We start from the raw sequence: 52663 nt of genomic DNA on the forward strand, positions 1-52663 counted from the left end.
TTGTGTCATGTAGTCTGATGCTGCAGCTGCGTCTGTGTCCCAAACACTTTGCCATGATTCACCACCAAGATTTTCATCTAACCAAGCTTGCGCCTTGTTAGATAAAAACTTATAAAACATGATTCCGAAAATGTAGTTCTTGTATTCTGATGGTTCAATTTTCCCACGTGTTTCATTCAGAGTTCGCCAAATGCGAGCCTCTTTGTCTGCAGTTAATGCCATGTTGATCTCCTAGTATTTAAACGTATCTTTTGACGCATGAATGCGTTATCAATTTTAATTTTATCATAACTGTAATTCTTTTCGTTGTTTTAAAGACATTCCCTATCACTAAATAAAAATATCTTTCTTTTGTGAAGATAATTAAAAACAGGTACACACTCTATCTCTAGACTGTATACCTGTTTTCTTTATCTATTTAGCTGTTATAACCTAGATTATTCGTTCATTCACTCTGTTATCTTATTCTGCGTTAAATGCATACGATCTCTTCAAGTGTGAAAATTCATTAAATCCAACCAATTGATCATTTTGTAATCGACCAACCACTATTGCTGGTGATGTATTTACTTCTTGGGCAAAAGTAACAATTGCTTCTTCATTGAACACGTTTTGATTAACAAATTCTTGGTATCTATCTAGCGGAATCAAGAAGTCTGCCGAAAATTTATCAGCCTTTCTTTCTTTTTCTCTATAGACTTCATTGTCTGACAAATTGGAATCAAATTCACCATAATAGATGTGACCTAATTCGTGTAGTAATGAGAACCAGAAGATGTCTTCTTTTTTATTCAAATCAGTAATAAGTAGTAATACACTACCATTTCTAAATTTGGTTGTTGCGCCATTAAGTTTTGCACCTTGAAACTTTGGCATCCCCACAAGCACAATTCCAGCATCTAATAACAACGTCTTCAATTGCGTAAATACATCTTCTGGCATTTCAACGATTAACTGCTTAATGTCTGGTAATAGTTTTTCTAATGTCTTTTTATTGAATTTAGTATCAGTGACATTTCTAGCGTAATTCATTGCTAATTCCAACATCACATTAGCATTAATCACCGCTTTTTCATTTACATCTGCTTGTCGATAACTAACCATCGGATTGAATGTTACTAAGTTATTCAGTGAAGCCATATGCAGTAAGCTACGTAACTTACTATTCTTTTCAGCGACTGTATGTGACTTGTTTTCAATCACCTTCAAGTCTTTTAACGCTTTAATATCAATCTGTTTAGCAATTTCAGTATCTAAATCTTCGTTTTGTTGATTCTCAATCTCTAACACTTTTTCATCATACATAGCTTGCAGATTCAACCATGTCTTTACAGACACACCTGATAATTTAGCCAACTTGTTAGCTAAATCATTACTAATGTTTTCTTTTCCGCGAACAACTAAACTCACTGTCTTAGGAGTCGTTCCTAACCTATTGGCAAATTCAGCTTGACTAATATTCAAATCTTCTATTAAATCTTCAACGTATGATCCTGGGTGAAAGGCAATTAAATCATCGTACTCAATCGTATTACTCATAATGATTGCTGACCTCCTCAATTCGTACTATCTCAATATTTTGGGGGTGTTGAAAAATATCTGTATTACTATATTGGTCATCAAAGGACACAATTAGTCGATACGAACACCTCACTCCTGCAATATCTAAGCTATACAAACCTTCTAATTTTCCTTCGAGCTTATGAAATCTGTATCTTGGTAAAACAATAACGTCAGACCAATTATCAGCAGATTTAATCAAATTAATTAATTTAAACAACTTCACAGCCGTTTGTTCTGATAATTTACGTTTAGCATGGGGCAACGACGTGACTAACTTTCCGATCTTTGAATCTCTGTATAGCACTTCCATAGTTTACCTCTACATACAAATTACCTAAAAGGTAATTTCATTGTATTCTTATTAAGACACCAAGTCAATTGACCAAGATTACTCGTATTTTCTAGAACACACGGTTATGCATTGATTAAACTTGATAGTTATCAGAACGTTTATACATCTATTAAACGATCAAAGTTTGGATTTTTGATTGTTATAACATACAGAAAAGGACCATATTCATTTAGCATATGGTCCTTCTTTGTGATTTAATTTATAACTTTGTTTACTTGTGTCTTTAATTATTGCACAGTAACTGACTTAGCAAGGTTACGTGGGTGGTCAACGTCCAATCCACGTAGCTTTGATGTGTAATATGCCAATAGTTGTGTTGGTACAACTGATACCAATGGTGCTAGCAATGGTTCAACATCCGGTAGGATGTATCCATCTGTATCGTTAGCCAATGACTTAGCTGCGATAACGAATGACTTAGCCCCACGAGCTTCTGTTTCGGCAATGTTTCCACGTACCAATCCAGCAGTCTTAGGTTGTGTCATCAATGTGATAACTGGTGTGCCATCTTCGATCAAGGCCAAAGTTCCGTGCTTCAATTCTCCAGCAGCGAATCCTTCAGTTTGAACGTATGAGATTTCCTTTAGCTTCAAAGCAGCTTCAAGTGATACGAATGCATCCACACCACGACCGATGTAGAATCCGTTACGAACACTCTTGTCTACTAGCAAGTCCTTCGCAACGTTTTCGAAGACTTCCTTGTCATCAACGACACCTTGAATATCAACCGCAATCTTTGATAGTTCTTGTTCTAGGTTGATGTCTACGTTTTCGCTCATAGCGTACGCTACAATCGCTTGTAGCACGACTTGTGTAACATAAGCCTTAGTTGAGGCAACGGCGATTTCAGGTCCAGCCATCAATGGTAGCGCGTATGTCGCTTCACGCCATAGCGTAGACTTTTCAACGTTAGTCATCGTCAATGACTTGTATCCAGCATTGTTTACGTTTTGCAATACTTCACGTGAGTCAGCAGTTTCACCTGATTGTGACAAGAAGATGAAGAATGGCTTTTCTGACAACAATGGTTGTTCGTAGGCGAATTCTGAAGAGATGTGGACTTCAGTAGGAATTCCTGCCCATTCTTCGAACATACGTGCCCCAACAAGACCAGCGTGGTATGAAGTACCAGCCGCGATTACGTATAGACGGTCAGCAGCCTTCATGTCCTTGATGATTTGTTCATCAAGCTTGATGTTTCCTTGTTCGTCAAAGTACTTTTCCAACAATCGACGGATAGCGATTGGTTGTTCGTCAATTTCCTTCAACATGTAGAATTCGTAAGTTCCCTTGTCAGCGGCTGTAGCGTCAACGTCCAAGTGGAAAGTATCACGTTCAGTTTCAACACCCTTGTCATCAAACAAAGTTACCTTTTGTGGTGTCACAATAGCGATTTCGTTATCGTTCAATTCGATGAAGTCGTGCGTGTGTCCCAACATAGCAATCGCGTCAGAAGTAACAACGTTAAAGTCTTCTCCGACACCGATCAACAATGGTGACTTACGCTTCGCAACGTACATAGTGTCCGGTTGTTTGTCGTCCATCAACAAGAATCCGTAAGCTGAGTTTTCAGCCAACATGCTTGTCAACTTTTGCAAAGCTTCGAATACTGTCATCCCATCAGCAACAAACTTAGCAATCAATTGAACCGCAACTTCGGTGTCAGTGTTTGAAACAAATTCAACGTCTGACAAGTATTCTTCCTTCAATTCTAGGTAGTTTTCGATAACCCCATTGTGAACTAGGTAGAAACGTCCATCCGCACTAACGTGTGGGTGAGCATTGTCAACAGATGGTACACCGTGAGTTGCCCAACGAGTGTGCGCAATTCCAGCCTTACCAGCTACATCACTAGTCGCAACCAATGCGGCCAATTCTGCAACACGTCCCTTTTCCTTAACCAATTGGTCTACACCCTTGTTTGTATCTGGTACATAGATTCCAGCTGAATCGTAACCACGGTATTCAAGGTTTTGAAGCCCTTCCAACAAAATTGGTGCTGATTGGTAGTTTAGTCCTGTATATCCCACAATTCCACAATACATATTAGTCCTCCTGGTGAGCTTTCATGCTCGTTGATTTAAGTTTAAGTAACATTAATCATTATGCTTTTAACGAATGGTATAGTCAATGAATACAATAAAAAACTATTCATTATTGGTATAAATTGGTATAGTTATACCAATGACGACTATTGGTGCACTTGCTCAAAAACGTGTTTAAATAGGCCTTTAACCGACGTTTATAAAAACAAAAAAGCCCTCGACCATTTGTCGAAGACTTTATTATTTTTTATCCAATTAACAAATTGGTTCTGTTCAATCACTCTGTATCTGCGTCAGATTGAATTGACTTATCAATCAACAACCACTCACCATTCTCTTGTTCCACAAAAATTAACAGATAATCATTGTCATCAGTCGAGCTAAACCAAGATACAACACGAACTTTTAATTCTTCTGCATCTACATCAGATTCTAGTGATGGCTTCCCAACCACCGCTTCAACATCAGCTAGCTTAGCGCCACCAACACCTGTGATTTCTTTACTAACCTTCAATTGATCAAAGTAATCTTTTGTCCAAGCACTGGCATCATTGTCGATATTCATCTTAGCGTTTTTTTTCTAGAACTTCTTCAGTCATCACTTTATTTAGTGCAGCTACCTTAGCATCATCTGATTTCTTCTTTGCACGGATACTTTCATCTTCAGCCTTAAGTGCTTTAGCCACTGATTGTGTTTCTTTTGAAACTGGTGCTGGTTCATTACTTTCTAACACCATTGCTAAAATCGCAGCAATGATCGTCACTGCCAAACCAACGTACGTCAAAACCTTCTTATGCTTCTGATTAACAACAAATGCTACAACGATCACGATCAATCCAATAATCGCCAATGCTAGCCCTAATAGTCGTACACCTGAAATAAATGCCAAAATAGCACCTAACGCCCCTAATACAATTCCTGTAATTGGCAATGCCAATTTTTCTTTTTGTTGCTCTTCCATCATGCAATCCCCCATATATCATAAAACAAGTATTCACTACTCCTAAAACCTGTAGTTGCTCTTATTATACAGGATTACACATATAATTTGTCATCATTAGGTCTGTGTTATATATTCTAATGCATTGATTTCATTGAGTTAATGGATATAAAGATTAAATCATAAATTTCTTCTTATACTTCTTTAGCACTTGGTCAGCTTCTTGTGTTGGCGTGACTGTTTTGTCATCAGTTGTTTCTTGATTAGCGATTCGTTTTTCCTTTTTTATTCCAATTTCTGCATGGTTAATAACGGCTGCTTTATTCAATAGGTCTTTTAATAAGGCTTTCATGTCACTTATATCCTTTTACTTGAATTATTTGCTACTCAGTTCATTTTAACCAAGTCACGCTTATTTGTCAGTGCAGAAACAAAAAAGAGCCAACTCAATGAGTTAGCTCTTTCATGATTAGCTTTATTCTGTTGGGACCCCAGCAGCTTGCATTTCTGCGACAGACACTTCTCCACCATATAGGTTTCCAGTAGTCTTAGCTTCTAGTCCAAGTCCTTCACGGATAACATCAGTAACACGTTGTTGTTCTTCACGAGAAACAACTTCTGTACTTCCTGATGACAACATTTGTCCCTTACCTTGTACGAAGTCGCTTGTAAGCTTACCCAAGGCACTGTTGTACTTCAAACCTAATGTCGTCATGTTTCCGAACGTCAAATCAGTTTGGGCTGAATCAGCCATAGCGTCCAAGAAGTCCGCTGACAATAGCAATTGTGGGTTCTTAGCGACCTTGTGCATGATAGCTTCTAGCACCAAGCGTTGACGTGCTTGACGTCCATAATCACCTTCTCCATCAGCATAACGCATACGTGAGAATGCCAATGCGGCCTTACCGTCCATTGTATCAAAGTGCTTTGTCACACCATCTTCACCAGTGTGTGAGTATGATGATGATCCTTGTGTGAATGAGTATAAGTTACCAGCATCTGCACGGGCAGTATCTGGGTTAAAGTCGAATGTTAGTGGTGAAACAACTTGAATACCACCAATCTTATCAACAACCTTTTCTAGTCCACCCATGTTAACCAAGGCATAGTAGTCGATTGGCACATTCAACCAGTTTTGCACAGTTTCAATGGCAACACCGGCAGAACCAACTTCATACGCTGCGTTAATCTTTTGTGGGAATGGTGGGTTCGCACCAGGAATAGATACTAGTGTGTCACGTGGGATTGAAACCATACGTGTTTCTTTAGTCTTAGGGTTAATTGTTACTAACATCATTGAGTCAGTACGCCCTTTGTACTCACGTCCCAATTCTCCAGTGTCAGTTCCTAGCAAAAGAATAGATACAGGCTTACCATCGCTCAATGCCTTATCTGTATCACGAACCTTTTGAATATCTGCTGATTGATAACTTTGATCGATTGCGCTCTTGGCTTGGAAGTACACATATGCACTTGCTCCAATACCCAATGTCAACAAGGCTAGTAAAGTAATCAAAACCACCTTGGCCCAGCGCTTCTTCGGCTTCTTTGGTTTCTTAGGTGAATTGTCTTTACCAGCTGTACGGCTAGCATCTAGACGCTCCATGCGTAATGATTGTTCATCTGCCATAAAAAATCTCCTCATTGGATGTATTTATCCGATATAGTGTTATTTTAAATTTTATCACAAGAACTTAAAATCTACATAAAAAATTACAAATAAAAAGCCTCCAAACAAATTGGAGGCTTTTATACTTACAATTAGATTGTAAGCAATTCTTTTTCTTTTTCAGCTGCGATAGCGTCTAATTGCTTAACCGCTGTATCTGTCGCCTTTTGCACGTCTTCTTCAAGACCACGTGCTTCGTCTTCAGACATTTCGCTTGCCTTCAAAGCCTTCTTGATGTTATCCATTGCATCACGACGAATGTTACGTACGGCAACCTTAGACTTTTCGGCTTCTCCCTTAACGTCCTTAGCTAGATCCTTACGTGTTTCTTCAGTCAATGCTGGAATCACCAAACGAATAACTGTACCATCGTTAGCTGGTGTCAATCCCAAATCAGATGCGAAGATTGCTTGTTCGATGTCCTTCAAAGCAGACTTGTCGAAAGGTGCAATCAAAAGCACACGTGATTCTGGCACTGTAACAGATGCCAATTGGTTCAATGGTGTTGGTGCACCATAGTAATCAACTGTAACTGGTCGCAAGATTGATGGGTTAGCCACTCCTGCACGAATTTGTCCCAATTCACGTTGCAAGGCATCAGCTGCCTTTCCCATACGTTCGTTGGCTGTGTTTAAAATTTCGTGTGCCATTAGTTAGCCTCCACAGTTGTTCCAATGTTTTCTCCAAGCACGACACGCTTAATGTTTCCATCAGTGTTCATGTTGAAGATAACAAGGTTAATGTCATTATCACGTGACAAAGTTGATGCTGTAGAATCCATAACCTTCAGACCCTTTTCGATAATATCTTGGTGTGACAATGCAGTAAACATTGTTGCATCAGGGTTCTTACGAGGATCATCAGAGTAGACACCGTCAACACCGTTCTTAGCCATCAAGATAGCTTCGGCGTTGATTTCAGCTGCACGAAGTGCTGATGTTGTATCAGTTGAGAAGTAAGGTGAACCTGTACCTGCTCCAAAGATAACAACGCGTCCCTTTTCAAGGTGACGCACAGCCTTACGGCGAACATATGGTTCTGCAACTTGACGCATTTCAATCGCTGTTTGCACGCGAGTTGGTACGTCATTTGATTCAAGGGCGTCTTGTAGAGCCAAAGCATTCATAGTTGTTCCAAGCATACCAACGTAATCGGCTTGTGCTCGTTCCATACCCATTTGTGCTCCAGCTTCCCCACGCCAAAGGTTTCCACCACCAACAACAATGGCGATTTCAACTCCTAATTCGTACACTTCCTTAAGTTGTGCAGCAATAGCATTAACCGTTTCCGGATCAATTCCAAAGCCACGACCACCAGCAAGTGCTTCTCCTGATAACTTCAGAAGGACACGCTTGTACTTTACGTCTGCCATTTTATATCACCTGTTAAGCCTAAGCTTAACCGATTTGCGCAGCAACTTCAGCCGCGAAATCAGTAGTTGCCTTTTCGATTCCTTCACCAACTTCGTAACGTACAAAGGCTACAACCTTAGCATCGTGTGAAGCAACGAAGTCACCAACAGTTTCCTTGTCAGCAGCCTTAACGTAAGTTTGTTCGTTCAAAGTGTTTTCAGCCAAGAACTTAGCCAAACGACCTTCAACCATCTTTTCCTTGATGTTTTCTGGCTTACCAGCAAGGTCTTCTGAGTTCATCAAAACTTCCTTTTCGTGGGCCAAAACATCTGCAGGAACTTCTTCACGGCTTACGTACAATGGGTTGATTGCAGTGATGTGCATAGCAACATCCTTAGCAACTTCCTTGTTAGTTCCGTCAAGCAATAGAAGAGCTGATACACGTCCACCCATGTGTGAGTATGCACCAAATTCTTGTGATCCATCCTTTTCCATTACAGTGAAACGACGCAAAGTGATCTTTTCACCAGTAACTTGAGTAGTGTGGATGATCAATTCGTTCAAAGTTTGACCGTCAACAGTCAATTCCAAAGCAGCTTCAACGTCTGCAGGAGAGTTTTCAACGATTACTTGCGCAACAGTGTGCAACAAGTCGTTAAATTCCTTGTTTCCAGCAACGAAGTCAGTTTGTGAGTTCAATTCGATGATAGCAGCCTTGTTACCATCAACAGTCACGTATGTCATACCTTCAGCAGCAACAGCTCCGGCCTTCTTAGCAGCCTTTGCCATTCCCTTTTCACGCAAAACGTCAACCGCCTTGTCCATGTCACCGTCAGTAGCAACCAACGCCTTCTTGGCGTCCATCATTCCTACTCCAGTCTTATCACGTAGTTCCTTAACTTGTGCTGCACTAATTGCCATATCTATGGTCTCCTTTTTATTTCAAAAATTCATCTAACTCATTATACACAAAAAAACGCCTTGTTTCCAGCATAGCAGTACTAGATAGGTAAAATTTTTTATCAATCTAGTACTACCTTTTTGTCTACATTTTTATCATATCAATTAAATATCGTTTAGACAAAGAAAAAACCGTGTTATGACTAGATACGGGCATTCTCTTTCCAAAAAAGTTGTTCTTTTCATAGAATTTACCGGATTACAAAATACCACGTCGAACATCTTGTCTTAACTTCGCTATCCTTAACTTACACAGAAACTATAATCATCTATTTATATTTAAATCTGATTTTGTTTAGAAAGGCTCGTCATGAAATACGTTATTTTTTTAATTGAATTAATTTTATTCGGTATTTGGTTCTTCATCCATCCCGATAATTTACTCCTAACAATTTTAGGTGTCATCGTTATCATCATTGTGTCGCAAGTGTTCCATACTATCTTGTATGCACGCTAATTTACGTACATACGAACAATCGAAATAAAGAGAGCCTTCAAAAATTGATTGAAGGCTCTCTTTATTTATTAAAATATTTAATTAATTAATATCCCTAAATACCCGGCGTAAATTTTTGATATGCTTCATGCAATTTCCGCTCAATTATCTCTGGAAGTTGCGCTTCCAACTCTGCAGTCTTCTTTTTTAGGAATTCTACATATGCAGCTTCAATCATTTCCTCTTCTTTCGGCGTCATTGATATCGTTCTCCTTTCTATATTTTTTCTTTAGCTTTTCGTTTAGACCAATTCGTATACAATTTTGTTAACCCTTCGAAACATTGATTCGATGTTTTAACTTTATTAAACGCACCTTGAGATTCATCCATAAACAAGAGGACTAAATGACTCATATTTACATATACAACCTCATCTAAGACGACATCATAATTGATATAAATAGATAAATACTCTAATTCCAGAAACACATCGATATATCCCAATTCTGATTGAATATTTGTAATTAGTTGCTCCCGTAACGCCAATTCATATTGACTTGTTTCTTGTTTAGTTGATTTCTTATCTAAGAGTAGGTGCTCAATCTGAAGCTGTTTTTCCACTTCCCGTTCGATCACTGTCAACTCATCGTTCAATTTCTCCTTGCACACAGTACGTAATTTAGATATTTCAGGAACCACTTTTTTTGTAAAGATATCCATCACATGTACTGTGTGCTTTAATGTGGCATCTAAAACGGTCTGCTTCTTCTTGTTTATCAGCTTTATTTGATTGCTTAATGGCTATTAACATTCCAGTCACCCCTAGTACACTCACAATATAAGAAATTGCTTTTAGTAAAACGAGTGTATTTGAAATCCATTCGATGTCCTTCCACATCTCAGTTGCCTCCTTATTTTCAGTATATCAATAAGGAATGCTATTTATTTAAAATATGCAAATTTAATCCACTTAATTTTTATTTTTGCATAAAAAAAAGACAGACCGGAGTCTGCCTTCTTTAAGAAGTTAATTAACCTTCAACCTGTTTTGATGTATTCAGCATTTATCAGCATGTATTTAACCTCTACATTTATATAGGAAGAAACCTATTAAACATTTGCTGAACAATTTCGACACGTCCCCAATTTGTCCCCTAAAATTTCACAAACAAAAAGCCCTGATTAGCTAGTATTCACTAACCAATCAGGGCTTAATTTGTATTTAATTATAAGGCAATAAGTGCATCAGCGTTAAACCAGATGATGCCAACTGTACCCATTGAGATACCAACACCATTAGACTTAGGATCATACATATCGATAGTGCCGTGATTGTACGCCTTCGCCAAACGTACACGGTCGCCTACCTTAGTAGGTAGTTGATTACCACGGCTAATGTTATCTACGTAAGCCAGTGGAATGCCGTTGTAAGTCCAATTAACATTCTTTGAGCCGGCTAACTTGTAGTTAACGAATTGCCACATACCATTGACGTGCTTAATTTCATCAACTCGAATATCACCATACGCAGTGTATTGATGATTTGCAGACTTGAATTGTTCAATGGCTGTCTTAGGCTTTGATGGCTTGTAGCTAGGCTTAGATGTTGCTTGTCCCATATGATACTTAATACGCTCAATAAAGTAATCTTGAACAGCAGTCCAATCTCCGTGTAACTGAATAGAACGAGACGGGCAAGCCGTTGCGCTAAGTGCCTTGTGCAAGATGACAGTATTACGATTAGGTTGAATGCCATATCGCATAAAGATTTGCGCAGCTAGCTTCAAAGCGTTTTCTTCGTTCTTCTTGAATTGTTCCAAGTTCCCGTTAGATTGACAAGCTTCAATCCCAATCAGGTTGGCATTACCCCATTGGTTACCACTGTGCCAAGCGATTGAGCTTTCATCAGCGACTTGCAACGTACCATCTGAACATACGTAGTAGTGCGCATATCCACTCGTTAGATCCTTTGTAGATAGGTAATTGTCGTAAGCTTGCGTAGTGCTTGCGTCAACCCCTTCATCATTATGGATAACAACTCCTAATGGGTTGTGTCCACGGGGCATATATCCTAATCGCTTATCTGCAATAAACATATTAAACGTCCTCCTTAACTTGATTAATGTAGCCTTCCAATTGTTCCTGTGTGAACTTATGCGCGATGCCGTTCTGTGCCAAACGCTCGTTTAGCATGTCAATCGCATCTGCTTTCTTGTTATCAGGTAGATAACGGTTCGCTTGCCCGATTGATTCCACAACTTGAATTGCAAAGCCTAGCGCCAACTTCACACGTTCGTTCTTGGCTTTCAGGCGCAGTGTCGTAAACACTTGCACGAGCACTGGACTAATAGTCCCGAGCAAAATAAAAACGCCTGTTAAGGCGTTAATGTCAATCTTCATCTGTAAATACCTTCCCTTCCATTTTGATTAGTCGAATTTCATGTTCATATAATTGTTGAGAATGAGCTGCATTTGTTTCATTCAAGTCAGCACGCATTTCTTTTAGTGGTTTCGTAACGTACTTGTTTAGCAAGAAACCAAACCCACCAAACATACTCCCGAATGCCGTAATACACATTACGATTAATCCCACGATGTCATTCGCAGTTGTTGGCCAAAAATTTACCATAATGACGCCCCCTAAATTCCGTCTTTTTTATCTTCATTAGACGGCCACTTCTGACCAGTAATGTACTCATAATCCAACTCCTCCAACTTAAACGTTGGTAAGTAAACTACAATGTCATACACTTCTTCTGGCGTCATCAAACCCATTCGATATAGTCGCTTGTATGTTTCTCGCATTAGTTATCTCCCTTTGATTCAAGTTCAGCTAGGCGATTTTCGATAGCAGAAATTGTTCTAGCTTGTTTTTCATTAGTCATAGTCAACATCATGTTTGTCTTACTAAGTTCCGCAATTGCCATAGTTGTTGTAGCCATATATTCGTCGATTTCACTAGGTTTTTCTGGTGTAACCTTGTCCAAATGAACACGCCATTGTTCTGGTGTCACTTCACGCCAATCTTGAATAGTACGATCGAATACCATTACAGATACAGGGAGTGTTTTAGCACGGACAGGTACTTCTGTATTCTCAATACCGTCTGTCATATCAGGTAAATCACTCTCTCCGACCCACATCCCATTTTGTTTGTTGAATTGTTGAAATTGTTTCATAATATCCCCCTTACTTAATTACAAGAGTGCTGGAAATGTCGTAGTATCCACCAGCAATAACATCGCTAGGTTTACCTGCAATACCGTGTTTTTGCATCGCAATGCGACCACCACCCGTTAACATAGCAAAAGTGGCCCACCCAGCGCCAACTTGCACACGAGCTTGCGAACTTTCAAACGTGACAGGTAGACCAGAAATGATATCCCACGCCTTACCAATTCCTGATGTATCGTTCTTTAGCGTAACTTTCGGCGTAACCAATCCGATTAGTTCAACGTGGTCTCCAACAATTCGATACATTGGCGGATGTTCTCCAGCGACAAAATCAGATGTTAGATACTTCGTTAGTGGCAACCACTTAACGCCCCATTCAGATACAGTCTTCCACTGAGTTAGTTTAGGCGTAGATGTTAGCCCGCTAATCGAGCGAGCCCTAATTACTCCATAATCACCACCGGCGAACGTCATAGCAGTTTCGTAAACAGTTCCGTCAGATACTTTATGGCGACTGACCATCAACCAGTCATTTTCCACTGGATTGTTCGCTACCTTGTTACCACTGTAATAGCTAATTTCAGTTGTACCGGCCTTCATAGCACGCAGAACTTCTAAATCATTTAGATCCCGAACGGGTTCGTTAGCCCCGTATCGAGTAATAGCAGTACCCGTAATGTGGCCTTTAATAAACTGGGTAAATTCATTCAAGCCTGTTAGTACATTATCAGCCGCCTTTTCAGCTACTCCGTTATCTTTAACGGTTTGTTGCCATAGCTCAACGAGTGTTTCTAAACGCTTGATATTCCCTAAGGCATCCCCTACATTGTTGTCCATCTTTTGGAGCAACGCTCGCATTTCGTCTAGAGACTTGTTAGTCATCTTTTCAAGCTCAGCAATAAGCTTTTCTGCTTCGTCGATGTAATGGACGTTGTCCCCTACAGATAAGTGTGCTAGGTTGTTGTAAACTTCTAACCCGATCGGTACAGTCGAGATAGTTGTATCACCGTCCTTTTCGTAAACTTCAAATTCGGCATTTTGATACTCCCCCACAGCCAAATAGATTTGACGTGGTAGTGTAATTTCAACTAGACCAGCTTGCGAATTGATGATACGAGTAGATAATGCTACACGCTTGTACTTCCCCTCTGCATCGTGTCCTTGGAAACGTACATCTCGGCCGTCCAAATTCATTGGAATCAGTGGGTCTTTGGGGTCATTAGTTCGTGCACGTTCTTTTAGCGCAAGATAAATCTTACGTCCTGCATCTCCCTTGTCCCCATTCAATTCGTCAATATACATAATGTCGGTAGACTTGATAGTTGTGTCGACAACGATAAATTGCCCTTGCTTAACAGTTGGAATACTCATTCATTGTTCTCCTTCCAAATTGGTTTAATAATGTGATGTTCGTATGGATTTGATTGCGCAACATTTGCGTACATCTCGCCGTTGTCGTACCATACTTTTTCTATCTCAAACTTACGTCCTTTGTCGTACCCATACCAGTGTCGATTAGATACAACAGCTTGGTCATCTGCCCCTTGCGGGATGGTCTCTACAATCAAACTTGCGCGTAAATCCGGTAACCAAGCGCTAGTGTATAGATATCCATTCTCGTACCAGTCTGCTTGGTAAACTGCAGCGCTTTTATACCCCAAGTCTTTTACTACTTGGCGCATATCAACATGGCGAGCAAACTTAACGAAATGCATGCCATTTTCGTTATACTTGGCAGTCCAGTAGGCATCTAACGCTCGTACCATAACTTTATTTCCAGCCATAAGTTGAACTGAATATTGCGCAGAATTGAAACCAGTAATCGGAATACGTTTACCGATACGAGCAGTTCTGTCTCGTAAGTTAACAATGCACGTTGCAATCTCGTTTCGAATCATGCTGGAGACTAGTAATGTGACTTCACTACTATCACGACTGACGACTGCACTATCGTTAGCGTGACCTAGTGCATTGTCTTGTGGCGTGTCCAGTTGAGACCCAGATAACAAGTCGCCTAAATCTCCAGTGGCTACAAATGATTGGCGTTCGTCGTGCCTGTTCACAACAGATAACATCATTTTTCCACCAGTCGCTCCAGTTGAGCCAAATACGTAATAGTTATCGCCATCAAACGCAGCGCCTTGCGTCGTACCCCATTTTTGTTCCAAGGTGGCCTCTACTTCCCATTCTGTGCTTTTGACTGGTTCAAAATGCACTTCTGGGGCTTTGTTGATGTCGACACCCATTAAGTTAACCGCGCTCGTTACAAACGCCAGTCCAACAATCAAATCATTCAGCTTTTGCCTAGCCACACGATCCACAGTCGCCACAACCAAGCCATCAATTCGTAATTTACGTAGTCGAACAGCAGCATCCCCCATCTCGTCAATAAACAAATGGCGAATAACTAGGGAGTTGTATTGCTCGATAACAAAATTAAAAGCCCTACCGACGTGTCGATAAGACTTAGATGTATCTTGATGTAGCAATGGTGTTAAATCGTCGTACGAACCGATTTCAGTGCCGTACATTTCAGCAATTGCTGTGTCAATCTGTTTAATCGTTGTTGATACACGCAGTAACTCGGAATTAAGTTTAGTCACATCCACTATTCAACCTCCTTTCTTAACCACGACAACTTACCATCGTTTGAAATTTCAGCTACCCACACCGTACCGTCAGGACTTGTTAGACTTAATGCTAACTGTGATAGCAGTTCGTCTACTTCTTCTTTGGAGTAAAGTTCAGGCAGGTCGTCAATCGCATCAATATGCGTTCGTGCGTATCCCGCTACTCCTGTGTCAGGGTCAGATACTCGACATATTGGTATTTCTTCTGTCATTTTTTCTCCCTTTTAACAAAACCATCTACCCATATATTAGGTATATTGTTTTGAGTATTTTGTGTTTCTTTTTTTAACTCAATCAGCTCTCGCTTACGCGCTTTGTCGCTATCCAAAAAGTTACGTCTCTTATTGTTAAGCGTGATTTTAATGGCATCACTAACGAGGGGTGCTTTCTCGATAGATACGATTTGAACTGGTGTAGATAGCATTTGTTGCGAATTAACAACAGTCCATTCTTCCCCTGGGTAAACATCATTTACGCCAGACGTTAGCTCCACATCAATAGATACACTAGGTTGTGTAACTAATTTACGCTTAGCTTGTTTTTCAGCGCTTTCTTTGCCGTCCTTACCAACTTCTAAGCGATCTTTTTCCTTAATTCCCCAACGCTTAATGCTTTCGTTGTCTCGCACGTAGAACGGCTTAAATTTAGGTTTATCATCAGTTGAAATAACATATACCTGATTGACGATGTTTTCTGTTTCCCAATCCAACTTCATATTTTCGGCATTGTGTAAGTATTGGATAGATTTGTTGGTCTTTTTAATCCATGCCGCTTCGGTATAGACACCAACGGTCTTGTTGTCAGGATAGACGCAATACACGTTAAATTCATTCGCTAGCATGCTTAGACCACTAACAATGTCGGTATTCCCGAAGTCGGTTAATTTCTTATTTGAGTTGAAATTACCGTGTAATTTGTAAGTGTATCCGTCACCGACCGTATCGAATAAAAACGACAACGCTTGATCCAGAGTGAAATTAACATCGCCCTTCTTTGTCTTAGGTTGCATGCGTTGATTCAACTCGAAAAAGATGTGACGGGCAGTAATAGATATACGACGATGATATCCGGTCGATGTATCTGTCATCATCTTAATAACATACGTTTGTCCGCCGTATCTGATGTAGTTGTCAGCACCTAGCAGACCAAACGACAAACTCCCTGTGTCTACACAATCAAACGTCAATTCGTATACAGAGTTCTTTTCCCAGTGACTTCGAAACGTATCGTGGTCAATACAGTCAAGCAATAACTCTTGATTAGTAGCTCTGTCTTGTACAGTAACTTTATCCATATCTACCTCCTAGAAGTACAGGAATGGGAACTTAATTTCTAATTTAACATTAGAAACGCCCACTACCTTAATATCGTTCCAGCCTTTCGCTAGTGAGATGTGACCGAAATCTGTCTTGAGATTAGCGTTCCCGTTAACAGTGGCTAACGTTTGATTAAGCACGAACTCATCGCCTAGTTTCAATTGAGAGTTAATTGTTATTGACGTCTTTGTAGTCTCGTTTTTAATCGTGAAATTAGTATCAGTCGATACACCATTCAACACCAATCGCAAGTCGTGCTTATGGATATAAGGGTCAATTGCTACATCGCTAGGGTTAAACACCTTAATAGCTGAACCGTTAAATGTGTACTTAGGTAGGTTATCTAAGTCTAGGTTCATTCCAAACTGCAACTTATCTGCATGCAGCAACAATTCAGTACTTTCGAACGGCGTAACTCGATACCCCATAAGATTTTGAAACTCTAACTCAACTACACTCGTTGACGACATGTCAAACGGCGTAACTTCAACTGGATTAGGTATAACGTAAGCACTTTTGGCTGGTTCGTCTGACGACCTAATGCGAACTAAGCCACGATTATAAAACAATCGCATCAATTCGCTTTTCAGCAAATAAAAATGCTCCATACTATCACCAGCCAATAGGATTTTCGTAACAATCGCCTGCGGGCCAAACGTTAAGTCGTTCAACCTAGAACCGTCACGAGTGCGCATAGCGTACAAATCAGGAATTGGTTGCGGACTACCTACATGCATCTCTAACAAGTGAGCGCTTGGCATCAACTCATTCAAACGATATTCAATATTGTCTTTTTTGATATACAGTTCTGGCATATTGCTCCTTTCTACAACGTCTGTGCATTGCGATTCCGCTCATCTCGCGCCATTTCTTCGTAACTATTCGAACCAAACAAGTCCCGTCCCGTAGCTTGAGACATGGCTTGTAAAATAAGTTTCGCGGTACGATCAATAGAACTCATACCAGCGCCTGACGTACGGTTAAGTTGACCAATCGCATTTACCAAACCGCCGTCTGTTGTGCTATCTGACGACACTCTGCCAACTTGGTTATTACTTGCTAAACGAGCTACATCACGTCGCTCTGACATGATTGAGTTAGTCTCGCTGGCATTAAAAATACGTGTTCCCTTTGGCAAAACCGTTCGCACATTGCGTCCTGCTGGTAAGTATTCATCCCCGCTAGGCAATCGAACCAATTCGCGATAGTTCGGCCCCTTTTGGTCATTAATCATAACTGGGCCACCCATAAAGTTAGGGTCTCCAGTAGCACGTTTTTGTTCTTGATACTTAGCGTTCAACTGAATACCAATCTCGCCCGGCAGTGACGCAAGAGCAGTGTTTGCTTCCGAAACCGCTCCAGATCCATTCCAATAGGCATTAATTGGCTTATTCTTTACTTCCTTGCCGTTGTAGTTCCCGATAGCAGTTATTCCAGAATCTGCCGCTTGTTCAGCGTTGTACGCATTAGCTGTCAGCATTTTTTCCTGTGGAGTTTTGGCATCGTACTCGCCCAACTTAATACCTGCAGTTTCAAGAGCTTGTAGCACGTCACTGTTTTCCATCAACAACTTTTTAACTTGTGGATTTAGCACATCCCAATCTTTTTGGGTCTTAATGGCCTCGTTCACTTTTCCAGACGAATGGTCTTCGGTTAATAACTGCTTAATCTGCGCTGGCAAGTCGTTCCAATTCTTGATGTTACTTGTCGCATCCTTAGCCACAAGCGGTGCATTAGATTGTGCAATCAACTTCTTAATTTGTGGAGACATACTATCCCACTCACCGATATCTTTTAAGGACTTCTGAATAGTTTCTCCAGAGTTAGAACTCATTACAATTTTTTTGACTGAATCAGGTAACTTATCAAATTCAGCCATGGCAGTTTTATCATCTAGTAGTGTTTGCGCAACATTACTGTTAACAGTGGCTTTCTTTTCCTTAAGTGTCATTGAATTCCACTGACCAGATTGAATTGCCGCTTCCGTGAAAATTTGACGCGCGTTAGATCCAACATTAGCTTCCTTAGCCGCTAACTTCATTGAGTTCCATTCGTCCTTTGATTTCATAGCCTTGACTACTTCTTCAACGGCGTTAGTTTTCAACTTACCAGTCTTTTCATCTAGCACTATTGAATTCCAATTATCAACAGCTTCGGTCGTCTTTGAATCAGCATCACTTGTTGCTGAAATCACAGCAGACATGTTCTTTTTAGCGCTATCTCCTACTTTATCGTAAGCTTTTTGGGCATCCTCAAGAGTTGTCCCCATTTTCGCAAATTGCATGCGCATGACGTTCTCATTCTCGCCGTTAGCTTTCATAAGCTCGTATGCACGGGCTATTGAACTTTAATTTGCTTTATCCTGCAAATCATCTAACTCACTAATACTAGCCTTATATTCGTCAGACGATAGCATACCTTTGTCATAAAAATCTTTAACCGTGGCGCGTTGCTTATCGTAAGACTCAACTGTCTTACTTGCTAAGTCCGCTAGACCCTTAACGCTCTCTCGGCGTTGTTCAGAGGTCATATCAGTAACGCTTGCATTAAGGTTGCGTAAGGCTTCTTTTTCTTGTTCAGCGTTAAGACCCAAACTTTTTACACTCAACTCATTCATTCTTAAACGAGATTGGTGGATATACTGTTGTTGTTCAAGAGTTTCTTTTCCTGATTGTTGCTCGATATTTTTAATCGTTTCGCTAATCTTTTTAGACTCGTCGGCAATATCTTTATTTTTATTTTCAAAAGCCTTTTTAGCCTTGTTTAGAGAATCTTGCAAGTCTTTAGGCAGTAATGAAAAACCTTCGCTTATCTTCTTGTTGGCATCGGTAATATTTTTTTGCACTTCATCATTCATATCACTGAATGCCTTACCGACTTCCTCAGACGCAAGCTTACCGTCATCAGTAGTCTTAGCGAAAGATATGCTGATATCACTCTGGGTGTTTTTAACACTATCTAATGCCTTACCAGCACTCTCACTCACACCATCTCCCCAGCGTTTTGCATGAGCTTGACCTTCCAACCACTTTACACCACCTATTGCCACGCCTAGCGCTGCAACTACTCCTACAGTTCCTGGCACAACAGGGTTCATCAAACTAATTCCTGCTACTGCCTTAGTTGCACCCCCAGCTAGCATACCAATACCAGCTGATGCACTAGTTGCGCTAGTTCCTACCATTCCAATAGCAGTTGCAGCACCCTTAGCGGCTTGCATACCATTGAATGCAGCGTGCATAGACACAGCACTAGTTGTTAATTTACCGAGAACCAATGCAGTAGGTCCTGCCGCCATTGCTAGGAGTCCTAACTTGACGATAATCTTTTGAGCTTCTGGATCTAAATCACTAAATGCATCGGCACACTTTTCGACGAAACCAGCGATATCACGAAAGGCTGGCGTTACAATTCGGGCAATAGCAATACCAGCATCTTCCAATGACCCCATCATTTGTTCGATAGAATTATTAGCATTATCTTGCATCGTTCGAGCCATTTCATCGGCCGCACCAGCTGAATTATTCAGACTTTCCGTAAAATCATCATAGACACCTGGTGCTTCCCCAACCAAAGCCATCATTCCAGACAATGCTGTTTGTCCAAATAACGTTTTCAAAGTAGCTGCACGTTGTTCATCTGACATCTTAGCCATACTTGTTTTCAAGTCACTAAGAATGTTACTAAACGGCTTCATCTTTCCTTGAGCATCGAAGTATGTAATGCCAAGTTCTTCCATTGCATCACGTGCTTCTCCAGTTGGCTTAGCCATTCGAGTAAGGGCCATACGCATTGTCGTACCCGCCTGTGACCCCTTGATTGAATGGTTGGCCATAACTCCGATTGCTGCACTTGTTTCTTCTACGGACATCCCCAATTGATGAGCAACTGGAGCAATATACTTCATGGCTTCACCCAAATCTGATGTGTCAGTAGCTGCACTAGTTGCCGTTTTAGCCAATACGTCAGCCACACGGCCAGCTTCTCCCGCTTCCAAACCAAATGAACGAAGTGTACCAGCTGAAATTTCAGCCGCTAAACCAATATCTTTACCAGATACGGCAGCTAAATCCAAAAGCCCTGGTGTGGCCGCCATAATTTCGTTAACGCTGAAACCAGCCATGGCTAGATTTTCCATACCCTGTGCAGTTTCACGAGCGCTGAATGCTGTATCCTTACCGAGTTGACGGGCTTGTTTTTCCAACTTTTCCATCTCTGCTCCAGTCGCACCAGAGATAGCTTTAACACGACTCATACCTTCTTCAAAATCAAATCCAACTTTAAGCGCCATCGCTCCAATTGCGCCCATTGGTAAAGTAACTTTTTTAGTTAGAGAACTCCCAACGGTCGTCAATTTTTCTCCAGCTGAATTAAGTGCACCAGTCCAACCTTGTGTTTTGACTTGCATCTCTGCCATTTCACGACTGGTATCCACAAATTGTTGCTTGTAAGCATTTAATTTAACAGTGCTTTGATCATACTCTTGGCGAAGTGCAGCTTGTTCACTACCAGTCAGCTTACTCATTTGAGTACTGTCGTTAAGAACCTTATTATATTGACTGGTAATCTTCTCCATATTTTGAATTGAGCTACCAAGCATACCTATCTTCGCTTTGGTAATTTCAAGCTCTTGTCCACCACGGCGTGCAGCAGCAGAAAATGAAGAAAAGTTACGAACTCCACCCTTAATATCACGCTCTAATTTACTAACACCATCGGTGACACCCTTACCATCTAAACCAACGGTAATCTTCATTTTCCCTAAACTCATATCCGCCATTGTGGTAGACCCCCTTTTACATTTGTTGTAGTTCTGCCATTGACATCGACGTGAAATCTACACGTTTGACTGGCTCTTCTTCCGTTTCTTTCTTTTTATCGTCTAGCAACATCATCAACATTGACACATCAGTCGCATACACATCATTGATTGTGAAATTAGCGTAATTCCGCACAATCGCAATCACTAATTCTTTTAGCATCTTTATCTGCTTGCGAATTTGCTTAAGCGATTGAGACGGACTTAATCTTTTCCCGGCACTTCACGCTTATCATTTTTAGAATATTGATCCATGACATATGTTTGAACGTACGGAATAATCTTGTCCATTGCGTTTGCACCTTCAAGCAACGCATCTACTGTTACACGCTTGTCGTTGAACAAGTCCGCAATCATTCGCAAACGTTCCTTGAAAATTTCAGTAGAACTAGGAATGTCTGGAACTTCAGGCACTGGCACATCGTCCATATTGTCTCCGTCATTTGCCCGCTTAACGTATAATTCCCATTCTGCTTGTTGAGCAAAGATAGATGCCAGCTTTTCTTCGTACTCCAACCACTTAATGACTTCTCGCAATGAGATAAAGTCCTTTGTAACCAACTCGTCTTTCCCTGTTTCTAAGTTGCGAATTTTAATTTCTAACATCTATCTTTTCTCCTTTTAATATATGTACAGGGCGTTCCACCCATTCGGCAGTTTAGGCATACTGGCTTGCATCTAACTACTTAGATGTCTCAACTTCCACCTTTTCAGGTTCGGCAATCTTACCTTCCAAAACTTCCCACAACTTATCCTTACCCGGACCGTCTCCGATACGTGTAACCACAACAGCTCCGTCAAATTCAGAACCTGACTTGACGTAGTTTTGAGCAGAGAATGTGTAACTAGCGCCTTCTGGCTTGAAATCTTCCCCTGGATCAAGTGTCTTGGCTTCGAAGCCTTCTGAACGTGTCATCACACCATTTAGCAATGCGATGTAAACAGGTTCCCCAGTGGCGATGTGACTTTCCGCAACGATAGCCATTTGTGGAGCCTTCGTGTCCTTACCCATGATAATGTTTCCATCAGCAGTGATTTCACGGCCTAGCCATTCGGCTTCAACTTCCATTGGGACGTCAAGCAATGACAATTCAGCAGATACTTCACCAGTTCCGCGAGCATCTTGGTAATAAACAATGTCAGAAGCTGGAATACGGACAGGGTCCTTTGAAAGTCCAGTCAACTTAATTTCTTGAGTTCCACCTTCTCCCTTACGTCCTTCGATAACGAACTTCTTAACTTCGCCAGTTTCAGTTCGCAAAAAAGCATGCAAGCGTTGGAACCCGTACATAACTCCACTATTTGGAGTGAATGATTGTGCCATTAGTTAAATCTCCTTTTTCATAAATCGGTATCGACGTACTACAACTTGTAGATAATCGATTGCATCAGAAAAGGCGTCCCCAATTCTGAGAACGCCCTTGTTTAGTAATAATTGTTCAACCTTGTCAGACACTTCCACAGCCGTTTCAAAATCTCCAGCTTCCACATTCACTTGGATTTCAAAACGACGCTTAGTCGGCTTATTGCTGGCCCATTCTTCGGGACTGCCATAATCGCCAGGGATCAGGATAATATTCGCTCCATATTCTATGGGCTCAACATCTTCTACTTGATGAATACGTGCCTTTTGTCCAGCAGTCAGCTCCATAATGTCTTGGTCGTCATTGATCAATTTAATAATTGACCAAATATCTATTTGTTCAAAGATTTCAACACCGCCTTTCGTGCAATCAGACGAGCAGTCGTCCCAATTGGTGCTAATGTCCCCTTCAACTTACCATATCCGTTCGGCCGAACACGCCGTAACCCGCCATTTGTTTTGCGAGTATACCCGAATTCTTGCAAGTGTATTAACTTCACACGTTGCTTAGGCCCTTTCCAACCGATTGAAACGGACGTAACACCACCTATACCACCAGGATTAATTTTGTAAGTTGTTTCTTTGACAGTCGCACCAGTGTCTTTATAACCACTCTCAACATTCTTGACGATTTCTTTACCAGCTCTACCAGCCTTCTTAGCGAAATCGTTTGAAATATCAATCACAGCTTGACGCCCTAACTTCTTCTCAATGTTATTGAATATTGACTCTAAGCCTTCCACCCTGAAATCACTATTTCCCATTATCCACCTCGGTATATAGCCCGACTGGTTGCTTAGTCTTGTGGACAAGCAACTTAGTGTGTCGCCCATTAGACACATCATGAATAACTTCGTCAATTTCAAAATAACCAACAGCACCAATACGAATATCATTGATTTTGACAACCATATCCGTGGTAATGACTGCTGTATTTAATTGCGGAATAACAAGCGTTAGAGATGACTTCTCAAGCTTTAGTCCTAGGATAGCTATATCTTTGTTAGACGGCTTGTATGCCAGCCCCAGTCCCTTATAGAAGCGATACAACATAAACCTAGGCTTTCGCCCATCATCGGCCGAATTAGTACTCTTGAACACTGTAAAAGGCACGTTCATCTCGCTAGCTTGGTAGCGTTGGTTCTTTTTACGCTTCCGCTTGTCCAACATAACTCTTAGCCCCCGTCTTCAGCGCCAAATCATTGATTTCAGCTCGGTAGTTATCGAAAAAGTATTCTCCCTGGTCATTAAACACGTACATAGCACGAGCGATAATCAACTCCCGATAAGTCGCATTCTTCAAGTCTGAAACGCCTGTAAAATCAGTAATCAACTCCACTGACGCATCTAGAATACCCTTTAAACGCTCATCTTCTTCATCGTGAAAAAGTTTAAGCGATTCTTTCAAAGCATCGAGCAACTTTTCAGCGGTAAAATCTCCACTTAATGGTTTGTAATCCATTGCCCGCCTCCTTTTCGACTACTTAGTAACAGTCTTGTCTGTCTTCTTTTCTTCCAAGCCAGTTGGTACCTTGATTGCATAAACACGAGAAGCGTTGTTGTCAACAGCCTTACCGTAAGCGTATTGCTTAGCGACGTGTAGATCCATGTCTTCCATTGCCAAAGTTTGGTCGAATGCAGACACGTTCAATCCACCGCCGATAGCGGCATCGTAACGAGATGGGATGTATGCAATAGCTTCCCCTTGCTTAACACCTTGTGCAGGTAACAACTTCATACCCATTGGGTAATTTTCCACGTATACACCAGAAGCGTTTTGCACAGTGAACTTACCACGCAACAATACGTATTCAGCTGGTGAAACAGCGAAGTATACAAAGCCGTCAGTCTTCAAAATCTTACCGTTTTCAGCAACTGACAAATCTTGTGCGATTTGTGCGACTTGTTCAACAACATTCGCTGTATCAGCAAAATCCAAAGTCCCTGAAACTACCTTCTTCTCGTAAACAGTCTTCTTGTCAACAATCTTACCCTTGTTCAAGTCACGGTCTAGACCGATTGGCATAGTTGACCCGTCTCCAGATACAAATGCTTCTTCCAATGCAGTTGCCATAGCTTCAACAATTTGATCAACGATAAACTTCTTCAACCATTCAGGGCCGAAGTCCTTAGCGTCCTTAGGGATAGCTACGAATGAAGTCAACTTGTTGTGCATTGCGTCTTCAGTTACGAATTCAACATCTAGTTGACCCTTGATGTCCCCGTAAATGTCTCCCCATACAGCTTGGCCTGATGTTTCAGCCTTAATGACCTTCAAGCGCAAACCAGTGTGTTGCATGTTCAAAGAAGCAAGGAATGGGTGTTCTTGAGACAATGCGTTAAACACTTCGTTAATAGTGTCTTCTGGCAAGGTCTTGGGGTCCTTTGTCCCCACTTCTGTATTTACATTAGCAAAGAACTTATGTTCGGCTGCTGACATCGCTACACCAGCTGACTTACCAGCTTGTGCGTCCATTACCATATCATCTACCATGCTCTTCATCTTTGTTTTGAACTTAGCTTGTGCTGTTTGTTCCAATTCCATAGCCATAATATATAATTCTCCTTTTTTAATTAACCAAACATCTTAGTAATAATTGCATTCACAACAGCATCAGTATTAGCTTCTGTTGCTGGTGTTTCAGTGTCTTCTGGCTTTTCGTCAACCTTCTCATCGGTATCCTTGCCGTCCTTTTCAACTGTCTTCTTAATTGAATTAACAGCGTCCAAAATTTCCTTCAACATACTTTCGGAAGTATTTTCAACCGGCTTCTTTTCTTCGTTATCCATTACAATCTCCTTTGCTTGGGCAACCATTTTTACCTTGTCTTTTTCATCAAACATCAAATCGTCAGCGAAACCTAATTTAATCGCTTGACCCGCAGTCAACCACGTTTCTGCTTCCATCATCTTTTTAACATCAGCCCGTGACGTCTTTGATTTAAGCGTATATGCATTAATCATGTTTTCATTGATAGTCAACAACGCTGGGTCATCACTACCATCTTCCATGAACGAATTGTGAATCATAATGCACCCAGTTGGGCTGATTAACACCTTATCTCCAGCCATTGCGATAACAGATGCTGCGCTCCCTGCCAAACTCATAACATTGACACGCACGGTCTTATCAGACGCACGCAGCAATGAATAAATCTCACTACCAGCGAATACATCGCCACCCCCTGAATTGATATTGACATCAACGGTGTCAGCCTTTTCACTCGCCAAGGCTTTCTTGATATCAGCAGGGGAAGTCACTAGCAAATCTTCTTGGCGCATAGCTTTAGCCACGTCATCGCTGACGATTTGTCCTACAATCTCAATCATTCAATCTCTCCTTTCTTTTCATAATTCTTCGTCAAAACGAACTCATCTCCACCTTCCACTGGTGGCAAATCAAAGTAATCAGCTGCCATATTTCGAGTAAGTACACCGGACGAAATCAACTTATCAATTTGTTCTGCGCTTTCGAAAATAGATTGGTCGTGTCGGAACGACATCTTAATAGCCAACTCTAGCTTCTGTTCTACTTCGCTTTGCAACAGCGTTTGGATAGGCCTGATAACGTTTTGGCGGTAAGTAGCTAAAGCCCCTGAATTATCAGCTTGCTCCCCATATAGCAGAGCCACAGGGATCCCTAGAATACTTGCTGCATCTAGTACAACCATTTTCTTCAACTTAGCTAGCTCATCAGAACCAAACGACTGATTGACACCAGACTTGAAATTCTGCTCTTCGTATGACAAACCTTTCAATTGCGGAACAATCGCCACTTCGTTTGTCTCAATACTCTTCTTGATTTTTGCAATCATTCGAGACATGACAACAGATTCATCTTCTTCCTTTTTCGCAAAATTGTTGTTACCTTCAACTTTAAGTAATGCGCGCAATTGGTTTTTTCGCTTAGCATTCCCCATAATGTATTCGTACAAGGTGTCTAATTCACGATTGAAATTATTAAAATTGCGTTGCCACTCTTCCGTTGAAAGTGTCATATACCAGACTTCATCGTGATTAAACGTCCGCTTAAACGAATACTCATTCACTTGTACATACTTGTACTTATTTCCGTAATTCGTTGACGGTTCAACTGCGAAACTATCAGCAATTAGCAAATCTTTGCTATCGTTCAACACGACTAGCACTTCATTATCAGTGACCAGTTTGTATACCACGTCACGCCAAAATTCAGACGCATTCTGATTCTTATTTGGTGCTGTATTCAACTTCTTAAATACAGCCTTTTTATCCACATCGACTTTTAAATTCATAAAAGAACGTGAAATATAATTAGCCACAATCGTCATCCCATAGTCGCTCAATGATGATCTAACTCCCTTGAAAAACTCTTGGATAACAAAATCGTCTGATGACGGGTCCCGACTGTTGCCTTTTAACACAAGGTTCGTAAACCAACCCATTAAAAATCCACCTCCATAAATGTATTGAAAGCCGCGTCCATATCGACCGCTTCCTCTAACTCATCAGCTCGGTACATAGCGAAAACGAACGCCATAAATCCATCAGTCTTGCGCCTACGCTCTTCACGTTTCAGATATTCGTGTCTACCTTCTGACGTTGTATGAACCAGCACATTCCATGTGTACCAACGCATGATAGGGACATCCCCCCACGCGAACTCTTTGTTAGCAAAACCCGCTTCAATACGTGGTGCCAACAATGCAGACACCGACTTAGAACTACGAATAACATCAAAATTGTCATATCCGGCCACAAAAAAAGACTGACGTAAATAGTCAGCCCGAAAGGTATCTAAGACGATTCTGTCAATGTTGTACGTATCACGTCTTGCATCAAACCAATCAACTACCACGCTGGCGTCAATTGTTGGCGTTTCAAGCACTGTTAAATCTCCCTTACTCTCCCATTCTTTTAGCGGGGCAAATACACGGCTACCTTTTATATCATCAGCTGGTATATTGTATCCCATGTGTTTTTCAACGAAATCTTTAGTTGCGAACGAGTGTGTTTTCCAGACGTACTTTCCGTCAACTTTGAATAGCAATCCAACAGCAGTGAAATCACGTACACTTGAAAAGTCAACCGCACCTATCGCCATACTTCCAGGTGGTACATCAACTTCCTGATTAGTGGCGGTAATTTCTTCTTTGCTAGCCACATTCTTGGTTGTATCAGTGGCCGGCAAGTTCATACGCTTGGTTAAAAATTCAGCACGCTTACTATCATCTTCAGTCATGCTCTTATGTTGCTTTTTAATCTTTTCAAACAGACGCGCACCATAATTTGATAATGGCTTAACCAACATTGGATTAGCCAACTCCCACATCTCCGGATCATCAACCTGCGCTTCATCATCTAGTTGCGCAATAATAGGGAGTAACGTGTCTGGTGTTTCGTCTCCGTTTAGGACCTTATCAGCTAAATCTAACTGCTTATCCATAAATCCACCACGGACATATCCCATCGAACCAATCATCAAGGAACGAGACTCAGCGACCTTACCAAGTCCAGATTCAAAGACATTAACAATTGCATCAGTTTCGTAAGCGTGAATTTCATCAAACACAACTAAGCTATCACGGGCCCCGTCTTTTGTTTTGGCATTAGATGTGCGAGGTGTAATAATACCGTGCATTTTTTTGCTAGTTATCTTCTGTTTTAGATGGTCAAACGACTGTTTTAATTTCACGTTATCATCAACTGCCTGGTAAATTTCATCAACAGAAGTCGTAGCTTGATTTAGTGAATTCGCAACAATTCCAACGTTATAGTTACGTATACCATTTAGTTCTGAAATCAAAAATGCTGATAAAGTAGAAGTCCAACCATTCTTTCCTGCACCCCGGCCCAACACTAAAAGTATGCGGTCGAAAAATGGCTCATTTGTATCTTTTCGATATAAGAAAATTAATGCATTACAAAATTTTTGAAAGTCAGTATGTGGAAAGAAGTATTTCTCGGAAAAGTCATTTAAAGCCTCAATTCGCTTGTCATCAAAATATAAATCATCACGAATTAAAACCTCCTTCACTAAAACATCCAATAACTTAACTCGCCGCTTATTCAACTTTATAGACCCATTTTGGTAAGAGTTTATGTAATCTTCTACATATTTATGTCTAATCATAATAGTCCCTCACCACTTTCAGGATTGTTAGCTTCTAACAATGATTTGGCATCTAATCCGAGTGTTTTTAAGATGGCATTCATAGCCGTATTAATCTTTTGCTTTTCAGTTACAGCTGGATTCACTTTATGATAAATTTCCTTACCACCTACGACATCAATCATCACACCATTAGCTTTAATGTCCTTATCCAACTCACTCAAGTCGTCCCAAAACTGGCTATACCGCTTGATTAAATCTTCTTCGTATGCTGTAATTGTCCTAACAGCAGAAATGCACTCAAAAAGGCTAGTTTCCACTTGGATTCTGGTCTTTTTTTGCATACCCTCCCCCCTTTCTGTAAAAATAGGTCTTTTTCATAGAATCGACCCTCTCCCCCCGGTTCTCAACGTTCGTATTTTGCTGATTTTTTTCGACGGGGGGTATATTTTATTTTCTTATTTCCAACTCAACCAAACCACTCGTCGCCAGCCTTAGTTCTAGACTTGAGCATCACGCGGTACTTGTCGTGCTTAGCGTTGTGGCACATGCGACACAGCGATTGCAGGTTGTCCGCATCTAACACTAGGTCAGGTCTATCTATAATAGATAGTATGTGGTCAACTTCAATCACAACATCAGGAGTGCGATCAGTTGTAATAACACCCTCGGCTCTACAACTCAAACACTCGTGGTGGTCACGCTCGACTACCCAGTTGCGTAGTTGTCTCCACCGCTTGCTACGATAGAAACGAACTCTATCTGCCTTGTCATAGAACGTCTTAGGTACATCACTACTCATCTCTATCGCCTCTCTTGAACACATATGTTTATTTGTGTCTCTATTTTTTGGCCACAAAAAAAGAGCAACCATTCCTGGTTACTCCGTTCTCTTATCTTTTGCTAATCCATTTATAGAAAATACCAAATACGAAAATAATAAATAGACTAACTACTCCAATAGCGATTAGCCATTCTATCATGTCTACACCTCTGAGTTTTCTTCCATGCGAACACAGATCCAACAGAACTCTACCAACATCGAATAAAATTAGTTCAATTAGCCAAAACTCACAGATGTATTTCCGTTTCTAAAAAATTGATGTGCGAAATAAACATTGATATTGATTTACCTAATTATCGAACAATAACATAATAACCCGTTTACCCCGCCTTACGGACGAACGTTTGACGAACACTACCCGAACGTTTTGAGCAAAGAAAAAAAGCACCCGAAATTAATCGAGTGCTTTCTATTGATTCTCTTTGTCGCATAATTCGGCTAACTTTTCAGCCATACCAAAAGACATCTTATCAATTGTGTTCTTACCGTTTCTCAATCGACTGATTTTACTATCACTGACGCCTGTTTCTTTCATGATGTAATACGCAGACATATCACTATCTAACACCCATTGTATTTTACTTCTCATGTCCATTGTTTGACCTCTTCTTTTGTAAACGGCTCGCCCAATAAAACTTACGTAGATACATTGCGATCAGAATCAACAACGATAGACCCAATGCACTTCCTAAAATCATATATAAATTCATGTTGTTAGTTACAAGAGATGCACGAAAAAGCCCGAAGGCTTATTCATCTTTTTCGATTTCACGTTTAATTTGTTCTGTTTCCCAATACACTTTACGTGCCTTGGTCAATGTGTAAATCACACCAGCTACAACGCTTACCGAAACCAAAACATCTTGCATCTCTTTCCTCCTCCCTTAACTTATATATTAAGTATACCGCACAAACGTACGGCAGTCAACACTTTTACATAAGAAAAACCGTGAATTATCAACTTTATTTAGTCGGTAACTCACGGTTATTTTATTTATTCACACGCAAATCGTCAGTCTCATAAAACGACTCCGCAAAGTACATAAAGGCGCGTTCAATGCGTTTCTGCCCTACACGTTCACCGATATACATGCGTTCTTCAATTTCTACCCAAGTCAACTTATGGAAGTACCGTAACTTCAACATTGTTCGATAAGGTTCAGGCATGTATTCGCACGCTGCCTTGATATTAGTGATAATATTCCTAGCCCAAATAGCGTCAGTATATTTTTGATCGTTTCCGTTCCCATCAGGTCGTCCCGTTGGCATATCTGAAATAGTTGGAGACCCAAGAGATACACGGGCCATGTTTTCTAATCTCGGCAATTCCTTTTCAAAGAGATAGCGGACGTTATCCACTGTTTTACGCTTATCTAGTTCTGGTAACAAAGCCATACACTCAACACCCCCTAAAACTCACATAGTTAACGCACAAGAGATTTTAAACACAATTACATATAAATACCTTATAAACATACAAAAACGCTTAGAACGTCATTTAAGACGCAAAAAGACGCCAACCCGATTTCGTATCGATTGACGTCTTTTATTTCGTTGTTTATTTAACCGGTCGCACGCTTGCAACACAATTTTCTAATCTGCCGTCCCCGTGTTCATTCAGGAACTCAGCCAGCTCATCAGCTCGATTTTTATTATACCCCATATACACTTGCTTATCACGCCCTAAAAGCTTCCACTTGGCGTATGGTAGCGGGTCGATTAAGTCGTACTTACTTCGTGCATAAATAACACGCTCCATCTTACCGTCTTTCGTCCCTTTCAAACGGACGATGTACTTATCTGTCACCGAAACACTTCCTTTACTTTGTTAACAATCTCTGAAAACCATGAATCAACGACATTTTGTGCTTCTTCAACGGTGTTTACTTCTTCGCCTAAAATGTCGCTCATCTGATTTAGCACATATCGTTCTCGTTCTTCTGGCGTACGCAATCGTGCTACTCGCCTGTGTCGGTTATTTGGCATGTAAGTCTCCTAACAATTCTGGGTTCTGATTTACATTTCCATGAACTTCCATTTTGTAATTAACTTCTCCAAGCAACTCACTAACGTTACCGTCGGTGTAACGAAATGAATCTTCTTCAAAAGAAACTACCCCGTACACTTCGTAATGAGGATCCCAAAGGATATCCCCTTCGTAAACTTCAACACCATTGGCATCTTTCAGTCCTGTGTATTGTTCCGTTATCAACGTTTCATATTCCAGGGCAGATAGCCAGATGTTGCGTTTTTTCAAATCGTCCCATGATGTCATTTCTTTGTTGCGTTCGCTCCATTGACGGAACTTAATCTCTCGTTTAGTCATCACTTAACCTCCACTTTTTCTCCGCCAACTTCTGCAACGATTGCATCAGCTAATTGTTTAGACATTCCTCTCTCGTAAGGAATCACAGCCCCGTAGTGAATGAAGTCGATAATATTTAAATCTGTTTTGAAATAGACAACGCATTCTCCGTCCTTATCATCAGAAACTACATACCAACGTGGCTCACGTTTTTGTAGGCGTTCGTCGCCAAATACGTGGTTGACGATTGCTAATTCGCGTTTGCATATCTCAGGATAGGTGTTTTCTGGTGAGTACACATAATTAGACGTATTACTTGTGAAGTCGTACATTTCACATTCGATGTCTTCTAGTAAATCAATAATTGAATCTGGGGATTTATTCCACAAGTCCAACTCATTAATCACTTCTTGTGGCGCATACTTCACTTTTCCAATTGTCATTTTATTTACCCCACATCTTCCTTAGCCAACTTGGCAGAGTGATCACTACATAACTTAAATAAACGCATGCAATCATGTTCATCAATCCAAATGCAACAGGCACACTCTCTACAAATCCGTGCGGAATACCCTCTTCTACTACACGAATCGCAATATTACTAGCAGTCTCAACGAATCCAGTTAGAACAAACCAAACTAATGCAAACTGAACAGTTACTAAAATAAAAGACTTAATTAAATTCATTCCCATACTCCAATTCCTTAATAAGCCCAATGTATTGAATGGCCTTGTTCAAATCTTGTTCACCATTCTTATCTCGGTATCGCATCAAGTATTTAACCGTCGCTTGCTTATATCCAGCGATAGTCGCTTCTTTACCGAATAAATCTGGGTATACATCTTTTAGTTCCTTACCGCTATCTAATTGATAACCGGCCGGCTTAGTCACAGGATCATAGTTATCTTCAACAGTTTCAGGTTTGAACACAGGCTTGATATTGGCAATACTTTCAATCCAAGCAATAAATTCTTCTGGATAATCCGCAATTGATTCGAATGATTCAAAATCTACTGAATCAATAGATTTAACTTTTTCAGATTCGCCTAATACAACGCCACGTAATACCATAGTGTTTCCATTAGATAGCTGCGTTTCGTATGCGACTTGATTATCGGTCAAATATCCTACCACACCATCTTCCGTACTCCATACTACCCATCCGCCTTCTGTCTCAACGTGTTCATCTTCACCATTCCACTGGACGGCAATATCTAATTTATCCATTTTTCCTCCTACGCTTTCCATATTTCAATTCGCAAACTGCGTGTGAAGTGTGTCATCTTCTGCCCAGTCAACTTAGTGATTTGTGCATCATCAAAACCTAACGCTTCTTGCATTGCATCTAACGTAGGCTTAATCATGTTGTCTAAATCTTTCGTTGACCGCTTTAACTGATTGACGTTCGTCTGGTAAAACACCAAGCTAACTGCCAATTCATCTTCTGGTTCCATCTCAACCTTGAATTTGTCATTTAACTCATACAAGGCTTCAATTAGTTCATCTTTGTAGTCATGGTATTTCTTGCCACGATATACAACGTTAGTTCTTGTGTTGTGCTGCAAATCATTACCGCTACCGAAATCATTTTGAAGCTCAATCAACGCTTCAAAGATTTTTACACTCATTCTTGCTCCTTTTTGTGTGACGGTTGTTTCGGGACGTTTCAGTAATGCGTTACGGTTCTATCCCAGTCATACCAACGGTTGTGACGGAAATGTCGATTTAAGGGGTGTCTATTCTTATATATATTATTTTTTTATCTTTTTAATTTATTAAGTAAAAAAGAAATAAAAAGAGTAACAGTCGTAACCTCGCACTTATACCAGCCCTTTAAACCGTCACGCCATTTGAAACACACATCGTCACAACCGTCACGCTACTTAATTTCGTAATATTTTCCATCGCGTTTTGCGACACGAGTGTATCTTTCCGCCATCTTCTTCCCAAACGCTTGTTTACTCATTGGTCGTTCGTTCTCACCCAAATTCAACTGTTCGTAAAAATCACAATAGTTGCCATACAAATCGCTAGCCTTTCGCTCGCCGTGATAATTCGGATGCGAAAGAATTTGCGCCCATTGCGTGAACGGATCAAGCGCCACAATGTCATCAACGATATTGTCTTCAATCTGCCAATCATTCTTCACGGCTTCTTGATATTGCTCGATAGCATACGTGGCCAACATCGGAATTTCATGTGCCAACTTATCTTCTGGGAACATTTGGTCACGCTTATTTCGCTCGCTAGCTGTGGCAACTGGTGCGACTGTCTTGATGATGTGCAGACGACGCTTAATCGCTCCGCTGTCATTAAACACAGGCATTTCATTAACGTTGACAATCATCTTTGCAGTGATGCGATAGTCTGTACCGTCAATCCCTTTTCGTTCAACTGGAGATAATCCGCCACCAGTGATTGACTTAAACGTATCGTCTTCCTTAAATCGAACGCGACTAGCATCATCATCGACCATTAACGACTTACCGACGAATCGAGCAGTTTCAAAACGAGCGTTGTTCCCTTGTAAATTCTTTAACTTAAATGCACCCACTCTTTCAGCACCAAACATAGCTTGAGTTACCTTCGTTACGAAATACGTCTTACCAGTTCCACCTAGTGGGTCTAGCAGGAATAATGCACCTTGTTTCCAACTCATGTTCGACTGGAAAGCGTACCCTAGCCACGCCCACAAGAATTTAGCGTTTTCTCCGAACATGTATTCGGCATATGCCACCCATGTTTCAGGCACTTTGTTTGGATCTGGCGCAAAGTCAAAACCATGAATTACGTACTTTTCTTTCACCGGATTGAAGAAGACATTTGTCGTGACATTCAATGTCCACCCTTTAAATCCGATGTAATTATCTTTGATGCTGTCGTCAAAGTTTCGTGATTTTTCAATCAAGTACGGTTTGATGTCTCGTTGCAACTCGCGTTTCTTGTTTGTGGTAATACGTAACCGATCGCACAAGAACGTAATAGCAACATCGACCATGTTATAGACTTGCTTAACTGGTACTCTGTCCCAAAACGAACCATTCCATATATAGCCCCAATCTTCTTTAACGGCCATATTGTCAGTTGCGATTAACCACTCTGAAAAATCAACAACGGAACTAATTACATACTTGTAGTTACCTTCTTTCGACACTCGAATTTCTAGCCAGTTGTAATCTCCAATAAATTCCGTATTCATCATTGGGTTATTTAATTCTTCATAATCACTAAATGGAATTTGAAGTGTGTTGAATCTATCGACCGAGGTTAGTTTTAAATCATTTGCCATAATTCCCCTTCTAGCCCAAAAGGCGCTTCGTTTTTCTTGTAATGTCTTGCACAGGGTTATCCAGTTGAGAAGAAATGCCACTATTTTCAAACGCATCAAGTAAATCACTTTCGTTAATACCGTTAAAAGCCGTTTTAAGCGCTCCTAGTACTCTTGTAAGGTTATTGTCCCGTTCGCCCTTTAAAAACGTTATGCCATGCTTCTGTGTGTAGCTTGTGATAAACGAAGTTAGATTATCTACGTTAGGTTCTTCTGCGAAACCACCGAACCCACCACTGCCAAAAACATTCTTAGGTTTAGGTACGTATTTAGCTTGTATCTTGTACCGTTTACGTTCCGGCATATCCCATGGAACAATCGTATCTTCTTGTTGCAATGGCAATCCCATAAGCCGTCCTACTGTCTTAGATGCTTCAACATCGTATCCGTAGTTCAGCATATTGAGACCAGCCTTGTTCAGATTAAGAAATACTTCTGAGATAGCATCGTTTAAGTGTTCGGGATGGATAGGTTCGCCCAGTGGAATAAATAGACGCGCTCCATTTTCGTGGGCATTACCGCTATAAATTGCACTTGGCGTTTTCCACAAGTACATTTCAATTTGGCTAGTGGTTAACACCGCCAAGAAATCATGTACTAATTCGTTGTAATCAGGCACTCGATCTAAATCGAAAGTTAGACCATGAACATTGGCGATGTTCGCTCGATTGCGAGCTAACCCTTCTTTCAAATCGCTAGGCGTGAAATATTGAGCTGAATTCTTTTTGAAACTATCAATATCTGTAACGGGTTCGTGTTTTAACGGCAAACTCTCCACGTATTCGATAACGTCTAGTTCGTCTACGAAGTCATAGTCGCCGTACACACCCGACTTCATGAATGCGTACATCATAATTTAATTAGAATCCCCCACCAAACGCATCAGCTTGTGGTTCTGGAGGGAGTGGCGCACCGTTTCCAAATGCATTTTGCGGCGCTTGGGTTTGGTTGTTGTTCTTTGGGTTCACAATAGATTGGTCAATTTGCGTTCCGTTCGGTTGCCATGTTTGAATGTCATTGATGCGTGGGTTGTAGTACGTTGTCTTCTTTCCAGTTTGATTGTCAGTGCTTTCTGACATTTCAAATTGGTTAACAGATACTGAAACCTTCTTACCTACCAACGCAGGAGCGATTGAATTAACATCCGCAGCTTGGCCAGCTTGAATGACGTTCGTCGCAGCGATAAGCGCTCCAATTTCACGGTAACGGAATGGTTGATATGTCGTAACTTCTGAATCGTCCATGAAGAAGTGATTGATAACCGCTCCCTTGTATTGTCCGTCTTCAACTACGAACTTAACAGACATCTTGTCAGCTCCGTTCTTAGCCTTACCTGTTGCCTTTGCTTCTTCAATAGTTACGTTATAGACGCCACCAAATTCTAGTGTTGTTGCTCCTGAAAACTTAATGTCTGCTGGGTTGAATGTGAATGCCATGTTTAGTTACCTTCTTCTTTCGTTTCTGTGTTTGTAGTAGTTTGTGTGTCGTCTTTCAATAGATCGTCTAGTTTGAAATTAGTACGTGTGTCCAATCGATTAGCGCCTTCATTCCCTTTTTCAGGATCAACGTCCACCATGAACTCTCCGCTTTCTTTATGGATACGCCCTAGAATATCGAACCAACCAGCGAATGCGTTTCGTGTCTTATCGTTCATATCAGGTTTGAATGTATTCGGGTTAGCTCCGTCAACTTGATGTGCCGTTGCCAAAACAGGAATTCCTAATTCACGTAATTCTGCTCCTAAGTCTCGGAACCACTTTTGCACCAAATTCCAGTTTTGTCGCCCGTCCTTAGATGCGTTTTCGATATTGTCGATTACCCAATTTTGTAGGGCGCTGACGTTATCTAATACGATCATGTCCACATCAGGAGCAATCTTTTTCCGTCCGTTTTCATCAAGATTAATCTGCTTAGTTTCCTTGTTATAGTCGTATAGGAACCGGCTTAGGTCTGCTCGAACTTGAGCTTGAATTTGAGGCGCATCAGCCTCTCCGTAAGCAATTAATTTGACATTGTCAGTGTCTGCCAATGCGCTGTACGAACCATCAAAACTCAATACCAACTTATTTCCTGAAAACAACTTAATTGCTCGTGTTTTCTTAGTTCCTTTACCTCCATATAGGAAGTACATGTTTCCACCTGACGGGATAGTCCCCGCTTTAAAATACTTAGGCAATGTGTACGCCTCCTTCCTCAAATTGATTGATAATATCAGTCATGTCAGCGCCGAAGTTCTCAATTAAATCTTGCTTCTTACGTAACTTTCCGTCTTTCAGGACGCCCGTACCAAACCGATTGAGAAACGCTTGTGTGATAGCAAATTCTGATCCGCTCATTAATTCCACTTCACTTTCTTGATTTCACTTGTACGAACGACCTTTTCAATATCTTCTTCCACTTGTTGTCCAAACTGTTTCTTCAACTTAGTTGGGCTCTTAATTTCAAAGGCATCAAGACCATACTTGTTGAGGAATGCTTGCTTAATTGGTAGCGTGTCTGGAATATCTTTCTTGATAGAAGTAGCGATTGTGGCTTTCCACATATTCGCCCCATTCAACAGTCGATCACGATATCCTTCTTTGACTACCTTTGTAGGTTTTTCCAAGAAACGAAATGCGTAAGCTAATTGTTCCAAGTCATCATCACTTAACTTAGCTAGATGCTCCGCAGTAATATCTTGGATAGGATATGCTTGCCCCAGTTCGTCAATGATTCGTAACTCATTGCTCATAGTGTCTTAACCTCCAATTTCAATAGTTTGGCCATCTTCTTCGCTTGTGGATTAGCGTTGACAGTTAGCAACATTTCGCCACCTACCACATAGACTTCATCGCCTGTGTAAATGGCGTTGCCGTCAATATCCATACCTACCATTTTTGGTGCATTTTCAGCCTGGAAGAAAGACTTGTTTAGGTAATCTTCTTCGTAACTCATTCCGCCTCCTTGTAAACATAATTGCCCAATGCCATTTTGTTCAGTACATTTGTCACCTTTTTTGCTTGATATTCGTTTTCGGTGGTAGCGATAATATCGCTCGCTCCCCAACGTTGCTTTTTATAAACTGCCCACATTCAATCTGCTCCTTTTACGTCTTCGTAATATTCCAAATAGTCATCTTCTGACACCGACTCACGCACTTCTGGTGGGTCGACGTAATAATCAATAATCTTGTCGTCAGAATTCATCAGATGTCCCCCATATAATCGTTACCATGCGAATATTAGATACGCTCGTTTCATCGATTTCACGATAAGCACGATTGCGATCAAAATATTGTGCTGTGTGTGGTGGATATTCCTTTAACAGCCCTTTGGTGGTTGATTTAAAGAACTTCACCCGCACGTCTCTGTGCATATTGTGAATAGTAGACAACACTTCTTCTTTAAACTCAGCGTCCGTCTTATCCTTTTTAAATAAGGAAATTCGTTTCATATTCGTTTCTCCGTGCTATACTTAACGGATAAATTTTCTGCTAGGAATATTTACCCGAGAGCTGTTACGGTTGCACCCGTGATGGCTCTTTTTTATTTGTCTTCATAGTGGTTGTTGTCAATCGGCCATACTAACTCTCCGATTGCGTCTAGGTGCTTCATCACTGTGTCCCAACCATGTTGAGTGCTCACGTAAATCACGTAAGCGAACAGTGCAATTAAAATTAAATGTGGCATTATTCGTCCTCCGTAAGTTGTTGCATTTTCTCCGCGATAAGCGCAATCGCATCATCAAAATCAGAATTCTCAAGGGTACACTCACACTCATTCGTCTCATGAAAGTATCGACGCAGCGCAACTGCTCCAATCGCCTCAATCGGGGTATTCGTTGTATTCAACGCTACCGTTGCCACTGAAATTGCCTTTGAATTAATCATTTACTTATCTCCTTTTTCTACTTCGCACAATAGCCAAATGACTAGTGCTGTTACGACTAATAAGAATATTGCTAGTCCCATCATTGATCTCCTTTTGCGATTACGAACATCGCTCCAAGAGCGAGCACCAGAAGGATTAGCCATACACCATTCATAAGCATAGCCATTAGTTGCCACGCACCTTTCGTGCTAGCTTATTAGCTCCTGCCAGTAACTCTTCTTCCGTCTTAGGCTTATTTGCCAGCCAATTAAATAGTTGTTTCATAACTGCTATTCAACCCCTTGTAAATTCTTCCTGTTGCGACGCACGACTTGAATACTTCCCAGTCTTTAATCGGAACATAGAAGCCTCGTTCTCTCTTAATTACTGGTGCGTCAGGTCGGTTTAAATAAAGCTCCGTTAGCAGTTCTGGACTCATCATTTCGTAAACAACTAATTCAGATTTATTTAGCGTACCTGGCCAACCAATTTCGTTATATAAGTCTCGAAGCTCCCTTTGGTTATCGTTTAATGTAAAACGTGCTCCCATGAGTAGTTCTCCTTATTCTGGGTTAGATCCGTCAGGCGATGGATTGATTTGAAGATTGTTCAAAGCGAATACCAACATATCTTCTGTTAGTTCCTTGATTGTGATACCAGTTGAAGCTGAAAGCCCTTTGATCCGTGCATGTGTATCTGCTGATACGAACACTGGATTAAGTCCTGATGTTGCCTTATTCTTTGATTGAATTGTTAATTTCGCCGTCATTGTTATTCTCCTGTTTGATATAATTGATTTACTAAATTTGAAGGTGGTTCTTAAATGCTTTTTGTTAAATACTTTTTTCTTTGTTACATGTCATTGTTTGACACTCCGAAACTGTATTTCATTCCGTACCGAAAGTTCTTCTTAGACAACCGGTATGTAATCAAAACAATGCTAGACGATGATAATGTACCTATCCCAGGCTGGCAAAATAACAAGCGTTACAAGTTAACAACCAAAGGTCGAAACTATTTGCATGAGTTGAATTTGCATAAAGGAACGGCTATACGTTCATGGTTAGCCATCATCATTAGTTGCCTAGCTTTATACGTATCCCTTTTTAAGTAACGCAATCGCCAACGCTACAATTGACATAATTAGAGGAATATCCGTTAGCCAGTAATACCACCATGGCTTTCGGATATTTTTTTGTTCTTTTTGCATTGTTTTTTCTCCTACTTAACTAATTGAGACTTCTTAAATTCGATGTAATCTAATGATTGTTTCCAACGATCCTTATCCTTGTCATTCGCCATTAATCCTTGACCTTGAATCATCTTTTTGACTAGCAAGCTCATGCTTTGCTTGCTGATACCTAAGTGCTTGGCAACATCTTCTTGAATGAGTTCTGCGTTCGCTAATGCCTTTTCCCAGTCCTTCTTGCGAGACATAAATCTGACTCCTTTCGTGTATTTTTTGTACTAAGTCATTTGACTTTATCGGTATTCGATACTATAATTACACTATAAATAAACGTTAAAAAACGCCTACTCATCAACAACTTACGCCTATGCTACCAACATCTCGTAAGTTGTTGTACTTTGTCGTGTAACTCAATCGCTTAACTTGGTACAACAAATAATATACCGTTATACGATACTTTTATCAAGGTTTTTTATCGTTTTTTGATACTCTTATTTTAAGGAAGTCGAGAAACGTTGATATGACGCTATTTGAACGTGTAAAAGAAATTTCAAAAAAACGCGGTTATTCACTAACCGAAGTCTCTACAAAAGCAGGAATGGGCGAAAAGTCTCTGTATAGGTGGAAAGAAAACGAACCGTCAGCTGACCGACTAAAAGCCGTAGCCGATGTGCTTGGTGTATCAGTAGACTACCTATTAGGCAATACAGATGAACCCACTCCTAAGCGTGCACCAGAGACCCCAGATATCAAAAAAATGTTGGATGGTTCTCTTACGTATGATGGAAAACCCTTATCGGATCATGACCGTGATGTTGTACGTATATTTTTAGAAACACTAAAAAGCGAAGGATAATTCGCCTATGAGTGATTACAACGACATTTTAAATGCCTTAAATGTATCTCTCGCTGTTTCAGAAACATCTATCGAATGCAAGGGTGTCTACATTCCAGGAGCGCATACAATTCTAGTCAGCCCAGAATTATCAGATGCTGAGCGCCAAGCTGTAATTGTTCATGAATTGGGTCATCTAATAAACGAACATGAATACAATGAATGGAACGCCCCTGCCATTCGTCTAAAACAAGAGCGTCAAGCTAATGAACATTTAGCGGATGAATTAGTTAAAGAATACCTAGATAGCTTTATCACTATGCCGGAATCCATCAGCATTGATGATTTTATTGATAACAGAGGGATTAGCATGGACTTATATGATTGCATCAAGCAAGCTTTTGAGCGAGCAATTGCTTAGAATACGTGCAGCATCCACGTTAAAAGGATTAGGAGATGAGTATTGAGTACAAAAGTAAAATATGGGATTGCTAGCCTTGCCATTCTTAGCATCATAGGTTTAGGGATTACCTATGCCACTGTCAATAGACCTAACATTGAAGAACCAAAGAAATCTGAAAAAGTTTCCAGCAAGAAGCCATCTGCTAAGGCTGAAACAAAAAAGAGCGAACAATTATCATCACAGGCCATTCAAGAACAAACTGTTGTAATCGATGAGCCTGTTCAGGAACAAAATACAACAACAGAAGAATTACCTAAGTCAGACTTAGCCACTCACCTTGAAACAAACACTACAACCCCTGCTCGAGACAACTTCGACAGCGGAATGAGCGAATTAGATGCTTTGGAAGCTACTTTCCAAACATCACCTAACTTGATGAGTAGCGGAGAAATCCAACGCATGTATCAATTGCAAAGAGAAGCAGGAAAGCCAGTAACGCCAATGCGTTACTAAATATTTCAAACAAAAAAGCCATCTCCCCTATTAAGTAGATGGCATACATATACGTGCAGATAGGATCCACGCTAAAAGCTAAATAGGAGTTTAGGGTGTATGGAAAAACAAAATGAAAAGCTTGTGTTACCAATTATTGGTATTGTGTTAGGGTCACTAGCTTTACTGCTTTCTTGGATTCCAATTATTAATAATTTTGCTTTTTTCTTAGCAATCGTAGCTTTGATTTTGACTATTATTTCATATTTTATTAATCGCCAAGGTAAGAAAACGTTGACTTGGGTTAGTTTAGGACTTGCTATAGGTTCCGGAGTGATTGTTCTTGTTACGCAAGCTTCATACTCACGAGCATTTGATGCAGGTGTGGCTACAGTTAGTTCAACAGATAAATCAGACGATGATAATTTTGAACTTCAATCAAAAAACAAAATTCGTGTTCATTACGATGATTACACTTTCTCAGATGAAAAGACTTTTAAATCTGATGTCGAAGACAAATCATGGAATGCCGCAGACGTGAAAATTAATAATGTGACCGTGTACAAATTATCAGAAACAGCCAGATTTGACTCCGTGCATGATGGTGATTTTGATATCGAAGGCTTCGCAAAAATCAATATGTCAGTGACTGCGAAGCAAGATATTAATGCCTATCCTGCTCAAGCTGATGCTGTTGTAAATACGTCGGAACAACATTCTGTCCTATCTAATAATTCTTGGGATGGTGATATCTCTAAAGGTGTAACGAAAGATGGAGACATTTTTATTCCAATTAAAAAGTTGAAAGGTGTCAGTGACATTTCTGATATTCGTTTGAAATTCAGCGCCAATTATGACAGTGATAATTATGATGATAACAGTCACAAAGACTACGATATCAACATTAAACTAAGTAATTAAATTCAACAGACCCACACTCAATCAGGGAGTACTGTCGGTTCGATTCCGACGTGGTTCTATTAACGGCTAAAACGTTAAGCCAATATGTATTATATGGGAGAACAATTATGAGTACTAAAATATTGCCAATCATTGCACGCATCGCAAGTATGATGTCCGTGTTGATGTACGTATCTTATCTACCACAAATTGCTAATAATTTAGCTGGCCAGCACGGTGACCCTATCCAACCTTTGGTTGCTGCCATAAACTGTACATTCTGGACAATTTATGGATTATTTGGGTTAGACGGTCACACTCGTGATAACGCAATTTTGGTCGCTAATATTCCTGGGATTTTCTTTGGATTAACGGCATTTATTACCGCAATTATGCACTAATAAAAAATCTATCACTGTAGTTTGAGCTTTCTGTTAGAGATTAAATTTATGGGTAGCTTAAATTTATATATGCATCATTTACATTAATAAAAATAGATTGGAGAATTAAAATGATAGCTTTGTTAATGCTTTTAGGCCTGATAGGTTTAGGATGTGCAGGAGTACTGTTTACACTATCACCAGAATTTGATGAAAGTGATGATAGTTTGGACTCAAGTTATAGTAAAACATTTATCTTAGTTTTGGTATTAAGCTTGATTCTATTAGTAATCGGACTTAGCTTAAAATTATTTATGTAAGACAACATACTAATACGATGGCCTATTTCACATTAGGCATACCGAATCATTAGCTCAGTTGGTTAGAGCAGACGGCTCATAACCGTCCGGTCGTCGGTTCGAGTCCGACATGATTCATTGCTTACGTGCTAGGAACCACGTTAAAAGCTATATGGGAGTCGTTAGGGATATGTTTAATTGGTTTAAACCCAAAGATGAAGTTTTAGAGTTAAAACTTTATGAATTAGAAACTCAAATACAGACAAAAAAAGAAGAACTAGATAAAACGTTAAAAGAAATTTCTAAAGCTGATACCGTCGTTAGTTTAGACAAGCAAATATTAAATAAATCAATCGAACGGGATCGTCTTAACAAAGAAATTGATGACTTTAAAACAATTATTGATTTGCAAGAACATGGTATCTATGAAAAACAATATAAATTTACAGATTCTCTCGAATACCGAGATGAACTAAAAAAGCTTCGTGACGAAGCCAAAGATATGATTTCCAAAACGAAATCTGCCGCTATTATCGTTGATCCGATGACACTTAACGGTAGTGCTTCTCAAGGACGTGCTATGCAAAACGCACTTATTAAATCTGCTATTCGTGGGTTTAACGGAGAAGCAGATGCCTTGCTAACAAAAATTACAGTATCAAACGTTGGAGCAAAACAAAAAGCATTGGAAAAGGCATTCGAACAACTTAACAAATTGTATTCACGTAATTCTATTGCGATTACTCAATCATACTTTTTGTTGAAATTTAAAGAACTACAATTGGCTGCTGAGTACGAACTTGAAAAGCAACGAGAAAAAGATATTCTTCGAGAACAACGAGAAAAAGAACGAGAAGAAAAGAAACTTATTGCTGAAATGGCAGCACGCCGAAAAGAAATTCAGAAAGATAAGACTCACTATGCCAAGATGATTGAAGCCTTACAAAGAAAGGCTGAAACAAATTCATCAGAAGAGTTACAACAACAAATTTCTGATTACAAAGAAAAGATAACTGTCTTGGAAGAAACAGAAACCGACTTAGATTATCGTGAAGGTCATGCATCTGCAGGATATGTTTACATCATTTCAAACATTGGTTCATTTGGCGAAAACGTATTTAAGATTGGTGTCACTCGTCGCCTAGATCCTATCGAACGAATTAAAGAGCTTGGAAGTGCATCAGTTCCATTTCAATTTGATGTACATGCAATGATTTTTAGCGAAGATGCTTTTGCTCTTGAAACCAACCTACACAATAAGTTCGCCAAGAGAAAAGTAAATAAGGTCAATTCACGTAAAGAATATTTTGAAATTGAGTTATCAGAGATTAAGGAATATCTTGAAAAATTAGAAAATGTTTCTGTTGAATTCATCGATACTGCTGAAGCGTTTGAATACACAGAGTCTCAAAAAATGAATACTGAAAAATAAAAAACGCATATCCCCTCTCGACTAAAAGTAAGGATATGCGCCATGAATGTGATTGCTCACGAAGGTAATTATACCAGACCTGAGTATGTCTTTAAACTGCTCTATTTATATAACGAAAGGTTAGGTTTAAACTAATTATGGCTAGTTTTGAAAAACGTGGTAACAAGTTCCGCGCTGTCGTATCCTATACTAACGCACAAGGAGTGCGTAAAAAGGAAAGTAAGACGTTTGATTTAAAGAAAGAGGCTGTAAAATGGGCATCCGACTTGGAAACAAAAATAAACAATGGATACGATGCATCTGCATCAAAGCAGTCCCTGCCTGATTATTTCGATGAGTGGATCGCTACGTATAAATTAAAATCAGTACGAGAAACTACACGTATCAATTATTTACGATGGGCAAAAATTATCCGCAGTTTATTTGCTGATTTACCTATGAATAAATTATCTACTCCTGTTTTACAGAAAGAGTTAGATAAATTTGGAGAGACACATTCGCCTGGGTACATGCTGAATATAACCAGTGCTTTAAAAGCCTGCTTAAAAGATGCGCATATCGATGGTGTTATCACCAAAGATATTTATACACGATTAGTCTACCGTGGAAACAATGACCAGACTAGAGATGATAAAAACTACCTTGATGCTCGTGAGTTTGAAACGTTGCAGAATTATCTGTATGAACACTCTGATGAGTTTATAACTGATCCGTTTCTGCTTATGGTATTGATTTCTTTGGAAACCGGCGCACGTTTAGGAGAAGTGTTAGCTTTAACGTCACTAGATGTCGATTTAACGCATTCTAAAATCAACATCGATAAATCATACTCAACTCAAACGAAAGTGGTTACAGAGCCTAAAAATAAGTATAGTATTCGTGTCGTTAGTATCTCTACAGGTCTAACAGATATTCTGGCCACTTATCTCTCAAACATAGAAACAAATGAGTTGTTTACAAAGCGTAACTACGTCCGCATGGCAGAATATATGAACACTTTGACTGAACCTTTAAAGCTCACAAAAATTACGTTCCACGGATTACGTCATTCTCACGTATCCTATTTGCTACACAATGATATCGACATCAACTATATTAGTAAACGAGTTGGCCATAAAGACACCAGTGTGACACTTTCAACTTACGCACATATGTTGAAAGAAAAAGAGAATGCTCAAGATAATCTGACACTTGATGTTCTGAATTTAGACAACAAAAAAAGGACTGAAAAATAATTCAGTCCCCAATTGTCCCCAAGAATGTTACGTAAAGCCCATTCTAAGGCGATGTGTGTATCAATTAAAAATTAACCTTCAACAATGTTAGTCAATTCTTCGATTGATTCAACAGAAGCTTCTTCAGCAACCATTGCTTCTTCAACGTTAGTTTCACCTTCACGTCCTTCGATGATCGCGTCGGCCATCTTAGCAGTGATCAAACGAACGGCACGGATAGCATCGTCGTTTGATGGGATAACAACATCGATTTGGTCTGGGTCAGCGTTTGTGTCAACCATAGCCACGATAGGCAAGTTCAACTTGCGACCTTCTTCAACAGCCAATTGTTCCTTGTGTGGGTCAACAACGTAAAGCATGTCAGGAACCTTAGGCATATCTGCGATACCACCCAAGAACTTTTCCAACTTTTCGCGTTGCTTGTTCAACAATGAAACTTCCTTCTTTGGCAATACGTCGAAAGTACCATCTTCTGACATAGCGCGCAATTCCTTCAAGCGTTCGATACGCTTTTGGATTGTTTGCCAGTTAGTCAATGTTCCACCCAACCAACGGTGGTTGATGAAGTACATTCCTGCACGAGTAGCTTCTTCAGCAATTGCGTCTTGAGCTTGCTTCTTAGTTCCAACGAACAATACGATGGCTCCATCAGCAGCAGCGTCGCGGACGTAGTTGTACGCTTGGTCAACCAACTTTACTGTCTTTTGCAAGTCAATAATGTAGATTCCGTTACGTTCTGTAAAGATGTATTCACCCATCTTTGGGTTCCAGCGACGAGTTTGGTGACCGAAGTGAACACCAGCTTCAAGCAATTGCTTCATTGAGATTACTGCCATGAGTATCTTCCTCCAAATGTTTTTCCACCTGAAATTCGCATGTAAGTCACTGACTCTTGCGAGCACCCAGTGATTTATTGAATTCAGTGCGTATTTATGGTCCATTACAATTAATAAACCAAATACAAATTTTACGGGGTTTTATAGTTTAAGTCAATAACTGACTCGTCTTTTTTATAGACGAATTTCATCTTTTCTTTATTACTTAGTATCCGGCGTAAAATCTGTTACGCCATGATCCTTTAAATATTGAGTCTTCGCTGCACGGGTTAGTTTCTTAAAAGCAGCCTCTGCCTTTAATGCTTGTGACTTATCTGGAAAACTTTCCGCATGCAATAACTTTAACGGACGTCGACTAGGTACCTTCGTATACTTTGCCCCTTTTCCAGCTTGATGGGTCGCAAAACGCCGTCCAACATCATCAGTAAAGCCCGCATAGTATGTGTTATCTGCCGTTAGTAAGACATACATATAGTACGGCTTAACCATTTTGGTTACGCCCTTCGTAGATATCCAGAATTTCTTGACGATAAGACCCATCTGCATTGTGGGTCACAATCGGCGGCATAATGCGCGCACCAGTTGGATCACCATCTTTGATCGAATCAATCAAGACAATGTTCGCTTCAGCCCCTTCAAATGGGTACACAAATTGTAGTTTCTTAGGGAACAAGTGTGCCGCACGTAAAGCATCTAAGATTTCGAACAAACGATCTGGACGATGTACCATAAAGAAATGCGCCTTATTCTTCAAAAGCTTGTTAGCTGTCTTAGTAACCAAAGCCAAATCAGCCTTAATTTCATGACGCGCAATGGCGTAATGTTCATCCTTCTTCAAGGCTGTTTCTTCAGAATCAACTTGGAAGTATGGTGGATTTGACACAACCATATCGGCACTTCCTGGACGGATTTCATCAAAGATATCACGCATGTCTTTGTTCACAATTGTGATTTGATCAGATAAACCATTCATTTCCACTGAACGACGTGCCATATCTGCCAAGTCAGGTTGGATTTCCACCCCAACAATATCGCCAATTAGCTTATGCGCCATAAATAGTGATACCGCACCGTTACCGGCACCTAGATCAACGTTTAATCCCTTACCGCGCTTACGAGGTAAGGCAAAGTTCGCTAACAATACCGCGTCTAATGAGAATGAAAACATGTCTTTGTTTTGAATAATGCGAACTTCATCGCTGTAAAGCATATCAATACGTTCGCCTGGCTTTAGGGGTGTTGTCATATCTATTACCTCAAATTCTTTTTATCTTTAGCTGTACAATGACGTACAGGAATAGTCTCCATGGTATAATAATGTGATTATTCAGGAGGTTTTATAATGTTCTATACTTTTGCACGTTATGTCGTAAACGTTGTATTTTGGCTATTTAATGGTCGTTACACCGTTACCGGCAAGGAAAACTTACCTCAAGAAGGTAATTACATCATGGTCGGTCCTCACCGTGCCCTTTGGGACATGATTTACTTCGCTCTGGCTGTTTGGCCAAAGCGATTTACATTCATGGCTAAAAAGGAACTCTTTCAAAATCCCATTTTACGCTGGATTTTGATTCACGCCAACGCTTTTTCAGTTGATCGTGAAAATCCAGGGCCATCTGCCATTAAAACACCTGTGAATACATTGAAGAAGACAGACATGAGTCTTATCATGTTCCCTTCTGGAACACGTCATTCACAAGAAATGAAGGGTGGCGCAATGATGATCGCTAAGATGGCTGGTGTCCCTTTGATTCCAGTTGTCTACCAAGGCCCAGTTAAGATGAGCGAATTCTTGAATCCATTCAAGCGTGGACAAATAAGCGTTGCTATCGGATCAGCAGTTGAAGTTGATCGTAAGATGAAGATGACTGAAGAAAATGTTCAAGTCATCGACCAAGAATTAACAGCTAAGTTTAACGCTTTAGATAACTCAATTGACCCTACTTGGGAATACGTTGATCCAAATCCAAAGGATTAATCTTAATTTAGAAACATAATCATAAAAAAGAACCTTTGAGGATTGTTATCACAATCCTCAAAGGTTCTTTTTGTATTAGCTAATTAAATTAGCTAATTAAATTAACTAATTACTTCTTATCAGCATTAGCTGATTGTGCCTTCATTTGAGCCATCATTTGGTTCAACTTCTTTTGTGAAGGCTTTTGTCCCATTGATGTCATCATTGAGCGCATCATGTCTTCAGAGATAGGTGGGTTGTTCTTCATGTAAGTCGTCATTGAGCGACGTGCTCCGAAGAATCCCGCAACAGCTCCCAAAATAGCTGCAAGTACAACAATAGCAATCCAAATTCCTGTGTTCATGTCAAAACCCCATTATCTAATTTAATATTCACTCAATATTCTACCGAAATATCACCGTGGTGGCTAGTGTTAGTTATCACGAACACCCTTATCACGTTGAATTTGACGAACCTTTTCAGGTGTAACTTCGTTACCATCATCATCAAACACTTGTAGCATTTCAACTTGTGAACGGAAGGCCTTACGGAAGTTAGCCAAGAATTCAGCGCGCAATTCAGCACGTTCGGCTTCTTCTTCTGTTGTCAAACCTTCGTCAGTCTTAGCCTTAGCGGCCAATTCATTGATACGTGTACGAACCGCAGCCATGTGATCAGTTTCAGCTGATTGTCCACCTTGCGCTTCTTCAGCTTCGTGGTTAATATCCTTTGTGCTTACTGGTTCAATTACGTTGTTTTCTTCAGTCATAATAATTCTCCTCTCAAAATTCTTCTTAATTACTATTTTATCATGTTTTCAGCTCATTTTCTAACATGAAAGAAAACGGATACAAAAAGAACACCTATTCATGACGAATAGATGCTCTTTTAAATTTTAATAATTAGATTAGTAGTCCAACAACGTGAAGATGTCGTAACCCTTCAAACGGTCACGCCCGTTCAAACCAGCCAATTCAATCAAGAAGGCCAATCCAACAACTTCACCACCCATTGATTCAACCAACTTAATCGTTGCTTCAATTGTTCCACCAGTGGCCAAAAGGTCATCAGTGATCAATACGCGGTCACCAGGCTTGATCGCATCAATGTGCATTTCCAAGCTAGCAGTTCCGTATTCTAGGGCGTAAGTTTCTGACTTAACTTCACGTGGCAACTTACCCGGCTTACGCGCAGGTACAAGGCCGATTCCCAATTCAGTAGCGACTGGGCCACCAACTAGGAATCCACGTGATTCAGGGCCAACAATTACATTGACATCGTGTTCACGAGCATATTGTGCAATTTGTGCTGTTGCTTGACGGTATGCATCCCCGTCCGCCAACAAAGGTGTAATGTCACGGAAGACAATACCTTGTTCTGGGAAATCTGGGATAGAAACGATGTAATCATGTAAATCTAACATGTTGTTAATTCTCCTGCTGGCTCAATTTTGCCAACAACTGATCAAGTTCAGCTGTTGTACTGTATATTAGTTGTTTTTCTAGCTCGCGTTGTGCCATGAAAGCACGGTACGCATTTGTTTGCGTTAAATCAACGTTCGCTGGATCAGCGATTGGATTTAAGAAACCATTTTCTATTTTAACAAATTCTACTTCCAAAAACATCTTAAATATTAACTTTAACATTTGCGGTTTCATTTGTAAGTGATCTGCCACTTGTTGGAATTGACCACTCAAGTTCACATTCTGATGTCCTTGCGTAAAACGATAGACTTTCGCGAAGTCAGTCTTTTGTGGCACAGATTGTAGATAAGCTTGTTCAAGACTGTAGAAAATCGCTCCGACTTTACGTGCAGGCACTAATTGGAGCACTTCACTCAATTGTTCTAGTGAAGTGGGCATATCAGCCAAAATCAATGTGTCGACCATTGTCTTTGAAAAGACGTCTTCAAAACTAACGGCCTCAGCCGCGGCGCCTAAGCGCCCAGTCATTTGTTTTTGGATATTTTCGTTAAAGAAAACATAGGTTCCAGGATGACTAACAGCTTCACGCGTCAGCTTAGATGTACGCCAATCAAAGACTGCCGCTCCATTAGCTTGGATATCCTTTAACATTAATTGATAAGTCGTTGAACCACGGAAAGTATTCTCTGACATTGTTCCAACAATTTTAATTGTATCGAAACGCCCACCTAATTCAGTTGCTAAATGCCCAAAGCCGAAGCCCACAACCGGTAAGTTTCCCATTGGTGTTTGAGCAGTGAAGCGTAAATGCTTACCGTCACTCATCGTCTTGGGATTATCAATACCAATCAAATCAACTTCAAATTGTGGTTCCAGATTACCTTCACCAAATGGTGCCAACATTTGCAAGATATCATAAGTTTCACGCGTAAAGTCTGATAGTTGTACTTTTTGCGCCACCATCAATTCAGCCTTACCAGCATCTTCAATCGCTTGGGTCTTTGCCGCTTCGTTTAGGACACGACGTAAGTCATCAATCATGTCAACTGATAATGTCATTCCAGCTGCACCAGCATGACCCCCAAAACCAATAAATAGTTCTCGATGTGGATCTAAGGCCGAAAACAAATCAAATGCTGGCATTGAACGAGCTGATCCCTTCAAGCGCCCATTTTCTTCACTTAAGACAATGGATGGTTTGTTGTAACGGTCAACTAAACGACTTGCAACAATTCCAAGCACACCTTCATGCCAGTTTTCACCCGCCACAACAAGTACTGGATCAGTCATTGCATCAGCCTGTTCAATAGCTTGTGTTGTGATGTTCTCGACCAGCACTTGACGTTGCTTATTGAGTTCTTCAACTTCAGCAACAATTTCAGCAGCTTCTTGTTCGTCTTCTGTCAGGAGTAGTTTAACCCCTAATGTTGGATCAGCTAAACGACCAATTGCATTTAAGCGTGGCCCGATGGTAAAGCCAATTGTTCCTGCATCCGCTTGGTTAATATCACTACCAGCAACACGCAACATTTCATCCAAACCTAAACGGGGTTCTTCACGTAATTGCGCAAGTCCCAAAGCAACAATCGCGCGGTTTTCATCAAGCAGTGGCATCACATCAGCGACTGTTCCTAATGCTGCTAAGTCCAACATATCATCAGCTGGCGCTTCCAATAGCGCTGAAGCGACTTTAAAGGCCACTCCTGCCCCTGATAGGTTCTTAAAGGGATAATCACCTTCTGGATGTTGTGGATGCACCACAGCGACTGCCTGCGGCAATACTTCTGGCAATTCATGGTGATCAGTCACAATGACATCAATCCCATTGTCTTGTAGCCAATTAACTTCCGCGGCACCCGAAACTCCGTTATCGACCGTCACCAATAATTGCATCCCATTTTCAGCAAGTTCTTGATACTTTGCTAAGTTTGGTCCGTAGCCTTCAGTGAACCGACTTGGTACAAAGTATGAAACATCAGCGCCCATTAATTCCAATGCCCAAGTCATGATGGCCGTACTTGTCATCCCGTCGACATCATAGTCGCCATACACAACGATTTTTTCACCAGCATCAATTGCTTGCCAGATTCGTTCGACTGCAACATCCATGCCAAACATTTCGGCTGGATCATATAATTGTTCTAGATTAGGTTGTAGAAAGGCAATTGCTTCCTCTGGTGTGGTAATCCCACGTTGAACTAATTGATTCGCCAATAATTCCGGCATCTCAATAGTATCCAT

General features: G+C 40.4%; 79 protein-coding genes and 1 tRNA gene (2 of these 80 only partly in view). 11 read left to right on the forward strand and 69 right to left on the reverse strand.

The features are described from left to right. From KHQ31_RS04690 to tsf, 11 genes are all read right to left on the reverse strand, one after another. Window positions 1-222: the 5' portion of a type I restriction-modification system subunit M gene (locus KHQ31_RS04690; protein ID WP_213408296.1), read on the reverse strand. The gene continues 1362 nt to the left of window position 1, outside the view; 222 of the gene's 1584 nt are visible here — the first part of the coding sequence; the start codon lies at window positions 220-222; its stop codon lies beyond the left edge, outside the window. A gap of 240 nt (window positions 223-462) precedes the next feature. Beyond that, complete coding sequence (locus KHQ31_RS04695; RefSeq protein ID WP_213408299.1) at window positions 463-1539, reverse strand: HigA family addiction module antitoxin; 1077 nt, start codon at window positions 1537-1539, stop codon at window positions 463-465. Further along, the gene (locus tag KHQ31_RS04700) at window positions 1532-1873 is read right to left on the reverse strand and encodes a type II toxin-antitoxin system RelE/ParE family toxin (RefSeq protein WP_213408301.1); all 342 of its coding nucleotides are present in this window, start codon (window positions 1871-1873) and stop codon (window positions 1532-1534) included. Before KHQ31_RS04700 ends, KHQ31_RS04695 begins: the two co-directional genes overlap by 8 nt. 269 nt (window positions 1874-2142) lie before the next feature. Next, a complete protein-coding gene (gene glmS, locus KHQ31_RS04705) occupies window positions 2143-3960 on the reverse strand; it encodes a glutamine--fructose-6-phosphate transaminase (isomerizing) (protein WP_213408303.1) in 1818 nt (605 codons plus the stop codon). A 277-nt stretch (window positions 3961-4237) separates the two neighbouring features. Then, window positions 4238-4525, reverse strand: a complete 288-nt coding sequence (locus KHQ31_RS04710) for a hypothetical protein (RefSeq protein ID WP_213408305.1) — start codon at window positions 4523-4525, stop codon at window positions 4238-4240. 1 nt (window position 4526) lies between these two features. After that, window positions 4527-4925 carry a hypothetical protein gene (locus tag KHQ31_RS04715; protein ID WP_213408307.1) on the reverse strand — a complete coding sequence of 133 codons (399 nt, stop codon included), beginning with the start codon at window positions 4923-4925 and terminating at the stop codon, window positions 4527-4529. A gap of 151 nt (window positions 4926-5076) precedes the next feature. Then, a complete protein-coding gene (locus KHQ31_RS04720) occupies window positions 5077-5253 on the reverse strand; it encodes a hypothetical protein (RefSeq protein ID WP_213408309.1) in 177 nt (58 codons plus the stop codon). A gap of 123 nt (window positions 5254-5376) precedes the next feature. Then, window positions 5377-6531 (reverse strand): LCP family protein, encoded by a 1155-nt coding sequence (locus tag KHQ31_RS04725; protein ID WP_213408311.1) that lies wholly within the window; start codon window positions 6529-6531, stop codon window positions 5377-5379. A gap of 131 nt (window positions 6532-6662) precedes the next feature. Further along, entirely contained in the window at window positions 6663-7220 is a 558-nt protein-coding gene (frr, locus tag KHQ31_RS04730; RefSeq protein WP_213408313.1) for a ribosome recycling factor, read from the reverse strand. Then, a complete protein-coding gene (pyrH, locus tag KHQ31_RS04735) occupies window positions 7220-7942 on the reverse strand; it encodes a UMP kinase (RefSeq protein ID WP_213408315.1) in 723 nt (240 codons plus the stop codon). The genes frr and pyrH overlap by 1 nt, the downstream gene beginning before the upstream one ends. Window positions 7943-7967: 25 nt before the next feature. Next, window positions 7968-8843, reverse strand: a complete 876-nt coding sequence (gene tsf, locus KHQ31_RS04740) for a translation elongation factor Ts (RefSeq protein ID WP_213408317.1) — start codon at window positions 8841-8843, stop codon at window positions 7968-7970. Between the two features lie 349 nt (window positions 8844-9192). Between tsf and KHQ31_RS04745 the strand changes: the two genes are divergently transcribed. Beyond that, entirely contained in the window at window positions 9193-9339 is a 147-nt protein-coding gene (locus KHQ31_RS04745; RefSeq protein WP_213408319.1) for a hypothetical protein, read from the forward strand. Window positions 9340-9433: 94 nt separating this feature from the next. On the opposite strand, the gene KHQ31_RS04750 is transcribed toward KHQ31_RS04745, so the two are convergent. The 51 genes from KHQ31_RS04750 to KHQ31_RS05000 form a co-directional block, all read right to left on the reverse strand. After that, the gene (locus tag KHQ31_RS04750; protein ID WP_213408321.1) at window positions 9434-9577 is read right to left on the reverse strand and encodes a hypothetical protein; all 144 of its coding nucleotides are present in this window, start codon (window positions 9575-9577) and stop codon (window positions 9434-9436) included. A gap of 17 nt (window positions 9578-9594) precedes the next feature. Next, window positions 9595-9960: a hypothetical protein gene (locus KHQ31_RS04755; RefSeq protein WP_213408323.1), complete on the reverse strand. Its 366-nt coding sequence runs from the start codon at window positions 9958-9960 to the stop codon at window positions 9595-9597. Between the two features lie 46 nt (window positions 9961-10006). Further along, on the reverse strand, window positions 10007-10216 hold the full coding sequence (locus KHQ31_RS04760; protein ID WP_213408325.1) for a hypothetical protein: 210 nt from the start codon (window positions 10214-10216) through the stop codon (window positions 10007-10009). Between the two features lie 328 nt (window positions 10217-10544). Beyond that, window positions 10545-11414, reverse strand: a complete 870-nt coding sequence (locus KHQ31_RS04765; RefSeq protein WP_213408327.1) for an N-acetylmuramoyl-L-alanine amidase — start codon at window positions 11412-11414, stop codon at window positions 10545-10547. Between the two features lies 1 nt (window position 11415). After that, on the reverse strand, window positions 11416-11718 hold the full coding sequence (locus KHQ31_RS04770; RefSeq protein WP_213408330.1) for a phage holin, LLH family: 303 nt from the start codon (window positions 11716-11718) through the stop codon (window positions 11416-11418). Continuing rightward, entirely contained in the window at window positions 11708-11947 is a 240-nt protein-coding gene (locus KHQ31_RS04775) for a hypothetical protein (protein WP_213408333.1), read from the reverse strand. The genes KHQ31_RS04770 and KHQ31_RS04775 overlap by 11 nt, the downstream gene beginning before the upstream one ends. 11 nt (window positions 11948-11958) lie before the next feature. Beyond that, window positions 11959-12123 (reverse strand): hypothetical protein, encoded by a 165-nt coding sequence (locus tag KHQ31_RS04780; RefSeq protein WP_213408335.1) that lies wholly within the window; start codon window positions 12121-12123, stop codon window positions 11959-11961. Continuing rightward, the gene (locus KHQ31_RS04785) at window positions 12123-12497 is read right to left on the reverse strand and encodes a hypothetical protein (protein ID WP_213408337.1); all 375 of its coding nucleotides are present in this window, start codon (window positions 12495-12497) and stop codon (window positions 12123-12125) included. The genes KHQ31_RS04780 and KHQ31_RS04785 overlap by 1 nt, the downstream gene beginning before the upstream one ends. Window positions 12498-12507: 10 nt before the next feature. Further along, window positions 12508-13863: a BppU family phage baseplate upper protein gene (locus tag KHQ31_RS04790; RefSeq protein WP_213408339.1), complete on the reverse strand. Its 1356-nt coding sequence runs from the start codon at window positions 13861-13863 to the stop codon at window positions 12508-12510. After that, a complete protein-coding gene (locus tag KHQ31_RS04795; RefSeq protein WP_213408342.1) occupies window positions 13860-15101 on the reverse strand; it encodes a hypothetical protein in 1242 nt (413 codons plus the stop codon). Before KHQ31_RS04795 ends, KHQ31_RS04790 begins: the two co-directional genes overlap by 4 nt. Beyond that, complete coding sequence (locus tag KHQ31_RS04800) at window positions 15101-15334, reverse strand: hypothetical protein (protein WP_213408344.1); 234 nt, start codon at window positions 15332-15334, stop codon at window positions 15101-15103. The genes KHQ31_RS04795 and KHQ31_RS04800 overlap by 1 nt, the downstream gene beginning before the upstream one ends. Next, on the reverse strand, window positions 15331-16416 hold the full coding sequence (locus KHQ31_RS04805; RefSeq protein ID WP_213408346.1) for a prophage endopeptidase tail family protein: 1086 nt from the start codon (window positions 16414-16416) through the stop codon (window positions 15331-15333). The genes KHQ31_RS04800 and KHQ31_RS04805 overlap by 4 nt, the downstream gene beginning before the upstream one ends. A 9-nt stretch (window positions 16417-16425) precedes the next feature. Further along, window positions 16426-17253 (reverse strand): phage tail domain-containing protein, encoded by an 828-nt coding sequence (locus tag KHQ31_RS04810; RefSeq protein ID WP_213408348.1) that lies wholly within the window; start codon window positions 17251-17253, stop codon window positions 16426-16428. A gap of 11 nt (window positions 17254-17264) precedes the next feature. Then, complete coding sequence (locus KHQ31_RS04815) at window positions 17265-18722, reverse strand: hypothetical protein (protein WP_213408350.1); 1458 nt, start codon at window positions 18720-18722, stop codon at window positions 17265-17267. 63 nt (window positions 18723-18785) lie between these two features. After that, window positions 18786-21218 carry a phage tail tape measure protein gene (locus tag KHQ31_RS04820; protein ID WP_213408352.1) on the reverse strand — a complete coding sequence of 811 codons (2433 nt, stop codon included), beginning with the start codon at window positions 21216-21218 and terminating at the stop codon, window positions 18786-18788. 16 nt (window positions 21219-21234) lie between these two features. Further along, on the reverse strand, window positions 21235-21420 hold the full coding sequence (locus KHQ31_RS04825; RefSeq protein WP_213408354.1) for a hypothetical protein: 186 nt from the start codon (window positions 21418-21420) through the stop codon (window positions 21235-21237). A 41-nt stretch (window positions 21421-21461) separates the two neighbouring features. Further along, the gene (gene gpG / locus KHQ31_RS04830; RefSeq protein ID WP_213408356.1) at window positions 21462-21863 is read right to left on the reverse strand and encodes a phage tail assembly chaperone G; all 402 of its coding nucleotides are present in this window, start codon (window positions 21861-21863) and stop codon (window positions 21462-21464) included. Between the two features lie 76 nt (window positions 21864-21939). Next, window positions 21940-22581, reverse strand: coding sequence for a major tail protein (locus KHQ31_RS04835; protein WP_213408359.1), 642 nt, complete (start codon window positions 22579-22581; stop codon window positions 21940-21942). Window positions 22582-22584: 3 nt separating this feature from the next. Further along, window positions 22585-22908 (reverse strand): hypothetical protein, encoded by a 324-nt coding sequence (locus tag KHQ31_RS04840; protein ID WP_213408361.1) that lies wholly within the window; start codon window positions 22906-22908, stop codon window positions 22585-22587. Between the two features lie 44 nt (window positions 22909-22952). Continuing rightward, window positions 22953-23384, reverse strand: a complete 432-nt coding sequence (locus KHQ31_RS04845; RefSeq protein ID WP_213408363.1) for a hypothetical protein — start codon at window positions 23382-23384, stop codon at window positions 22953-22955. Further along, entirely contained in the window at window positions 23374-23790 is a 417-nt protein-coding gene (locus tag KHQ31_RS04850; protein WP_213408364.1) for a hypothetical protein, read from the reverse strand. The genes KHQ31_RS04845 and KHQ31_RS04850 overlap by 11 nt, the downstream gene beginning before the upstream one ends. Continuing rightward, the gene (locus tag KHQ31_RS04855; protein WP_213408366.1) at window positions 23768-24082 is read right to left on the reverse strand and encodes a head-tail connector protein; all 315 of its coding nucleotides are present in this window, start codon (window positions 24080-24082) and stop codon (window positions 23768-23770) included. The genes KHQ31_RS04850 and KHQ31_RS04855 overlap by 23 nt, the downstream gene beginning before the upstream one ends. 18 nt (window positions 24083-24100) lie before the next feature. Then, a complete protein-coding gene (locus tag KHQ31_RS04860) occupies window positions 24101-25171 on the reverse strand; it encodes a phage major capsid protein (RefSeq protein ID WP_213408368.1) in 1071 nt (356 codons plus the stop codon). 23 nt (window positions 25172-25194) lie between these two features. Further along, a complete protein-coding gene (locus tag KHQ31_RS04865; protein WP_213408370.1) occupies window positions 25195-25950 on the reverse strand; it encodes a head maturation protease, ClpP-related in 756 nt (251 codons plus the stop codon). Beyond that, the gene (locus tag KHQ31_RS04870) at window positions 25947-27044 is read right to left on the reverse strand and encodes a phage portal protein (protein WP_213408372.1); all 1098 of its coding nucleotides are present in this window, start codon (window positions 27042-27044) and stop codon (window positions 25947-25949) included. Before KHQ31_RS04870 ends, KHQ31_RS04865 begins: the two co-directional genes overlap by 4 nt. Further along, entirely contained in the window at window positions 27044-28732 is a 1689-nt protein-coding gene (locus tag KHQ31_RS04875; RefSeq protein ID WP_213408374.1) for a terminase TerL endonuclease subunit, read from the reverse strand. The genes KHQ31_RS04870 and KHQ31_RS04875 overlap by 1 nt, the downstream gene beginning before the upstream one ends. Next, complete coding sequence (locus KHQ31_RS04880; protein ID WP_213408376.1) at window positions 28729-29055, reverse strand: P27 family phage terminase small subunit; 327 nt, start codon at window positions 29053-29055, stop codon at window positions 28729-28731. Before KHQ31_RS04880 ends, KHQ31_RS04875 begins: the two co-directional genes overlap by 4 nt. 125 nt (window positions 29056-29180) lie before the next feature. Continuing rightward, window positions 29181-29585, reverse strand: coding sequence for an HNH endonuclease (locus KHQ31_RS04885; protein ID WP_319606725.1), 405 nt, complete (start codon window positions 29583-29585; stop codon window positions 29181-29183). Between the two features lie 379 nt (window positions 29586-29964). Further along, window positions 29965-30150: an XRE family transcriptional regulator gene (locus KHQ31_RS04890; RefSeq protein WP_213408380.1), complete on the reverse strand. Its 186-nt coding sequence runs from the start codon at window positions 30148-30150 to the stop codon at window positions 29965-29967. A 395-nt stretch (window positions 30151-30545) separates the two neighbouring features. Continuing rightward, window positions 30546-30950, reverse strand: a complete 405-nt coding sequence (locus KHQ31_RS04895; protein WP_213408391.1) for an RNA polymerase subunit sigma-70 — start codon at window positions 30948-30950, stop codon at window positions 30546-30548. 163 nt (window positions 30951-31113) lie between these two features. Next, window positions 31114-31362, reverse strand: a complete 249-nt coding sequence (locus KHQ31_RS04900) for a hypothetical protein (RefSeq protein WP_213408393.1) — start codon at window positions 31360-31362, stop codon at window positions 31114-31116. Beyond that, window positions 31359-31541 (reverse strand): hypothetical protein, encoded by a 183-nt coding sequence (locus KHQ31_RS04905; protein WP_213408395.1) that lies wholly within the window; start codon window positions 31539-31541, stop codon window positions 31359-31361. Before KHQ31_RS04905 ends, KHQ31_RS04900 begins: the two co-directional genes overlap by 4 nt. After that, window positions 31531-31881, reverse strand: a complete 351-nt coding sequence (locus KHQ31_RS04910) for a YopX family protein (RefSeq protein WP_213408397.1) — start codon at window positions 31879-31881, stop codon at window positions 31531-31533. Before KHQ31_RS04910 ends, KHQ31_RS04905 begins: the two co-directional genes overlap by 11 nt. Continuing rightward, window positions 31881-32303 (reverse strand): hypothetical protein, encoded by a 423-nt coding sequence (locus tag KHQ31_RS04915; RefSeq protein WP_213408399.1) that lies wholly within the window; start codon window positions 32301-32303, stop codon window positions 31881-31883. The genes KHQ31_RS04910 and KHQ31_RS04915 overlap by 1 nt, the downstream gene beginning before the upstream one ends. 1 nt (window position 32304) lies before the next feature. Further along, complete coding sequence (locus KHQ31_RS04920) at window positions 32305-32547, reverse strand: hypothetical protein (protein WP_213408400.1); 243 nt, start codon at window positions 32545-32547, stop codon at window positions 32305-32307. Further along, window positions 32534-33088 (reverse strand): DUF3310 domain-containing protein, encoded by a 555-nt coding sequence (locus tag KHQ31_RS04925; RefSeq protein WP_213408401.1) that lies wholly within the window; start codon window positions 33086-33088, stop codon window positions 32534-32536. The genes KHQ31_RS04920 and KHQ31_RS04925 overlap by 14 nt, the downstream gene beginning before the upstream one ends. 8 nt (window positions 33089-33096) lie before the next feature. Further along, complete coding sequence (locus tag KHQ31_RS04930) at window positions 33097-33489, reverse strand: RusA family crossover junction endodeoxyribonuclease (RefSeq protein WP_213408403.1); 393 nt, start codon at window positions 33487-33489, stop codon at window positions 33097-33099. A 251-nt stretch (window positions 33490-33740) separates the two neighbouring features. Continuing rightward, complete coding sequence (locus KHQ31_RS04935; protein ID WP_213408404.1) at window positions 33741-35150, reverse strand: DUF5906 domain-containing protein; 1410 nt, start codon at window positions 35148-35150, stop codon at window positions 33741-33743. 10 nt (window positions 35151-35160) lie between these two features. Further along, window positions 35161-36042, reverse strand: a complete 882-nt coding sequence (locus KHQ31_RS04940; RefSeq protein WP_213408405.1) for a hypothetical protein — start codon at window positions 36040-36042, stop codon at window positions 35161-35163. 7 nt (window positions 36043-36049) lie between these two features. Continuing rightward, entirely contained in the window at window positions 36050-36625 is a 576-nt protein-coding gene (locus tag KHQ31_RS04945) for a DUF669 domain-containing protein (RefSeq protein WP_213408407.1), read from the reverse strand. Between the two features lie 2 nt (window positions 36626-36627). Beyond that, window positions 36628-37365 (reverse strand): ATP-binding protein, encoded by a 738-nt coding sequence (locus tag KHQ31_RS04950; RefSeq protein WP_264336056.1) that lies wholly within the window; start codon window positions 37363-37365, stop codon window positions 36628-36630. Beyond that, a complete protein-coding gene (locus tag KHQ31_RS04955; protein WP_213408409.1) occupies window positions 37358-37525 on the reverse strand; it encodes a hypothetical protein in 168 nt (55 codons plus the stop codon). Before KHQ31_RS04955 ends, KHQ31_RS04950 begins: the two co-directional genes overlap by 8 nt. After that, the gene (locus tag KHQ31_RS04960) at window positions 37525-37920 is read right to left on the reverse strand and encodes a hypothetical protein (RefSeq protein ID WP_213408411.1); all 396 of its coding nucleotides are present in this window, start codon (window positions 37918-37920) and stop codon (window positions 37525-37527) included. The genes KHQ31_RS04955 and KHQ31_RS04960 overlap by 1 nt, the downstream gene beginning before the upstream one ends. Further along, a complete protein-coding gene (locus KHQ31_RS04965; RefSeq protein ID WP_213408413.1) occupies window positions 37917-38123 on the reverse strand; it encodes a hypothetical protein in 207 nt (68 codons plus the stop codon). The genes KHQ31_RS04960 and KHQ31_RS04965 overlap by 4 nt, the downstream gene beginning before the upstream one ends. Continuing rightward, complete coding sequence (locus KHQ31_RS04970; RefSeq protein WP_213408415.1) at window positions 38120-38260, reverse strand: hypothetical protein; 141 nt, start codon at window positions 38258-38260, stop codon at window positions 38120-38122. The genes KHQ31_RS04965 and KHQ31_RS04970 overlap by 4 nt, the downstream gene beginning before the upstream one ends. Window positions 38261-38363: 103 nt before the next feature. After that, window positions 38364-38621, reverse strand: a complete 258-nt coding sequence (locus KHQ31_RS04975; RefSeq protein ID WP_213408417.1) for a hypothetical protein — start codon at window positions 38619-38621, stop codon at window positions 38364-38366. Window positions 38622-38713: 92 nt separating this feature from the next. Further along, window positions 38714-38857: a hypothetical protein gene (locus KHQ31_RS04980; RefSeq protein WP_213408419.1), complete on the reverse strand. Its 144-nt coding sequence runs from the start codon at window positions 38855-38857 to the stop codon at window positions 38714-38716. Further along, window positions 38857-39057 carry a hypothetical protein gene (locus KHQ31_RS04985; RefSeq protein ID WP_213408422.1) on the reverse strand — a complete coding sequence of 67 codons (201 nt, stop codon included), beginning with the start codon at window positions 39055-39057 and terminating at the stop codon, window positions 38857-38859. Before KHQ31_RS04985 ends, KHQ31_RS04980 begins: the two co-directional genes overlap by 1 nt. Before the next feature lie 248 nt (window positions 39058-39305). Then, entirely contained in the window at window positions 39306-39587 is a 282-nt protein-coding gene (locus KHQ31_RS04990) for a hypothetical protein (RefSeq protein WP_213408424.1), read from the reverse strand. Between the two features lie 12 nt (window positions 39588-39599). Next, on the reverse strand, window positions 39600-39806 hold the full coding sequence (locus KHQ31_RS04995; protein ID WP_213408426.1) for a hypothetical protein: 207 nt from the start codon (window positions 39804-39806) through the stop codon (window positions 39600-39602). 452 nt (window positions 39807-40258) lie between these two features. Further along, window positions 40259-40474 carry a MarR family transcriptional regulator gene (locus KHQ31_RS05000; RefSeq protein ID WP_213408428.1) on the reverse strand — a complete coding sequence of 72 codons (216 nt, stop codon included), beginning with the start codon at window positions 40472-40474 and terminating at the stop codon, window positions 40259-40261. Between the two features lie 272 nt (window positions 40475-40746). On the opposite strand from KHQ31_RS05000, the gene KHQ31_RS05005 reads away from it, so the two are divergent. The 9 genes from KHQ31_RS05005 to KHQ31_RS05045 all read left to right on the forward strand — a co-directional run bounded on the left by KHQ31_RS05005 (window position 40747) and on the right by KHQ31_RS05045 (window position 46202). Next, window positions 40747-41082 carry a helix-turn-helix domain-containing protein gene (locus tag KHQ31_RS05005; RefSeq protein ID WP_213408430.1) on the forward strand — a complete coding sequence of 112 codons (336 nt, stop codon included), beginning with the start codon at window positions 40747-40749 and terminating at the stop codon, window positions 41080-41082. 7 nt (window positions 41083-41089) lie between these two features. Then, window positions 41090-41482, forward strand: coding sequence for an ImmA/IrrE family metallo-endopeptidase (locus KHQ31_RS05010; protein WP_213408433.1), 393 nt, complete (start codon window positions 41090-41092; stop codon window positions 41480-41482). Window positions 41483-41524: 42 nt separating this feature from the next. Beyond that, window positions 41525-41977 carry a hypothetical protein gene (locus KHQ31_RS05015; RefSeq protein ID WP_213408435.1) on the forward strand — a complete coding sequence of 151 codons (453 nt, stop codon included), beginning with the start codon at window positions 41525-41527 and terminating at the stop codon, window positions 41975-41977. A gap of 99 nt (window positions 41978-42076) precedes the next feature. Further along, window positions 42077-42877, forward strand: coding sequence for an FUSC family protein (locus KHQ31_RS05020; RefSeq protein ID WP_213408437.1), 801 nt, complete (start codon window positions 42077-42079; stop codon window positions 42875-42877). Between the two features lie 107 nt (window positions 42878-42984). Continuing rightward, the gene (locus KHQ31_RS05025; protein WP_213408439.1) at window positions 42985-43257 is read left to right on the forward strand and encodes a SemiSWEET family transporter; all 273 of its coding nucleotides are present in this window, start codon (window positions 42985-42987) and stop codon (window positions 43255-43257) included. A 110-nt stretch (window positions 43258-43367) separates the two neighbouring features. Continuing rightward, the gene (locus KHQ31_RS05030) at window positions 43368-43556 is read left to right on the forward strand and encodes a hypothetical protein (protein ID WP_213408441.1); all 189 of its coding nucleotides are present in this window, start codon (window positions 43368-43370) and stop codon (window positions 43554-43556) included. Between the two features lie 43 nt (window positions 43557-43599). Further along, window positions 43600-43673, forward strand: a tRNA-Ile gene (locus tag KHQ31_RS05035). Window positions 43674-43725: 52 nt separating this feature from the next. Then, window positions 43726-44967 (forward strand): DUF4041 domain-containing protein, encoded by a 1242-nt coding sequence (locus tag KHQ31_RS05040; protein WP_264336057.1) that lies wholly within the window; start codon window positions 43726-43728, stop codon window positions 44965-44967. Between the two features lie 137 nt (window positions 44968-45104). After that, window positions 45105-46202: a tyrosine-type recombinase/integrase gene (locus KHQ31_RS05045; protein ID WP_213408444.1), complete on the forward strand. Its 1098-nt coding sequence runs from the start codon at window positions 45105-45107 to the stop codon at window positions 46200-46202. A 71-nt stretch (window positions 46203-46273) separates the two neighbouring features. Here KHQ31_RS05045 and rpsB read toward each other — a convergent pair whose 3' ends face one another. The 3 genes from rpsB to KHQ31_RS05060 form a co-directional block, all read right to left on the reverse strand. Beyond that, window positions 46274-47038: a 30S ribosomal protein S2 gene (gene rpsB / locus KHQ31_RS05050; RefSeq protein WP_213408446.1), complete on the reverse strand. Its 765-nt coding sequence runs from the start codon at window positions 47036-47038 to the stop codon at window positions 46274-46276. 201 nt (window positions 47039-47239) lie between these two features. Continuing rightward, window positions 47240-47527: a GIY-YIG nuclease family protein gene (locus KHQ31_RS05055; RefSeq protein ID WP_213408448.1), complete on the reverse strand. Its 288-nt coding sequence runs from the start codon at window positions 47525-47527 to the stop codon at window positions 47240-47242. Then, window positions 47520-48284 carry a tRNA1(Val) (adenine(37)-N6)-methyltransferase gene (locus KHQ31_RS05060; RefSeq protein ID WP_213408450.1) on the reverse strand — a complete coding sequence of 255 codons (765 nt, stop codon included), beginning with the start codon at window positions 48282-48284 and terminating at the stop codon, window positions 47520-47522. Before KHQ31_RS05060 ends, KHQ31_RS05055 begins: the two co-directional genes overlap by 8 nt. 96 nt (window positions 48285-48380) lie before the next feature. Here KHQ31_RS05060 and KHQ31_RS05065 point away from each other — a divergent pair, with 96 nt between their 5' ends. Beyond that, window positions 48381-49019, forward strand: a complete 639-nt coding sequence (locus KHQ31_RS05065) for a lysophospholipid acyltransferase family protein (RefSeq protein ID WP_213408453.1) — start codon at window positions 48381-48383, stop codon at window positions 49017-49019. A gap of 109 nt (window positions 49020-49128) precedes the next feature. Here the strand turns inward: KHQ31_RS05065 and KHQ31_RS05070 are convergent, their stop codons facing one another. From KHQ31_RS05070 to recJ, 4 genes are all read right to left on the reverse strand, one after another. Further along, a complete protein-coding gene (locus tag KHQ31_RS05070) occupies window positions 49129-49362 on the reverse strand; it encodes a YneF family protein (protein WP_213408455.1) in 234 nt (77 codons plus the stop codon). A gap of 69 nt (window positions 49363-49431) precedes the next feature. Next, the gene (locus tag KHQ31_RS05075; protein WP_213409721.1) at window positions 49432-49668 is read right to left on the reverse strand and encodes a DUF896 domain-containing protein; all 237 of its coding nucleotides are present in this window, start codon (window positions 49666-49668) and stop codon (window positions 49432-49434) included. 237 nt (window positions 49669-49905) lie between these two features. Beyond that, window positions 49906-50421: an adenine phosphoribosyltransferase gene (locus tag KHQ31_RS05080; protein ID WP_213408457.1), complete on the reverse strand. Its 516-nt coding sequence runs from the start codon at window positions 50419-50421 to the stop codon at window positions 49906-49908. Between the two features lie 4 nt (window positions 50422-50425). Next, window positions 50426-52663, reverse strand: partial view of a single-stranded-DNA-specific exonuclease RecJ gene (gene recJ / locus KHQ31_RS05085; RefSeq protein ID WP_213408459.1) — the 3' portion only. It continues 63 nt past the right edge of the window; the window shows 2238 of its 2301 coding nt (coding positions 64-2301); its start codon lies off the right edge, out of view — the gene reads right to left on this strand; it ends in the stop codon at window positions 50426-50428.

The organism is Weissella ceti (assembly GCF_018394055.1).
Taxonomy (GTDB): Bacteria; Bacillota; Bacilli; order Lactobacillales; family Lactobacillaceae; genus Weissella; species Weissella ceti.

Excerpts from the sequence above, each read along its gene's own strand:
- KHQ31_RS04695 (WP_213408299.1), bottom strand. The coding sequence starts at position 1,539 with ATGAGTAATACGATTGAGTACGATGATTTAATTGCCTTTCACCCAGGA.
- KHQ31_RS04700 (WP_213408301.1), bottom strand. The coding sequence starts at position 1,873 with ATGGAAGTGCTATACAGAGATTCAAAGATCGGAAAGTTAGTCACGTCG.
- glmS (WP_213408303.1), bottom strand. The coding sequence starts at position 3,960 with ATGTATTGTGGAATTGTGGGATATACAGGACTAAACTACCAATCAGCA.
- KHQ31_RS04710 (WP_213408305.1), bottom strand. The coding sequence starts at position 4,525 with ATGAATATCGACAATGATGCCAGTGCTTGGACAAAAGATTACTTTGAT.
- KHQ31_RS04715 (WP_213408307.1), bottom strand. The coding sequence starts at position 4,925 with ATGATGGAAGAGCAACAAAAAGAAAAATTGGCATTGCCAATTACAGGA.
- KHQ31_RS04720 (WP_213408309.1), bottom strand. The coding sequence starts at position 5,253 with ATGAAAGCCTTATTAAAAGACCTATTGAATAAAGCAGCCGTTATTAAC.
- KHQ31_RS04725 (WP_213408311.1), bottom strand. The coding sequence starts at position 6,531 with ATGGCAGATGAACAATCATTACGCATGGAGCGTCTAGATGCTAGCCGT.
- frr (WP_213408313.1), bottom strand. The coding sequence starts at position 7,220 with ATGGCACACGAAATTTTAAACACAGCCAACGAACGTATGGGAAAGGCA.
- pyrH (WP_213408315.1), bottom strand. The coding sequence starts at position 7,942 with ATGGCAGACGTAAAGTACAAGCGTGTCCTTCTGAAGTTATCAGGAGAA.
- tsf (WP_213408317.1), bottom strand. The coding sequence starts at position 8,843 with ATGGCAATTAGTGCAGCACAAGTTAAGGAACTACGTGATAAGACTGGA.
- KHQ31_RS04745 (WP_213408319.1), top strand. The coding sequence starts at position 9,193 with ATGAAATACGTTATTTTTTTAATTGAATTAATTTTATTCGGTATTTGG.
- KHQ31_RS04750 (WP_213408321.1), bottom strand. The coding sequence starts at position 9,577 with ATGACGCCGAAAGAAGAGGAAATGATTGAAGCTGCATATGTAGAATTC.
- KHQ31_RS04760 (WP_213408325.1), bottom strand. The coding sequence starts at position 10,216 with ATGTGGAAGGACATCGAATGGATTTCAAATACACTCGTTTTACTAAAA.
- KHQ31_RS04765 (WP_213408327.1), bottom strand. The coding sequence starts at position 11,414 with ATGTTTATTGCAGATAAGCGATTAGGATATATGCCCCGTGGACACAAC.
- KHQ31_RS04770 (WP_213408330.1), bottom strand. The coding sequence starts at position 11,718 with ATGAAGATTGACATTAACGCCTTAACAGGCGTTTTTATTTTGCTCGGG.
- KHQ31_RS04775 (WP_213408333.1), bottom strand. The coding sequence starts at position 11,947 with ATGGTAAATTTTTGGCCAACAACTGCGAATGACATCGTGGGATTAATC.
- KHQ31_RS04780 (WP_213408335.1), bottom strand. The coding sequence starts at position 12,123 with ATGCGAGAAACATACAAGCGACTATATCGAATGGGTTTGATGACGCCA.
- KHQ31_RS04785 (WP_213408337.1), bottom strand. The coding sequence starts at position 12,497 with ATGAAACAATTTCAACAATTCAACAAACAAAATGGGATGTGGGTCGGA.
- KHQ31_RS04790 (WP_213408339.1), bottom strand. The coding sequence starts at position 13,863 with ATGAGTATTCCAACTGTTAAGCAAGGGCAATTTATCGTTGTCGACACA.
- KHQ31_RS04800 (WP_213408344.1), bottom strand. The coding sequence starts at position 15,334 with ATGACAGAAGAAATACCAATATGTCGAGTATCTGACCCTGACACAGGA.
- KHQ31_RS04805 (WP_213408346.1), bottom strand. The coding sequence starts at position 16,416 with ATGGATAAAGTTACTGTACAAGACAGAGCTACTAATCAAGAGTTATTG.
- KHQ31_RS04810 (WP_213408348.1), bottom strand. The coding sequence starts at position 17,253 with ATGCCAGAACTGTATATCAAAAAAGACAATATTGAATATCGTTTGAAT.
- KHQ31_RS04815 (WP_213408350.1), bottom strand. The coding sequence starts at position 18,722 with ATGCAATTTGCGAAAATGGGGACAACTCTTGAGGATGCCCAAAAAGCT.
- KHQ31_RS04820 (WP_213408352.1), bottom strand. The coding sequence starts at position 21,218 with ATGGCGGATATGAGTTTAGGGAAAATGAAGATTACCGTTGGTTTAGAT.
- KHQ31_RS04825 (WP_213408354.1), bottom strand. The coding sequence starts at position 21,420 with ATGCTAAAAGAATTAGTGATTGCGATTGTGCGGAATTACGCTAATTTC.
- gpG (WP_213408356.1), bottom strand. The coding sequence starts at position 21,863 with ATGTTAGAAATTAAAATTCGCAACTTAGAAACAGGGAAAGACGAGTTG.
- KHQ31_RS04835 (WP_213408359.1), bottom strand. The coding sequence starts at position 22,581 with ATGGCACAATCATTCACTCCAAATAGTGGAGTTATGTACGGGTTCCAA.
- KHQ31_RS04840 (WP_213408361.1), bottom strand. The coding sequence starts at position 22,908 with ATGGAGCTGACTGCTGGACAAAAGGCACGTATTCATCAAGTAGAAGAT.
- KHQ31_RS04845 (WP_213408363.1), bottom strand. The coding sequence starts at position 23,384 with ATGGGAAATAGTGATTTCAGGGTGGAAGGCTTAGAGTCAATATTCAAT.
- KHQ31_RS04850 (WP_213408364.1), bottom strand. The coding sequence starts at position 23,790 with ATGTTGGACAAGCGGAAGCGTAAAAAGAACCAACGCTACCAAGCTAGC.
- KHQ31_RS04855 (WP_213408366.1), bottom strand. The coding sequence starts at position 24,082 with ATGGATTACAAACCATTAAGTGGAGATTTTACCGCTGAAAAGTTGCTC.
- KHQ31_RS04860 (WP_213408368.1), bottom strand. The coding sequence starts at position 25,171 with ATGGCTATGGAATTGGAACAAACAGCACAAGCTAAGTTCAAAACAAAG.
- KHQ31_RS04865 (WP_213408370.1), bottom strand. The coding sequence starts at position 25,950 with ATGATTGAGATTGTAGGACAAATCGTCAGCGATGACGTGGCTAAAGCT.
- KHQ31_RS04870 (WP_213408372.1), bottom strand. The coding sequence starts at position 27,044 with ATGGGTTGGTTTACGAACCTTGTGTTAAAAGGCAACAGTCGGGACCCG.
- KHQ31_RS04875 (WP_213408374.1), bottom strand. The coding sequence starts at position 28,732 with ATGATTAGACATAAATATGTAGAAGATTACATAAACTCTTACCAAAAT.
- KHQ31_RS04880 (WP_213408376.1), bottom strand. The coding sequence starts at position 29,055 with ATGCAAAAAAAGACCAGAATCCAAGTGGAAACTAGCCTTTTTGAGTGC.
- KHQ31_RS04885 (WP_319606725.1), bottom strand. The coding sequence starts at position 29,585 with ATGGTTGCTCTTTTTTTGTGGCCAAAAAATAGAGACACAAATAAACAT.
- KHQ31_RS04890 (WP_213408380.1), bottom strand. The coding sequence starts at position 30,150 with ATGGACATGAGAAGTAAAATACAATGGGTGTTAGATAGTGATATGTCT.
- KHQ31_RS04895 (WP_213408391.1), bottom strand. The coding sequence starts at position 30,950 with ATGGCTTTGTTACCAGAACTAGATAAGCGTAAAACAGTGGATAACGTC.
- KHQ31_RS04905 (WP_213408395.1), bottom strand. The coding sequence starts at position 31,541 with ATGCCAAATAACCGACACAGGCGAGTAGCACGATTGCGTACGCCAGAA.
- KHQ31_RS04910 (WP_213408397.1), bottom strand. The coding sequence starts at position 31,881 with ATGACTAAACGAGAGATTAAGTTCCGTCAATGGAGCGAACGCAACAAA.
- KHQ31_RS04915 (WP_213408399.1), bottom strand. The coding sequence starts at position 32,303 with ATGACAATTGGAAAAGTGAAGTATGCGCCACAAGAAGTGATTAATGAG.
- KHQ31_RS04920 (WP_213408400.1), bottom strand. The coding sequence starts at position 32,547 with ATGAATTTAATTAAGTCTTTTATTTTAGTAACTGTTCAGTTTGCATTA.
- KHQ31_RS04925 (WP_213408401.1), bottom strand. The coding sequence starts at position 33,088 with ATGGATAAATTAGATATTGCCGTCCAGTGGAATGGTGAAGATGAACAC.
- KHQ31_RS04930 (WP_213408403.1), bottom strand. The coding sequence starts at position 33,489 with ATGAGTGTAAAAATCTTTGAAGCGTTGATTGAGCTTCAAAATGATTTC.
- KHQ31_RS04935 (WP_213408404.1), bottom strand. The coding sequence starts at position 35,150 with ATGGCAAATGATTTAAAACTAACCTCGGTCGATAGATTCAACACACTT.
- KHQ31_RS04940 (WP_213408405.1), bottom strand. The coding sequence starts at position 36,042 with ATGATGTACGCATTCATGAAGTCGGGTGTGTACGGCGACTATGACTTC.
- KHQ31_RS04945 (WP_213408407.1), bottom strand. The coding sequence starts at position 36,625 with ATGGCATTCACATTCAACCCAGCAGACATTAAGTTTTCAGGAGCAACA.
- KHQ31_RS04955 (WP_213408409.1), bottom strand. The coding sequence starts at position 37,525 with ATGAGCGGATCAGAATTTGCTATCACACAAGCGTTTCTCAATCGGTTT.
- KHQ31_RS04960 (WP_213408411.1), bottom strand. The coding sequence starts at position 37,920 with ATGAGCAATGAGTTACGAATCATTGACGAACTGGGGCAAGCATATCCT.
- KHQ31_RS04965 (WP_213408413.1), bottom strand. The coding sequence starts at position 38,123 with ATGAGTTACGAAGAAGATTACCTAAACAAGTCTTTCTTCCAGGCTGAA.
- KHQ31_RS04970 (WP_213408415.1), bottom strand. The coding sequence starts at position 38,260 with ATGTGGGCAGTTTATAAAAAGCAACGTTGGGGAGCGAGCGATATTATC.
- KHQ31_RS04975 (WP_213408417.1), bottom strand. The coding sequence starts at position 38,621 with ATGAAACGAATTTCCTTATTTAAAAAGGATAAGACGGACGCTGAGTTT.
- KHQ31_RS04980 (WP_213408419.1), bottom strand. The coding sequence starts at position 38,857 with ATGCCACATTTAATTTTAATTGCACTGTTCGCTTACGTGATTTACGTG.
- KHQ31_RS04985 (WP_213408422.1), bottom strand. The coding sequence starts at position 39,057 with ATGATTAATTCAAAGGCAATTTCAGTGGCAACGGTAGCGTTGAATACA.
- KHQ31_RS04990 (WP_213408424.1), bottom strand. The coding sequence starts at position 39,587 with ATGGGAGCACGTTTTACATTAAACGATAACCAAAGGGAGCTTCGAGAC.
- KHQ31_RS04995 (WP_213408426.1), bottom strand. The coding sequence starts at position 39,806 with ATGACGGCGAAATTAACAATTCAATCAAAGAATAAGGCAACATCAGGA.
- KHQ31_RS05000 (WP_213408428.1), bottom strand. The coding sequence starts at position 40,474 with ATGTCTCGCAAGAAGGACTGGGAAAAGGCATTAGCGAACGCAGAACTC.
- KHQ31_RS05005 (WP_213408430.1), top strand. The coding sequence starts at position 40,747 with ATGACGCTATTTGAACGTGTAAAAGAAATTTCAAAAAAACGCGGTTAT.
- KHQ31_RS05010 (WP_213408433.1), top strand. The coding sequence starts at position 41,090 with ATGAGTGATTACAACGACATTTTAAATGCCTTAAATGTATCTCTCGCT.
- KHQ31_RS05020 (WP_213408437.1), top strand. The coding sequence starts at position 42,077 with ATGGAAAAACAAAATGAAAAGCTTGTGTTACCAATTATTGGTATTGTG.
- KHQ31_RS05025 (WP_213408439.1), top strand. The coding sequence starts at position 42,985 with ATGAGTACTAAAATATTGCCAATCATTGCACGCATCGCAAGTATGATG.
- KHQ31_RS05030 (WP_213408441.1), top strand. The coding sequence starts at position 43,368 with ATGATAGCTTTGTTAATGCTTTTAGGCCTGATAGGTTTAGGATGTGCA.
- KHQ31_RS05040 (WP_264336057.1), top strand. The coding sequence starts at position 43,726 with ATGTTTAATTGGTTTAAACCCAAAGATGAAGTTTTAGAGTTAAAACTT.
- KHQ31_RS05045 (WP_213408444.1), top strand. The coding sequence starts at position 45,105 with ATGGCTAGTTTTGAAAAACGTGGTAACAAGTTCCGCGCTGTCGTATCC.
- rpsB (WP_213408446.1), bottom strand. The coding sequence starts at position 47,038 with ATGGCAGTAATCTCAATGAAGCAATTGCTTGAAGCTGGTGTTCACTTC.
- KHQ31_RS05055 (WP_213408448.1), bottom strand. The coding sequence starts at position 47,527 with ATGGTTAAGCCGTACTATATGTATGTCTTACTAACGGCAGATAACACA.
- KHQ31_RS05060 (WP_213408450.1), bottom strand. The coding sequence starts at position 48,284 with ATGACAACACCCCTAAAGCCAGGCGAACGTATTGATATGCTTTACAGC.
- KHQ31_RS05065 (WP_213408453.1), top strand. The coding sequence starts at position 48,381 with ATGTTCTATACTTTTGCACGTTATGTCGTAAACGTTGTATTTTGGCTA.
- KHQ31_RS05070 (WP_213408455.1), bottom strand. The coding sequence starts at position 49,362 with ATGAACACAGGAATTTGGATTGCTATTGTTGTACTTGCAGCTATTTTG.
- KHQ31_RS05075 (WP_213409721.1), bottom strand. The coding sequence starts at position 49,668 with ATGGCTGCGGTTCGTACACGTATCAATGAATTGGCCGCTAAGGCTAAG.
- KHQ31_RS05080 (WP_213408457.1), bottom strand. The coding sequence starts at position 50,421 with ATGTTAGATTTACATGATTACATCGTTTCTATCCCAGATTTCCCAGAA.